The organism is Intrasporangium calvum (genome assembly GCF_028446585.1).
Lineage (GTDB): Bacteria > Actinomycetota > Actinomycetes > Actinomycetales > Dermatophilaceae > Intrasporangium > Intrasporangium calvum_A.
In genome coordinates, this window is the sequence record NZ_JAPFQL010000048.1 from 1 (window position 1) to 56,479 (window position 56,479).

General features: G+C 69.6%; 52 protein-coding genes and 1 pseudogene. 16 read left to right on the forward strand and 37 right to left on the reverse strand.

The window, feature by feature from the left end:
* Window positions 1–36 precede the first annotated feature (36 nt).
* The gene (locus tag OO014_RS11790) at window positions 37–1,341 is read right to left on the reverse strand and encodes an IS256 family transposase (protein WP_272462516.1); all 1,305 of its coding nucleotides are present in this window, start codon (window positions 1,339–1,341) and stop codon (window positions 37–39) included.
* Window positions 1,342–1,343: 2 nt separating this feature from the next.
* On the opposite strand from OO014_RS11790, the gene OO014_RS19370 reads away from it, so the two are divergent.
* Window positions 1,344–1,595: an ATP-binding protein gene (locus OO014_RS19370; RefSeq protein WP_420485506.1), complete on the forward strand. Its 252-nt coding sequence runs from the start codon at window positions 1,344–1,346 to the stop codon at window positions 1,593–1,595.
* Window positions 1,596–1,926: 331 nt separating this feature from the next.
* Here the strand turns inward: OO014_RS19370 and OO014_RS11800 are convergent, their stop codons facing one another.
* From OO014_RS11800 to OO014_RS11840, 8 genes and pseudogenes are all read right to left on the reverse strand, one after another.
* Window positions 1,927–2,382, reverse strand: a complete 456-nt coding sequence (locus OO014_RS11800) for a GIY-YIG nuclease family protein (RefSeq protein WP_272462517.1) — start codon at window positions 2,380–2,382, stop codon at window positions 1,927–1,929.
* Window positions 2,383–2,981: 599 nt separating this feature from the next.
* Window positions 2,982–12,389, reverse strand: coding sequence for a SpvB/TcaC N-terminal domain-containing protein (locus OO014_RS11805; protein ID WP_272462518.1), 9,408 nt, complete (start codon window positions 12,387–12,389; stop codon window positions 2,982–2,984).
* A 432-nt stretch (window positions 12,390–12,821) separates the two neighbouring features.
* Window positions 12,822–13,682: a GntR family transcriptional regulator gene (locus OO014_RS11810; RefSeq protein WP_272462519.1), complete on the reverse strand. Its 861-nt coding sequence runs from the start codon at window positions 13,680–13,682 to the stop codon at window positions 12,822–12,824.
* A gap of 27 nt (window positions 13,683–13,709) precedes the next feature.
* The gene (gene pdxA, locus OO014_RS11815; protein ID WP_272462520.1) at window positions 13,710–14,747 is read right to left on the reverse strand and encodes a 4-hydroxythreonine-4-phosphate dehydrogenase PdxA; all 1,038 of its coding nucleotides are present in this window, start codon (window positions 14,745–14,747) and stop codon (window positions 13,710–13,712) included.
* Window positions 14,744–16,024 (reverse strand): four-carbon acid sugar kinase family protein, encoded by a 1,281-nt coding sequence (locus OO014_RS11820; protein ID WP_272462521.1) that lies wholly within the window; start codon window positions 16,022–16,024, stop codon window positions 14,744–14,746. The genes pdxA and OO014_RS11820 overlap by 4 nt, the downstream gene beginning before the upstream one ends.
* A pseudogene (locus tag OO014_RS19375) lies at window positions 16,021–17,120 on the reverse strand (2-keto-3-deoxygluconate permease). Before OO014_RS19375 ends, OO014_RS11820 begins: the two are co-directional and overlap by 4 nt.
* A gap of 735 nt (window positions 17,121–17,855) precedes the next feature.
* Window positions 17,856–18,437, reverse strand: coding sequence for a hypothetical protein (locus OO014_RS11835; RefSeq protein ID WP_272462523.1), 582 nt, complete (start codon window positions 18,435–18,437; stop codon window positions 17,856–17,858).
* A 229-nt stretch (window positions 18,438–18,666) separates the two neighbouring features.
* Entirely contained in the window at window positions 18,667–18,855 is a 189-nt protein-coding gene (locus OO014_RS11840; protein WP_272462524.1) for a hypothetical protein, read from the reverse strand.
* Between the two features lie 408 nt (window positions 18,856–19,263).
* Here OO014_RS11840 and OO014_RS11845 point away from each other — a divergent pair, with 408 nt between their 5' ends.
* The gene (locus OO014_RS11845) at window positions 19,264–19,485 is read left to right on the forward strand and encodes a ribbon-helix-helix protein, CopG family (RefSeq protein WP_272462525.1); all 222 of its coding nucleotides are present in this window, start codon (window positions 19,264–19,266) and stop codon (window positions 19,483–19,485) included.
* A complete protein-coding gene (locus OO014_RS11850; RefSeq protein WP_272462526.1) occupies window positions 19,476–19,886 on the forward strand; it encodes a PIN domain nuclease in 411 nt (136 codons plus the stop codon). The genes OO014_RS11845 and OO014_RS11850 overlap by 10 nt, the downstream gene beginning before the upstream one ends.
* A gap of 111 nt (window positions 19,887–19,997) precedes the next feature.
* Here OO014_RS11850 and cysM read toward each other — a convergent pair whose 3' ends face one another.
* The 8 genes from cysM to OO014_RS11890 all read right to left on the reverse strand — a co-directional run bounded on the left by cysM (window position 19,998) and on the right by OO014_RS11890 (window position 29,661).
* Entirely contained in the window at window positions 19,998–20,885 is an 888-nt protein-coding gene (cysM, locus tag OO014_RS11855) for a cysteine synthase CysM (protein WP_420485507.1), read from the reverse strand.
* A 240-nt stretch (window positions 20,886–21,125) separates the two neighbouring features.
* Window positions 21,126–21,848 (reverse strand): sulfite exporter TauE/SafE family protein, encoded by a 723-nt coding sequence (locus OO014_RS11860; protein ID WP_272462528.1) that lies wholly within the window; start codon window positions 21,846–21,848, stop codon window positions 21,126–21,128.
* 267 nt (window positions 21,849–22,115) lie between these two features.
* Entirely contained in the window at window positions 22,116–24,224 is a 2,109-nt protein-coding gene (locus tag OO014_RS11865; RefSeq protein ID WP_272462529.1) for an FAD-dependent oxidoreductase, read from the reverse strand.
* The gene (locus OO014_RS11870) at window positions 24,221–26,701 is read right to left on the reverse strand and encodes a GcvT family protein (RefSeq protein ID WP_272462530.1); all 2,481 of its coding nucleotides are present in this window, start codon (window positions 26,699–26,701) and stop codon (window positions 24,221–24,223) included. Before OO014_RS11870 ends, OO014_RS11865 begins: the two co-directional genes overlap by 4 nt.
* Before the next feature lie 41 nt (window positions 26,702–26,742).
* Window positions 26,743–27,390, reverse strand: coding sequence for a TetR/AcrR family transcriptional regulator (locus OO014_RS11875; RefSeq protein WP_272462531.1), 648 nt, complete (start codon window positions 27,388–27,390; stop codon window positions 26,743–26,745).
* Window positions 27,391–27,512: 122 nt separating this feature from the next.
* Window positions 27,513–28,163 (reverse strand): maleylpyruvate isomerase family mycothiol-dependent enzyme, encoded by a 651-nt coding sequence (locus OO014_RS11880; RefSeq protein ID WP_272462532.1) that lies wholly within the window; start codon window positions 28,161–28,163, stop codon window positions 27,513–27,515.
* A 56-nt stretch (window positions 28,164–28,219) separates the two neighbouring features.
* A complete protein-coding gene (locus tag OO014_RS11885; protein WP_272462533.1) occupies window positions 28,220–28,603 on the reverse strand; it encodes a MarR family winged helix-turn-helix transcriptional regulator in 384 nt (127 codons plus the stop codon).
* A 215-nt stretch (window positions 28,604–28,818) separates the two neighbouring features.
* Window positions 28,819–29,661 carry a hypothetical protein gene (locus tag OO014_RS11890; protein WP_272462534.1) on the reverse strand — a complete coding sequence of 281 codons (843 nt, stop codon included), beginning with the start codon at window positions 29,659–29,661 and terminating at the stop codon, window positions 28,819–28,821.
* On the opposite strand from OO014_RS11890, the gene OO014_RS11895 reads away from it, so the two are divergent.
* On the forward strand, window positions 29,651–29,839 hold the full coding sequence (locus tag OO014_RS11895) for a hypothetical protein (protein WP_272462535.1): 189 nt from the start codon (window positions 29,651–29,653) through the stop codon (window positions 29,837–29,839). The two genes, OO014_RS11890 and OO014_RS11895, sit on opposite strands and share 11 nt — an antisense overlap.
* 80 nt (window positions 29,840–29,919) lie before the next feature.
* Here the strand turns inward: OO014_RS11895 and OO014_RS11900 are convergent, their stop codons facing one another.
* The 9 genes from OO014_RS11900 to OO014_RS11940 form a co-directional block, all read right to left on the reverse strand.
* Window positions 29,920–30,159, reverse strand: coding sequence for a thioredoxin family protein (locus OO014_RS11900; RefSeq protein ID WP_272462536.1), 240 nt, complete (start codon window positions 30,157–30,159; stop codon window positions 29,920–29,922).
* Window positions 30,160–30,193: 34 nt separating this feature from the next.
* Window positions 30,194–31,138: a permease gene (locus OO014_RS11905; RefSeq protein WP_272462537.1), complete on the reverse strand. Its 945-nt coding sequence runs from the start codon at window positions 31,136–31,138 to the stop codon at window positions 30,194–30,196.
* A gap of 310 nt (window positions 31,139–31,448) precedes the next feature.
* Entirely contained in the window at window positions 31,449–31,766 is a 318-nt protein-coding gene (locus tag OO014_RS11910) for a hypothetical protein (protein ID WP_272462538.1), read from the reverse strand.
* 45 nt (window positions 31,767–31,811) lie between these two features.
* A complete protein-coding gene (locus tag OO014_RS11915) occupies window positions 31,812–33,350 on the reverse strand; it encodes an ABC transporter permease (protein ID WP_272462539.1) in 1,539 nt (512 codons plus the stop codon).
* Entirely contained in the window at window positions 33,347–34,039 is a 693-nt protein-coding gene (locus OO014_RS11920; RefSeq protein ID WP_272462540.1) for an ATP-binding cassette domain-containing protein, read from the reverse strand. The genes OO014_RS11915 and OO014_RS11920 overlap by 4 nt, the downstream gene beginning before the upstream one ends.
* Before the next feature lie 105 nt (window positions 34,040–34,144).
* The gene (locus OO014_RS11925) at window positions 34,145–34,426 is read right to left on the reverse strand and encodes a hypothetical protein (protein WP_272462541.1); all 282 of its coding nucleotides are present in this window, start codon (window positions 34,424–34,426) and stop codon (window positions 34,145–34,147) included.
* Between the two features lie 45 nt (window positions 34,427–34,471).
* Entirely contained in the window at window positions 34,472–35,095 is a 624-nt protein-coding gene (locus tag OO014_RS11930) for a peroxiredoxin family protein (RefSeq protein ID WP_272462542.1), read from the reverse strand.
* The gene (locus OO014_RS11935; protein ID WP_272462543.1) at window positions 35,092–36,018 is read right to left on the reverse strand and encodes a cytochrome c biogenesis CcdA family protein; all 927 of its coding nucleotides are present in this window, start codon (window positions 36,016–36,018) and stop codon (window positions 35,092–35,094) included. The genes OO014_RS11930 and OO014_RS11935 overlap by 4 nt, the downstream gene beginning before the upstream one ends.
* Entirely contained in the window at window positions 36,018–36,344 is a 327-nt protein-coding gene (locus tag OO014_RS11940) for a glutaredoxin (protein ID WP_272462544.1), read from the reverse strand. The genes OO014_RS11935 and OO014_RS11940 overlap by 1 nt, the downstream gene beginning before the upstream one ends.
* Window positions 36,345–36,520: 176 nt before the next feature.
* Here OO014_RS11940 and OO014_RS11945 point away from each other — a divergent pair, with 176 nt between their 5' ends.
* The gene (locus OO014_RS11945; protein WP_272462545.1) at window positions 36,521–36,973 is read left to right on the forward strand and encodes a hypothetical protein; all 453 of its coding nucleotides are present in this window, start codon (window positions 36,521–36,523) and stop codon (window positions 36,971–36,973) included.
* A gap of 70 nt (window positions 36,974–37,043) precedes the next feature.
* Here OO014_RS11945 and OO014_RS11950 read toward each other — a convergent pair whose 3' ends face one another.
* From OO014_RS11950 to OO014_RS11965, 4 genes are all read right to left on the reverse strand, one after another.
* Window positions 37,044–37,268, reverse strand: coding sequence for a zf-HC2 domain-containing protein (locus OO014_RS11950; RefSeq protein WP_272462546.1), 225 nt, complete (start codon window positions 37,266–37,268; stop codon window positions 37,044–37,046).
* Window positions 37,268–38,080 carry a prolipoprotein diacylglyceryl transferase gene (locus tag OO014_RS11955; RefSeq protein ID WP_272462547.1) on the reverse strand — a complete coding sequence of 271 codons (813 nt, stop codon included), beginning with the start codon at window positions 38,078–38,080 and terminating at the stop codon, window positions 37,268–37,270. The genes OO014_RS11950 and OO014_RS11955 overlap by 1 nt, the downstream gene beginning before the upstream one ends.
* Window positions 38,081–38,141: 61 nt before the next feature.
* On the reverse strand, window positions 38,142–38,414 hold the full coding sequence (locus OO014_RS11960; RefSeq protein ID WP_272462548.1) for a hypothetical protein: 273 nt from the start codon (window positions 38,412–38,414) through the stop codon (window positions 38,142–38,144).
* A gap of 143 nt (window positions 38,415–38,557) precedes the next feature.
* Entirely contained in the window at window positions 38,558–38,809 is a 252-nt protein-coding gene (locus OO014_RS11965; RefSeq protein WP_272462549.1) for an SHOCT domain-containing protein, read from the reverse strand.
* A gap of 169 nt (window positions 38,810–38,978) precedes the next feature.
* On the opposite strand from OO014_RS11965, the gene OO014_RS11970 reads away from it, so the two are divergent.
* Window positions 38,979–39,713: a response regulator transcription factor gene (locus OO014_RS11970; protein ID WP_272462550.1), complete on the forward strand. Its 735-nt coding sequence runs from the start codon at window positions 38,979–38,981 to the stop codon at window positions 39,711–39,713.
* A 38-nt stretch (window positions 39,714–39,751) separates the two neighbouring features.
* The gene (locus OO014_RS11975; RefSeq protein ID WP_272462551.1) at window positions 39,752–40,864 is read left to right on the forward strand and encodes a sensor histidine kinase; all 1,113 of its coding nucleotides are present in this window, start codon (window positions 39,752–39,754) and stop codon (window positions 40,862–40,864) included.
* A gap of 39 nt (window positions 40,865–40,903) precedes the next feature.
* Here OO014_RS11975 and OO014_RS11980 read toward each other — a convergent pair whose 3' ends face one another.
* On the reverse strand, window positions 40,904–42,463 hold the full coding sequence (locus OO014_RS11980; protein ID WP_272462552.1) for a multicopper oxidase family protein: 1,560 nt from the start codon (window positions 42,461–42,463) through the stop codon (window positions 40,904–40,906).
* Window positions 42,464–42,754: 291 nt separating this feature from the next.
* Here OO014_RS11980 and OO014_RS11985 point away from each other — a divergent pair, with 291 nt between their 5' ends.
* The 3 genes from OO014_RS11985 (at window position 42,755) to OO014_RS11995 (ending at window position 47,496) form a co-directional block, all read left to right on the forward strand.
* Window positions 42,755–45,568 carry a heavy metal translocating P-type ATPase gene (locus tag OO014_RS11985; protein WP_272462553.1) on the forward strand — a complete coding sequence of 938 codons (2,814 nt, stop codon included), beginning with the start codon at window positions 42,755–42,757 and terminating at the stop codon, window positions 45,566–45,568.
* A gap of 67 nt (window positions 45,569–45,635) precedes the next feature.
* A complete protein-coding gene (locus tag OO014_RS11990) occupies window positions 45,636–45,929 on the forward strand; it encodes a metal-sensitive transcriptional regulator (RefSeq protein WP_272462554.1) in 294 nt (97 codons plus the stop codon).
* 91 nt (window positions 45,930–46,020) lie between these two features.
* Window positions 46,021–47,496, forward strand: coding sequence for a methyltransferase (locus OO014_RS11995; protein WP_272462555.1), 1,476 nt, complete (start codon window positions 46,021–46,023; stop codon window positions 47,494–47,496).
* Between the two features lie 33 nt (window positions 47,497–47,529).
* Here the strand turns inward: OO014_RS11995 and OO014_RS12000 are convergent, their stop codons facing one another.
* From OO014_RS12000 to OO014_RS12010, 3 genes are all read right to left on the reverse strand, one after another.
* Window positions 47,530–48,402: an aminodeoxychorismate lyase gene (locus OO014_RS12000; protein WP_272462556.1), complete on the reverse strand. Its 873-nt coding sequence runs from the start codon at window positions 48,400–48,402 to the stop codon at window positions 47,530–47,532.
* A 112-nt stretch (window positions 48,403–48,514) separates the two neighbouring features.
* Window positions 48,515–48,874 (reverse strand): DsrE/DsrF/TusD sulfur relay family protein, encoded by a 360-nt coding sequence (locus OO014_RS12005; RefSeq protein ID WP_272462557.1) that lies wholly within the window; start codon window positions 48,872–48,874, stop codon window positions 48,515–48,517.
* 23 nt (window positions 48,875–48,897) lie between these two features.
* Window positions 48,898–49,578 (reverse strand): PIG-L deacetylase family protein, encoded by a 681-nt coding sequence (locus OO014_RS12010; protein WP_272462558.1) that lies wholly within the window; start codon window positions 49,576–49,578, stop codon window positions 48,898–48,900.
* 245 nt (window positions 49,579–49,823) lie between these two features.
* On the opposite strand from OO014_RS12010, the gene adhP reads away from it, so the two are divergent.
* Both adhP and OO014_RS12020 read left to right on the forward strand, forming a co-directional pair.
* Entirely contained in the window at window positions 49,824–50,834 is a 1,011-nt protein-coding gene (adhP, locus tag OO014_RS12015) for an alcohol dehydrogenase AdhP (protein WP_272462578.1), read from the forward strand.
* A gap of 112 nt (window positions 50,835–50,946) precedes the next feature.
* Complete coding sequence (locus OO014_RS12020; protein WP_272462559.1) at window positions 50,947–51,567, forward strand: peptidase inhibitor family I36 protein; 621 nt, start codon at window positions 50,947–50,949, stop codon at window positions 51,565–51,567.
* Between the two features lie 3 nt (window positions 51,568–51,570).
* On the opposite strand, the gene OO014_RS12025 is transcribed toward OO014_RS12020, so the two are convergent.
* From OO014_RS12025 to OO014_RS12035, 3 genes are all read right to left on the reverse strand, one after another.
* A complete protein-coding gene (locus OO014_RS12025; RefSeq protein WP_272462560.1) occupies window positions 51,571–52,560 on the reverse strand; it encodes a hypothetical protein in 990 nt (329 codons plus the stop codon).
* Window positions 52,557–53,192 carry an RNA polymerase sigma factor gene (locus tag OO014_RS12030; RefSeq protein ID WP_272462561.1) on the reverse strand — a complete coding sequence of 212 codons (636 nt, stop codon included), beginning with the start codon at window positions 53,190–53,192 and terminating at the stop codon, window positions 52,557–52,559. The genes OO014_RS12025 and OO014_RS12030 overlap by 4 nt, the downstream gene beginning before the upstream one ends.
* A gap of 201 nt (window positions 53,193–53,393) precedes the next feature.
* Entirely contained in the window at window positions 53,394–53,588 is a 195-nt protein-coding gene (locus OO014_RS12035) for a CsbD family protein (RefSeq protein ID WP_272462562.1), read from the reverse strand.
* 113 nt (window positions 53,589–53,701) lie between these two features.
* Here OO014_RS12035 and OO014_RS12040 point away from each other — a divergent pair, with 113 nt between their 5' ends.
* From OO014_RS12040 to OO014_RS12055, 4 genes are all read left to right on the forward strand, one after another.
* Window positions 53,702–54,667: a cation diffusion facilitator family transporter gene (locus OO014_RS12040; protein ID WP_272462563.1), complete on the forward strand. Its 966-nt coding sequence runs from the start codon at window positions 53,702–53,704 to the stop codon at window positions 54,665–54,667.
* On the forward strand, window positions 54,664–55,176 hold the full coding sequence (locus tag OO014_RS12045) for a methylated-DNA--[protein]-cysteine S-methyltransferase (protein ID WP_272462564.1): 513 nt from the start codon (window positions 54,664–54,666) through the stop codon (window positions 55,174–55,176). Before OO014_RS12040 ends, OO014_RS12045 begins: the two co-directional genes overlap by 4 nt.
* A 91-nt stretch (window positions 55,177–55,267) precedes the next feature.
* Entirely contained in the window at window positions 55,268–55,768 is a 501-nt protein-coding gene (locus tag OO014_RS12050) for an RNA polymerase sigma factor (protein ID WP_272462565.1), read from the forward strand.
* On the forward strand, window positions 55,761–56,378 hold the full coding sequence (locus OO014_RS12055) for a methylated-DNA--[protein]-cysteine S-methyltransferase (protein WP_272462566.1): 618 nt from the start codon (window positions 55,761–55,763) through the stop codon (window positions 56,376–56,378). The genes OO014_RS12050 and OO014_RS12055 overlap by 8 nt, the downstream gene beginning before the upstream one ends.
* Window positions 56,379–56,479: the final 101 nt, after the last annotated feature.

Genomic DNA, 56,479 nt, shown 5'->3' on the forward strand with positions numbered 1-56,479 from the left:
GTCCGTCCGACGAACGGTGTTTCTGGCACGTGATCTTCAGAGGTTCTCGGCGGCCGGCATGCGGTCGGCGAAGGTGACGGCGAAAGCGTTCAGCGCAGGCTTCCACCGCATGGTCCATCGTGCCTGCCCAGTGCCTTTGGGGTCCGGACCTCGGGTGACCAGGTACAGGCACTTGAGGGCAGCCTGCTCGGTCGGGAAGTGATCCCTGGCCCCGACTGCCCGGCGGTAGCGTGCGTTGAGCGACTCGATCGCATTCGTGGAGAACAGCACTCTCCGGATTTCCACGTCGTGGGCCAGGAAGGGGGTGAACTCCTCCCACGCCGCCCGCCACAGTTTCGGGATCGCGGGGTAGGGCTTTCCCCACTTCTCCTCGAGCTCCTCGAACGCCGCCCATGCGGCCTCCACGGACGGCGCGGTGTAGATCGCCCGTAGGTCCCTGGCGAGCTGATCCCAGTACCTGCGGGAGGCGTAGCGAAGCGTCGCTCGGATCAGGTGGATCACGCACGCCTGGACGATGGCCAGTGGGAACACCGCGTTGACGCTGTCGGGAAGACCTTTGAGCCCATCGCAGACGATGAAGAACACGTCGGCTACGCCCCGGTTCTTCAGGTCCGCCAGCACATTCATCCAGAACTTCGCCGACTCACCGCCGCCCTTGCCGGCCCACAGCCCGAGCACGTCCCGGCGCCCGCCCAGGTCGACGCCGATGGCCGCGTAGAACGGCTGGTTGCCGACCTGCCCGTCACGGACCTTGACGTAGATCGCGTCGACGAAGACCGCCGCATAGACCGCCTGCAACGGCCGTGAGGACCACGCGGTCATCTCCTCGACAACGGCGTCGGTGATCCGGCTGACGGTGTCCTTGCTGACCGATGCGCCGTAGATCTCGTTGAAGTGGGCGGAGATCTCTCCGGTGGTCAAACCCTTGGCGTACAACGAGATCGCGATCGCGTCGACATCGGTCAGGCGGCGCTGCCGCTTGGCCACGATCACCGGTTCGAACGTGCCGGCCCGGTCCCGCGGGACCTCGATCGTCACAGCGCCGGCGGCGTCGGTCAGGACCGTCTTGGGTCGTGTGCCGTTGCGGACGTTGCCGCCCGCAGCGACCGTGGGCTGGTGCTTCTCGTGGCCCAGGTGCTCGGTCATCTCCTCGTCCAGCGCGGCCTGCAGCACCGTGGCCGTGATCATTTTCAGCAGACCGTCAGGGCCCGTCAGCTCTTCCCCGCGGGCGCGGGCGGCCTTGACCAGCTCGCGCACCGCTGCCCGTTCAGCTTCACCCGGCTTGGCGACCTTCTTCGCATCCTTCGGCATGGAGCCCATGCTCTTGAGTGTCTCGGTCATCGGTGACCGGCCTTCCTCGCCGATTGCGTCGGCGTGTCGGGCCAGAAACACCATTCAACGGACACTCCCGACCTCCGAACCTGCCGTTCAGCGGTTGGGGCGGCGTCTTCGGCGACCAGGCCGTCGCCACCGCAATGATCGACCGCGTCGTGCACCACGCCGACGTCCTGACCCTCAAGGGCGCCAGCTACAGGCTCCGCAACCGCGGCATCGACACCCTGCCCAGCATCAGAACCCAGGGCACGGCAGACTAGAAACACAACGAACCGGTGGCCTCGTTTTCGAGCGTCGGATCGGCCTCATTTTCGAGCGTTGCCGACACGGGCACGGTGATTTCCCCGCCCATTCGGATGCGGTGGCCGTCGAGTAGGCGACACGGTGCCGAAGTGACGTGTGTGTGGGTGGAGCCATAGGTGCGACGAGTGATAAGTCTGGGCCGAGGCGCTGGATGCGAGAGAGACGATCTGCCGGCATCGTGAGGGTGAACAGCCGCAGCGGAATGGGACAGTCCTTGTCGGGTCAAGCCCCAGCGGGCGATGGACACAGACATACGTCGCCGGGAGCGACCGCTCTGTGCGAGTGGCCTTAGTTCTTGTTGTGGCCAAGCGTGCGCGCGTTGAGGACTTCCTTCCAATATGACTCCCGCTCCAGGACGTGGGCGTCGTCGGTGCGCATCGACCAGAATTCGAGCAGCGCGAACTTCATGTTGACGCGGAAGTAGTCCTCGCCCTTGTCGGGGACGAGCTCCTGGAGGCCGACGTTGTTTCCGTGGAGAGTCGTGGCGTACGTGCTCCAGCGCTGCCAGATGCCGGTGTCGCCGTACGCCGATCCCACATACCGGGCCCCGGTTGTCTGGTCGTGGATGACGTAGACGCCCTTCATGTGCTCAAGGGCGATCCGCCAGTCGGGGCGCTGTTGTCTGACGATGACCTGCAGGTCGGCGAGCGTGTGGTTGATGCGGTCGTGGCCCGGAAACGGGTCACCCACGAACGCCTCCTCGAGGATCGACGACACGGTCATCTCGGCGAGGCAGGACTCCATCGTTCGCCGTCGTTGACGCCCGGCCAGGTGCAGCCTGATGTAGAGACCCCGCACAAAGGGGCCCATCAAGTCTTCGCGCAGAACGACGTCGTGAGCAGCTGGATCCAACTTCTATAGAGGATTGCGGAAAGCATTCCGGCCCAAGCATTTCGCTTCGACTCCCCTCCCCTAGTCGAACCCCCAAAGCGGAGATTGCGCATCCGTACCGATTGCGGAGCTGCTTGGGGGCGCGAAGGGTCACATTGGGGCGAACGATGACTCTCCAGCGGAAAGCAAGCCGTTCCGCCGATTCGGCCACTCTGTGGGGGTGGAGTCGATACCTTGTCCATGCACCCCGTCGTGTCCCCCCTGTCGCGACGGGTTCGCCACGCGGGGCCCGCCCTCCCACCCCCCATCGGGCGGGCCCCGCGTCCCCTCCCGTGGCGCTCTGCCTTCCTGCACAGCCCACGCCGTATGCCGCTGGGCTCAGAACGCGCCCCACCTCGCCCCGCGCGTGGCCTCGTCTCGGACACGTGGGTCGACCACGACACGTCTCAGCCATGTGAGCGCAGCCTCGAGGTGGGGCCGATTCCCTTGGATCGACCCCACCTCGGACCGCACTACTCGTCGGTGGCGTTGTTCGTCGCCCCGGCAGGATTCGCGGGCTGCGTCTGTCCGCCGTCACCCGACTGTGGACTGCTCGACGAGGGCTGCGTCGTCTGACCGGACTGACTGCCCTGTCCGGGCGGTCCCGACTGACCACCCGACGAGGCGGGACTGGTCGACGACCCAGATCCTTGTTGGTCGCCAGGTGGCGCCCCGCCGGTCGTCGGACTGGCCCCGGTGCCCCCGCCGCCCGTAGAGCCCGACCCCTTGTCCTGCATGTCGAACTTCTTCCGGGGACCGACCCCGAAGCCGAGCTTGATCGCCTTGAGCTTGCCGTCCTCGAACTCGAACTCGAGCACGGGCCGGGAGTCGAGGCGGTTGAAGTACGTCTTCATCCGCTTGTCGTACTTGTTGAAGCTCTTGAGCCAGAAGAGGCCCTGGCGCCCCCGCGCGGTGTCCATGTTCTTGGCGAAGAATTTCGAGAGCTTCGTCAGCTGGTCGCTCTTGATCGGGTCTCCGCCGGGTGTCAGCGAGGAGATCGTGTTGATGACCTCGTTGACCGACATGGCAGTCCGACCGTCGGTGTCCACGTAGGAGGTGGGGTTGGACTGCCCGTAGGTGTAGGCGCCGATGAGCGTCGGGTTCTCGACGAGGGCCAGCGGCTCCTCGGTGAGCAGCGGCTCGACGGTGAGGAAGCGGGCCTGCTGCGGCGAGTACCAGCGCTCGCCGAAGTTGATCAGGCCGTGGTCCTCGTCGGTGTAGCCCCCGGCGAACTGGTACGGCGTGCGGAAGATCGTGCTGTCCTCCCGGATCCACACCTGCCCGGTCGGGAAGTACTCCTGGTGCTGGAAGACCTTCCCGTCTCGACGCGTCACGATGTTCGTGCTGCCCTGCAGGTCCTTGTGCAGGAAGTAGAGCCGCGTCTCGTAGGTGTCCGTGTCGACGAACTTCACTGCGAGCCGGTCGTTCCCGGCCCAGATGTTCTTCGACATGGTGCCGTTGCGGACCGTCACCCACGGGTTCAGGTAGTAGGTGACGCCCTGTTCCTTGATCTCCGTCGCGAGCTGGCCGGCGTAGTCGTAGACGTAGTCGGTCTGCTTCCTGCCGATGCCCTGGGCGTTGTGGTCGACGACCGAGACCATCTTCCCGGCCCAGTCCCAGGCCACGTCGCGGATCATGTCGGGGTTGGTGACCTTCGTCTGCTCGCCGTCCGAGTCGTACTCGTACTCCTCGGTCAGCTTGGTCACCGCGTCGTAGACGCTCGTCGCCTGGTAGGGCTTCGACGGGTCGTAGGTGTACGCGGTCCGGTCGAAGGTCGTGGCCTCCTGGAGGTCAACCGTGCACCGCTTGGTGCAGCCGGTGTCGACGGTCCAGTCGCGCTGGGCCATCGTCTTGACCTTGCTCGTCGCGTCATCGAGGGTGGCGGCCCAGGTGTAGTTGCGCGTCGTCTTCGGCGCGTAGCTCCAGGTCCCCTCGGCTGCGGCCAGCCGGTAGCGCCCGTCGTACCAGTACTTCTGGCGCGTCGGTCCGCCGAAGAGTGATGGCACGTCGGCAGGCAGGTGGTTCTCGACCTGCCTGACGTTGCCCACCAGGTCGTACGTGTAGCGCAGGTCCATCAGCTCCTGTGATCCGTCCGGTGAGACGGCGGTCCGCTGGTCGAGACGGCGGGTGTGGACGTCGCGGTACGTCGTGTCGGTGACGCCGTTGCCGGTGCGGCGCTGCGAGACCTCGCCGTAGACGTCGTAGCGCTGCAGGTCGAGGTAGCGGTAGAAGCACGTCACCGCGGCATCCGCCATGACCGAGGCCCCTACCCCGTGGCCGGTTGCCGTCGGGACCTCGAGCGTCCCGTTGATGCCGCGTTCGACGGTGTAGTCGAACGTGCCCGCAACAGCGCCCGGCACGCGGGCGGTGACCCGCAACTGCTCGCCGTCGATGGTGATCGTGAAGGGCAAGGTCGGGGCGAAGGCACTGGCCGGGTCGGCGTGCTCGTACTCGGTCACGGTGATCGTCGTCTGAAGGGCGTCGATCGCTGCGGTGAGGACCCCGAGCTCGCGGCAGTCCTTGCTGCCGGTCACCCGGGAGAGCCGGCCGCCGGCGTCGTAGCCGTTCGTGACGACCTCACCGTCGGGCAGGCTCACGGTCGCGAGGCGCCCGAGCCAGTCGTTGGCGTAGTCGGTCGTGAACGGCCCGGTGTTCGGGTGTGGACCGGTCGTCGTCGTCACGTCCTTGGCGAGTCGGCCGTTCGCGTCGTAGGCGAAGTCCTGCACGCGCGCCTTGTCCTCGACGTGGACGAGCCGGCCCGCGGCGTTGCCCACCGTCGGGTTGCCGAGGTAGCCGCCGAAGTCGAGCGTCACCGGCGGTTCGTCGGGATAGGTGATCGATGTGAGCAGCCCGAAGTCGTAGCCGAACCGGGTGCGCACGTTGTTCTCCTCGCGCAGCACGGGGCTCTGCTCGGAGGTCTTGTTGCCCGCGAGGTCGTACGTCCAGTCGACGAGCCCGCCGTCGGGCGTGGTCGTGGACGTGCGCCGACCGAGCAGGTCGTAGGTGTGCGTCGTCGTCAGGTTGCCCGGTGAGACCGCCGTCAGCAGCTGCCCCATCCGGTCGTAGGTGAACGTCGTGCGCAGCGGCACGCCGCCCGGGTCGCTCTCGTCGCCCGGGGTGCCCGGGTCGTCGGCGACGGGGGCGCTCTTGTCCTCGGTCACGAGGACGTTGTCGTACGCGTCCAGCCACGTCTTCGTGTGCCGTCCCCGCGGGTCGGTGACGTCGATCGTCGCCGTCTTGCCGGAGCCGGTCAGGACCTCGAAGCCGTACGTCGTCCGCGTCGTCGCGCCGTTGGACAGCCGTTCCTCGGTGACCCGGTCGAGGGCGTCGTACGTCGTGATCGTCGCCAGGTCGAGGCCGGGGTTCGAGGCGTCGACCGTGTAGTCCGCGAGGGTCTTCCCGGACTGAAGGAACGGCTTCCACTCGTGGATCGTGCGGCCGAGCCCGTCGACGTCGGAGCCGCCCTCGGCCGCGAAGCCCGGGCCGGTCGCGCCCGTCACCGGGTCGTAGACGACGGCGTCGCGCTTGCGGCCGGTGACGCGCCCGGACCCGTCGGCATACGTCGCGGTGTCGATCGTCGTGCCCGGGTTGAGCTGGTCGGTGTGGGTGACCGTCGCGTACGGGTAGTCGGGGTCGTCCGGGTGGTACGCGAACGTCGCGACCCCGCCGTCCGGCGAGGTGATCGTCCGGATCCGGCTGTACGCGTCGTAGGTGTACTTCGTCTCGTTGCCGTTCGCGTCCTTCCGGCTCGCGACCCGACCGGTCGGGCCGTCGAACGTGGCGTTCGTCGTGATGCCGACCGCGGCACCCGTCGGCTGGACATCGTCCTTGATGAACTTCCGGGTCGTGTCCGCGTCGTCGGTGCCCTGCGGGTCGCCCGAGCCGACGAGCTCGAAGTCGGTCACCTGGGCCACGTTCGCGTGGTTGACGTCGTCGTAGAGGTAGCGCACGGCATACCGCTTGCCGTCGGCGTCCGGGGGCAGGACGATCCGGTTGTAGCTGCCGTACGCGTCGAACCCGAGTCGGGTCTCGGCGTATGCCGCTGGGTTGCCTCCCCCAGCTGGCGTGAGCAGCTCCTTGAACAGGGTCACGGCGTTGTTGTCGCAGTAGTCCTGCCTGCCGTCCCGCGAGCGCAGGATCGTGCCGTTGGGCGCCTTGACCTGGATTGCCACGGGCTGCGCGTTCCATGTCGGGCAGGCCGTGGAGGACCAGTACGGCGCGACTCGCGTCGGGGTCGTCTTCAGCGTTGCGCCGCAGCCGAACTCGGCCACCAGGGCCGCGCTCGCGCTCGAGGTGCAGTCGGCGTAGTCGATCGTCGCGACGGTGTCGTCGGCGCTCGTGCCGGGCAGACCGGTGTCGACGACGGTCCTGGGGTTGCCGAGCCGGTCGTACGCGTATGTCATCGTCGTGGTCTGCTCGAGGACGCCAGCGGCATACCAGTCCTGCTCGACCTTGCTGACCTGCGCGGTGGCGCGGGTCGCCAGGAGCGCGTCGACGGTGCGGCCGGCGAGGTTCAGCGGGGCGTAGCCGCTGCCCGATCCGTCGAGGTCGAGATCCTTGAGGTCCCACGTCGTGCGTGTCCGCTGCATCGGCGTGCCGGTCGCGGCGCCGTCGAGGACCGTCGTCTCGTACTCGAGGCCGGCCTCGAAGACGGAGAGGTTGTGGAACCGGTGCACTGTCGTGCGCGCCGCGGCGGTCTGGGTGGGGTTGGCCAGGTCCGTGTGCTCCCAGCGCTGGAAGTGGTCCGACTCGGTCACGACGTCGTAGCCGAGGCTCGCACGCTGGACGAAGTCGTAGCGCAGCGTGCCGTAGCTGATCGTCTTGCGGTGCTCGGCGATACCGTCCGCCCCACGGCTCGAGGCGACCTTGACCTCCGTGAGGACCCATTCGCTCCCAGGGTGCAGGGTCGTGTTGCCGTCGCGCCGGTAGTCGAGTGACATCGTGCCGCCGAGCGGGGTTGTCACGGACTTGAGGAGGTTCGTGCGGCCCTGCGTGTTGAGCGAGACCTCGATCTTCCCGCTGTCCTTGACCCGCCGGACGGTGTCGGCGTAGCCGTCGCCATTGACGTCGACGAGGTCCACGTCGGTCGAGGTCAGGCTGTTCTCGTAGTGGCCGCCCGGGTTGAGGATGAGGTAGCAGGCGACCGCGCAGAGCGGGATGCCGACCGTGACGTCGACGCCGCCCCCGAGGCTCTCGGAGGTGTCCTGTCGGATCTGCTGCTGCCCCTCGGCCTCGATGGGTCCGACGATCGGGTAGTCGAGGCTCGCGTGAGTGCCGTAGACCGCGCTGCCCGTGAGCCCGGTGCCGCTGCTGAACGCGACCTTGATGCCGTCGCTCGTGTTGTAGAGCGCGTCGAGCAGCCCGTCGCCGTTGACGTCCTCCCACGCCACGTTCGGCAGGTCGACGTTGGCGTTCTTCGACACTCCGGCGGAGAAGCCCATGTTGTCGATGTTGACGCCCAGGCTCGCGCCGACGGAGCCGCTGTAGGAGTTCGTCGAGGAGAACGCTCCCGTCACCCACTCGACGGCCGGCGCGAACGAGTGGCCAAGGTTGAGGCGCACCGTGATGACGTCGTTCGTGACGGTGATCCGGTCCGGCAGACCGTCCCCGTTGATGTCGGCGATCGTCTCCTGGGTCGGCAGGCCGCCCTGCCGGGGTACGTCGTCGAGCGCGTCGGCGTTCTGCTGCGGGTTGTTGGCGGTCGGGTTGGTGAAGCTCGCACCACCGCCGAGGGACCCGCCGATGTTGCCGCCGAAGGACGAGTCGGAAGCCGACTGACCCTTGCCCGCGGAGTTGCCCTTCGTGGAGTTCGTCGTGCCCTTGGAGTTGCCGGAGATGCCGATCGGTGCACCACCGAAGCCTCCCGAGACGGCAAGCGTCGTCGAGGAGTTCACCGTCGTGACGCCACCGCCCGTGCAGGTCACTCGAGCGCTCTGCGGGCCGCACTCCTGGGTGCCGCGCGGGTTGGTGTAGTCGATGGAGCCAGGTCGGACGGTGTCGGGGAAGCCGTCACCGTTCATGTCCAGGTAGTCCACAAGGCTGCGTGCCCAGCCCGCGGCGAAGCTGCCGCTCAGCGGGCCGATGCCCGCCATGAGCATGAAGATGGGGCCGGTCTCGCCGAGCAGGTTGGGCGCGCTCACCGCACCGCTCGACCCGCTCGTCATCGGCAGGTCCTCGCCCACCCGGGCCGATCCGGCGCGGCCGCCCTGCGCCGCGAAGATCTTCGCCTTGGGCCCCTCCCAACGCTCGGTCAGGCTCGTCTGGACCACGGGACGGTACGCGAAGGCGTCCGGGACCTCCTCGGTCGCCTTGTCGAGGTCGAGCGGCGGCGGGCTGGAGGAAGAGCCGGTCGGGTAGTCGCCGAAACCGGTGTCGTTGACCGACGAGTCGTCCGGGCAGGCGCCACCGTAGAGCGCCTGACAGGCCTCGTCCTTGTCCTCGTAGGGATCGCCCGAGGCGGCCGAGGAGAGGAAGGCCGCCTCGTCGATCTTCGTCGTCGACTTGGCCCCGAGAGCTGTGTAGCCGGCCGCGGCCCAGCCGCGGTATGCGACGGGGAAGAAGCCTTGGGCGCCGGCCCAGTTCAGCGTCTCCGGCGGGTCGGCCGACTTGTCGAGGGCCCCCTCCTTCCACTCCAGCACGAGGTTGACACCGCTGAGGTTCGCCGAGATGCCCGGGTTGCGGACGGTCACGTCGAACCAGTAGCCCGTGCCGTTGGTCAGGCTGAGGTCGGCGAGGTCCTCGTCCAGAGTCCCGGTTCCGGCGCCGACCGGGACGACCTGCTTGTAGACCACTCCCGCCGCTGTCTTCGCCGTGACGACCAGGTCGCCGCCCGGGTTGTCCGCTCCGAGGGACCCCTTGAGCACCGGTGTCACTGTCCGGCCCAAGGTCGAGGACCAGGCGCTCGCCGGCCCGCTGAGGTCGGTGTGTGGGTAGGTGTCGAGGTCCATGTGCGGCGAGATCCGCGTCTTCGTCTCGTCACACTCTCCGCCCGTCTTGAAGCACAGCTCCGCCGGCTCGAGCCAGTCGATGGCGGTCAGGGCGACGGGCGAGTCGACGGCGAGGCGGGTCTGGACGGCGTCGAAGCCCGTCATCACGCCGTTGCCGTCCACCACGGGAGCGTTGATGGAGGGGGACGCGGTGATCCGGAAGCGACCGGTCTCGGCCTTGCCGATCGTGATCGCGCGCAGCTGTGCGTCGGCCTCGGTCGCGTAGCAGCCGAAGGACGTCGTCGCGTCCGCGACGCACCACTCCCCCGACTGCTGCGTGACCGTCTTGACGCGCGGCGCGTCGACGGCCCCACCGGCGGTGACCGGCGTGACCGTCACCGCGGCCTGGGAGGACGTGCCGTCGGCCCGGCGGACGATCACCTGCGGCAGGAAGTCATCACTCGTGACCGCCGTCTTGTGCAGGGCGGTGCGGAAGCTCGCCGTCCCGCCGTTGCCCACAGCGGTGAACAGGCCGGGTCGGCCGGCAAGGGTGAAGTCGTCCTCGAGCGAGTAGCGCCGCTGGTCGAGGCCGTTGGCATCGAGAGCCGGCCCACCGGCATACGCGATGTCGGCCTCCCAGGTCACCGTGTCGCCGTTGCCGAGCGGCCGCGACCCGGTGCGGAAGTAGATCGCCTGCCCCTTGGTGACCGCGATGCTGAGGTTCGCCGGTTGCCATGTCGGGGAGGTTTCGGACACGGAGCCGGTGGCCTTCTCGGTGTCGGCGTACTGAATGGCCAGACGCACCGAGCCGGCGGCGGTGTCCTCGTCCGGGGGCGCCTGCAGGGTCGCCTTGGCGGTCACCTGGACAGTGCCGGTGAAGGGCGCCGTCCACCGCTGCACGGTGTCGACCGGCGGGATGGCCTCGCGCAGCCGGTCCACCATCTGCTGGAAGCTCGGGTCCGTCACCGAGATCGTCGACGACGTGAGCGGCACCCGGGTGTTCGCGTCCGATGCGGAGAAGGTGGGCAGGCACTGGTCGACCGGGTCGACCCCGGGCGTGGGCGGGCCGCAGACGAGGTGGTTGAAGAGCACCTCACTGCCGCGCACGAGGTCGGGCAGGCCGTCGCCGTTGGCGTCGGTGAAGTAGCTGTCGACCCAGCTCCACTGCCCGCCGACGTTGAAGACGCCGTAGACGCCGAAGTACGCCTCGATGCCGCCCTGGATCCCGATGGACCGTTGGACGGGAAGGCGGCTGAAGCCCTTCAGCTCATGCATCGGCCCGAAGGTCACCCCGGTCGTGGGGGCAGTCGTCGGCTTGGTCGTGTTGAGCTGGTACCGGATCATCGACTCGCCGTCGGAGGGCTCCGTCACGAGGTCGGTCGTCTTGCGGTAGACCTTGTCGGGCAGGCTGTCGCCGTTGAGGTCCATGAACTCGATGAGCGACTCGTTCGTGGCACCGTTCATCGCGAACGACCCACCGGCCGAGCCCGTCTTGCTCGGGCTGGCCGGGTTGAAGCCGACGTAGATCCGGCCGTCGCCAGCGTTCGTTGCCGACGTGCCGAGGGCACTCAGCTTGGAGGGGACCAGGGCGGGCCCGGCCGGCTGGTCGCCGGTCTGCCATGTTGTCGGGGTATCGAAGCCGCTGCCGGCCGCCGCGATGTCGTCGTGGTAGGCGAAGGTGTGCTTCTGGCCATCCGTTGGACACGTCGCCAGGCCGTTGCAGCCGATCTGGGTCACGCTCTTGAGGCGGCGCTTGCCGAAGTGCGGGTCGGAGTCGTAGTCAAGGGCGTAGCGCGTCACGACCTTCGAGCTCGGCCGGTGGACGACGTCGATGCGGTCAAGCAGGTCCTGGTCGAGGTCGAGCACGCCGCCGCGGCCGTCGAGGCGCGCGTCGGTGCGACCGCCGGGTTTGCGCACGAAGCGCACCTCGTAGGTCGCGTCCTCGGGTTGACCGCTCGCGGTGGCGCCGGCGGTGTAGAGGATCTTGCTGAGGAAGACGTGCTTCGGGCAGGCCTGTCCGCTCGGACAGTTCATGCCGGGCGCGACGGGCACCCAGCCCGTGGCCGCACTCGTGCTACGCCGGTAAAGGACGGTCTCGTACTCGTAGCGCACCAGGTTGACACCGATGTCCCGCTGCGCGGTGAGCATCCAGCGCACCCCGTTGCCCTGGGCGTCGGCGAGGATACCGGACGGCATACGCGACTTGTCGTCGAGGCCAGCCTGCACACCCGGACGCCCGAAGGGCCCGCCGCTGTCCGGCGCGCCGCCGTAGAAGCGCACACCGCCCTTCTTGTCCCGGACCTCCCACCAGTAGTCGCTCGGCTTCGTGCCGTGGCGGATGATCTGCTCGAACTCCGTCTCGACGCGGCGGGTGAAGTCCTGCCGCTCAGCCACGCGCGGCTCGAGGACGGCCCTGACCGCGTTGGGCACGAGCGGGTCCCCGTCGAGCGTGTACGACTCGCTCTCGACGTTGCCGCAGGGAGGCGACTTGGCGGTCCCGTCGCAGAAGCGTGGGGAGCCGAAGGACGTGTCGACGGCGACCTCTCCGACCGAGATGTCCCAGCCGAGTCCGGCCCAGGACGAGCCACCACCCGAGTCGTAGGTCAGAGCCAGCTCAGGTGTGTCGCCCCGCCCCTGTGGAAGCGCGATGGGATAGGACAACTGGGCCGACCCGCCGGCATTGGCCTCAGGTGGCTGGATCTGCGAGAGCCCCTCCGTGACGTCTGCATAGAGCAGATCGGCCGTCGCACCTTCACCGAGCTCTTGGGGCGATGTGGGCGCCGTGCCGGGCAACGTCGCCTCCACCAAGCCTCCAAAAGGTGTGGCACCCAACGCAGCCGGAGCCCCCGTCGTCAAGGCGAGCAGCAGGGCCAAAGCAACAGCGGGGAACCGGCGCAGGCGGCTGCGCCGCGTCGAGCCGTTCGAAGGTGTGGAGGCATGGCGGTACGACGGCATGGCGAAGCTCCTCGACTCAGGTGGACCCCTGACCGGAGGAAGACGACCCCACGACCCCGAGCGTGACCCTGATCACACTAGGGCGGGCACGTGCCTCGCGTATTGGAAACGCGTCGAATTGGCTTATGCCAGTGGACTACACGCTTGACCAGTTGAGACAGAGTGGGAGCAAATGGACATACCCGCGCCTCTGGCATTGCCGGCGCACCGCGGCCGCCGGGGCGACATCTCGTCCCCACGCAACCCGCCGTGCCTCCCCTGTCGCGACGGGTTCGCCACGCTCCGAAGACGAGGCAGCCGTATGCCGCGGGGCCACTCCGCGCCGCGATGTCATCCCACGTGGCGAGGCCAACGACCCCTCGTAGCCTCGAACGACCCGTACTGAGACCCCGGCGTCGCTGAGCTCGTCGGGCCCCCTGCAAGACCCGCTACTCAGACATTGCGGCGCAGGGCCTGCAACGCGTCTTGAACGGCGGCCAACCCGGTCTCAATCGAGGAGACGGCGCCCTCGAGTGCGTCGATGCCCCCCATGACACCGTCGGGCCGGACGCCGGCGCGCTCTCCCAGCCATGGCACGGTTGGCAGCGCGGAAGGTGGGTTGTCCACGTCGAAGGCGACCAGGTCTCCGCGGTGCCAAGTTTGGAACGACTCGAGGATCGACCCCTCACGATCTACGCTTTCGCCTTCGAGCAGCAGCAGCGGGGTGCCCTCCTGGGTCTCGAGGAGCGCACCCAGCTGTGCCGTCGCTCCCACTGCTCGCACCTGTCGTCGACCCCCAGCAACGGCTCTGCCCAGGATGCTGGCGAATCGCTCGTGCAGAGATGCATCTACGAGGCTGTCACGGGTGATGAGCTTCGCGAAGTCTCGCGGCAGCCACGTTCGAATTACGGCGAACGGTTCTCCATTCGAACTTCGTCGTCGCACGAGACGCAATGCCTCTGTCCCACCGAAGAACGGCACGGAGTCGGGAGCCATCGCCAGGTCGTACTCGAGCACCTCCGTCGAGACTTGTGTGTTCTCCTCACCGAGGTGGAGGGAGAGCCCCGTGCGCGCCAGGTCCCTGTGCAGCTCCGGATGCGAGGCAACGACGGAGCCCCGGCCCTGCGCCTTGCGAACGAGCCCGGAGGCCTCGAGTGCCGCCAGAGCCTGACGGACTGTCGATCGCGAGACGGAGTACTCGGTGCACAGGTCTGCCTCGCTGGGAAGCAGGTCACCCGCCTGGAGTTCCCGGCCCTCGATGCGGTGACGCAGATCCCCGGCGATCTTCTCGTGCAGCGGCATCCTTCGAGCCATGGCGCTCCTCGTCAGCAGGTCCGGTGGTCAGCGTGCCAGAGTGCCCGCGCTAGCCGCGCCCCACACCTCGCCCCACCCTAGAGCCAAGGCTGCGGCTCGCTCCGTCGCCAGCACGAGACTCGCCTCACGGGCCACGCCCTGCCCCGCGATGTCGAATGCGGTCCCGTGGTCGACGGAGACCCGCACGACAGGAAGGCCGACCGTGATGTTGACGCCATCGTCCCCGTAGACAGCCTTGAAGGGAGCGTGACCCTGGTCGTGGTAGCAGACGATGACCATGTTCCACCTGCCCTTGACGGCCTGCGGGATGAGGGCGTCCGCCGGCAGCGGGCCGTGGGCGTTGATGCCGCGCTCCTTGGCCGCCTCGACTGCGGGCGCCAGCACATCGGCATCCTCGTCGCCGAAGAGCCGGTTCTCGCCGGCGTGCGGGTTGAGGCCGGTGACGGCGATGGCCTCGTCGGGGCGACCGAGCGCGCGGGTGAACGCGTGGACGAGGTTGAGGACGTTGGTGGTCCGCTCAGGGGTGACATCGCTGATGGCCTGACGGAGCGAGACGTGGGTCGTGAGGTGGAAGAAGTAGAGATCCCCGGCAGACAGGACGAGTGAGAAGTTGTCAACGCCGAACTGTTCGGCCAGCAGCTCAGTGTGACCCGGGTAGGGGTGCCCACCCAGGTGCATCGCCTCCTTGTTGAGCGGGGCCGTCACGATGCCATCGATGGCGCCGTCCTGGGCTAGTTGGCAGGCCCGGACGACGAAACGGTAGGCGCCGTCGCCCGCGTCGGGATGGACGGACCCAAAGGGAACGTGCCCGAGCGACGGGCCGTCTTGTACGACCTCGATCAGATCCGGGTTGTTGGTCGCGGCGCGGGGATCGTCGATGATGCGGACGACGGACGGGTCCTTGCCAATGACCTCGACCCCCCGCCGCACGGCATCGGCGTCGCCAATGACGACGGGGACGCACGCCTCCCGAAGGGCTGGATGGTCGAGCAGCGTCCGCGCGGTTATCTCGGGCCCGATGCCGGCGACGTCGCCGAGCGTCACGCCGAGGACGGGGATGGTCATTGGTCTGCTCCTACAAGGGTCGGGTTCAGCTTGGAAACGATGCGCGTGAGGGTCGTGTTGTCCCCGAATCCTCCGGCCTTGGTCGCGATGCGGAGCCCCGCGTGACGTCCACCGACCACGGTGCCGACCGGCACGCCCTCGACGAGGGCGCCGGTTACGCGCAATGCCTCAGCACCAAGCCGGCTGAGGACCGCAGCGGCACCGTCACCGCCTACGAGCACGAGGGCCAGGTCGTTCGGACGTGCGTCGGCAAGTCGGCTCACGACGTCGGCGAGCGCCTTCGCGACGCGTGGCCCGTCGGAGCCGGAGCCGCCGCGGTCTCGGTTGAGGGGTGGTGCCTGGAGGAGGTGAATCGGTCGGCCGTCGTGCGCGAGCACGTCCTCGGCCCACCGGCGAGTCCCCTCTTCGCTGGCGACGTCCTCCCACGCTGCAACGCTCGAGCCGATGGCGGACGCCGGGAGGTCGGTGAGCGTCGCGCGCACTTGGTCGAGGGCCGCCTGGTGCTGAGAGCTGACGACGACGGCCGTATGCCGTGCTGCTGGCTCCGGCGTGTCCTCGTCCGTTGCGGTGCGGCTGGGAAGACTCGCCCCCCAGCGGGCTGCAAGGGCCATGGCGAGCCCGGCCGAGCCGGCGGGGACGACGCGCTCGCCGAGGTGACCGATCGCCTGGGCGAGGCAGTCGAGGTCAGCCTCCGACTCGGCGTCAACCACGACGCACGTCGCGTGGAGCGCAGCTCGATTGATCGCCACGGCGAGGTCTGCCGGGTCAGGCATCAGCGGGACTCGGACGCCGTCCGGGACGAGCTCGCTCAAGGTGGAGGTGTTGATGGGGGTGATCGGGTCGCGCCCGGCAGGTCCTCGGTGCGCCGGCTCCCCGTCGACGAGGATCTCGCCGTTCCGCACGGTACGACCCATGGCGGGGTAGGCGGGGCACAGCACGGCGAACGACTCCGGCTCATAGGTGCGCTTCCCCCGAACGGCGCCGGCGAGCTGGCCGGCGACGCTCCCGCGCATCGTCGAGTCGATCTTGAGGTAGACGTGTCGACCAGCGCCGCGTTCGACGACTGCGAGCTCCGTGCGTGCTGCGGCGGCCTCCGCGCTCTCGGCGCGGGTCCCGAGGCTGCGCGCCACCACGACCTGCTCCTCGTCGAGGACGCCCATCCCCGCCTGGGTCAGCGCGAGGTAGGCACGCCAGCCGCTTCGCGCGAACTGCACTGCGGTGTCGTTGGCGCCGGTGATGTCGTCAGCGAGGACGAGGACCTGCCGGGTGCGACTCACAGCTTGGGCTCCGTGAGGGGCTCGGGCTCGGACACTCCCAAGTCGCGCTCGTCCAGCGCCTCAATCTCCTCCTCGCTCAGCAGGCCGCCCTCTCGCTTCAGGACGAAGGAGGCAAGGAGCGGGGCGATGATGGCGGTGATCAGCACGGCTGCGGCCACCTGCGCCGTCGCGGCCTCGACGTAGGGCTGCATCTTGGGGTCGGCTGCTCCGATGATCGCGGGCGTCGCGATGGCATTACCCGCGGTCGTCCCTGCGGCGAAGCCGATTCCGGAGCGGTAGCCGCGGCGCAGGATGAACTTGTAGCCGAGGTAGACGAACAGGCCGGTGATCGGCGCGATGACGAGGCCGACGAGGAGGCCCTGCGCACCGCCCTTGACGATGTTGCCAAGGTTGATGCCCGTGCCCAACGCGAGCGCGAAGAACGGGATGACGATCGCCGGGTGGGGCGCAGCACCTCGCGCCAGTGCGGGTTGAGGTTGCCGACCAGCATGCCGAGGAGGAAGGGGATGATCGCGGCGAGCATGAGCGAGAACGGAATGTCAGCCAGGCCCGAGGCGCCGAGGAACAGCATCGAGAAGAACGGGCCGTCATTGAGGGCCGACGCGAAGTAGGCGCCGCGGTCGCGCTTGTCGCCGTAGCGGCCGGTGAAGGCGAGCCACAGGCCACCGTTGGAGTTGTCGACCGCCACGAGCAGGGCGAGGATCGAGATCCCGGCGATGCCGTCCAGGCCGACGAGGCGGCCGATGAGGATGACGATCGTCGCGGGGATGATGGACTTCGCCACCAGCACGACGGCGCCCGTGGCCAGGACCGGGCCGCTTGTCTTGACGGATACCTGCGTGCCGGTCGCGAAGATGAGCAGCGCGATGAGCGGCAGGGCGCCGGTCTTGAACAGCGCCGTGGTGAAGGAGCCGAGCTCGAGGAAACCAGGGGCGAAGGTGCCGATGATGGATCCGATGATCAGCGGGATCAGCATGAGCCCGCCGGGGATCTTGTTCATCCACTGGTAGAGCGGCAGGCGCTCGCGTTCCAATGGTTGCTCGGTGACCTTCGTGGTCTCCTTGGTGGCTGAAGACATCAGTGTCGTCCTTCTCATCGTCGAGACATGCCGTACAGGTTGTACGTACGACTTGTATGGTGACTTACCTGACACCCCCAGTCAAGACCTCCCATGAGGTCGCGCTTCAGTGAGGGGTCCGTAAGAACCAAGCATTGATCCACCACCTGGCAGGTGCCCCACCGCGGGTTCCATGCGCTCGGTGGCGTGCAGGTCACCGGGCGGGAACAGATCGCTCGCGCGGGTCGGTCGCCCTTGGTGCTACTGGAGTGGTCGGCCACTCGGGCCGGCCCCAGCGCGAGGCGGCCCCACTGACACCCGACCCCGTCCTACTGTCTGACCGGTCGGAGCGCCCATGTCCGGAAACTGGCGAAACCAGCGATTCGGCTCTCCGCCGCAGAGGGCACCCGGGCACTCAACCGAGCCCAGCAGCATACGACCAACTCCGTATGCCGCTGGGCTCGCTGCTCAGCGTCCGTGGCCGGAGCGCTCCTACCGGACTCCCATCAGCGCCACGATGTCGCCACCCGTCCTCGGCATCGATCCTGCGAAAGCGGCCGAGCCGACTGTCCATATCCGCGGTCGTTGCGGCCACGAAGCGCTCGCCCAGGGCGTCGAACTCACTGTGTCGAGCGGAATGAACATGTTGGGTCAGATTCGGCCATCGGGCGTCAGCGCGCGCGGCAGGACCGGGCGCGCGTAGCCGCCCTCAACACGGCATGGGTGGCTGCCGGCAATCCTGTCGCGGACGGTGCCGGTCCTTGGGGCGGTTCGCTACAGAACCCGACCGCGACGACGCTGGGAGGCGGTCCTTGTGGCGATGACGATGCCCGAGCCGACACCCATTATCAGGATCGCCCATGCAACCGGGTCGGGCGGCAGCCACATCCAGAGCGGGAAGGGGGCACCAACCGCGAAGCGACTCTCATTTGCGGTGCCAGTGGGCACCGCGATCCGGTAGTCCCCGGCCAACGTCGCATCGAACTTGCCGATGGCCGCCCCGCCGGTGCCGCCGTGCTCATAATGGGGACCCGAGGGAACGGCCTCGACAGCTACGCCTTGACCCGCCGGGTCAGTCACCCGGACCGACCGGGGAAGGAAGTGCTCCCCTTCGGCGTACACGTAGTAGGTAGCCGGAGCATCAACGTGCAGCGTGAGTTCACCGGGCACACTCGCTCGCTGGAAGCCGTCAGAGTGATCTGCCAGCGCGCCATAAAGGACGAGTGCCAACGCAACAGCGGCGAGGATTCCGCCGACTGCCAGGAGTGCCGCCAGTAGATACCGTCGCCGTGACGGTATCCGGCGACGAAGCTCAGGTGCTGGGTCACTGTTGATGGGGACATCAGTCTGGGACATAACCAATCACCTCAATGTTGATGATTGTGGGGCCCGGAAAAGGCGTCTAGGGCAGAAGGTCCTGCGCCGCCGCGGACTCGCGAGCCTGGCCGCCTTTCATGTGCCGGTGACCTCCGAGCCGGATGCCACGCGTGGAACCGCATGGGAAGAGTTCGCGCGGTCACCGAGTTGGTCGACGAGGATGACTCGGTTGGGCAGGACCTCCGAAGAGCAGTTGCGGACGCTGCAACTAGCGTTCTGCCACGGGACCGAGTGCTGCGCCCGGGTTGCCAGGCCACCACTTGGGTGCGATACGCGCATACGCCCGGTCGGTGACCGCCACCACGTCCGTCGGCTGGTTGCGCTCGTCATACTCGCCACGCTGGATGCCGCAGAACGGGCAGAGGTAGTCCGCGGGGGCATGGGAGATCGAGAGCACGCGGCCGAGTGTCGCAGACCACCACCCGGGTTGCGCGTCGGGACGAAGGACGGTGTCCGCTCGACCGGGGGAGCTCGGAGATCGTCGGCCCTCGTGGCGGCCTCGGCACGTCCTTCAGCCACGGGCGATCCAAGGCAACGCGAGCGACCTTCATGGGCGTCGATCCTCGTGCGCGGCTGTCGTGGAAGCACACGCAAGGCCCTTGCGCCGGAGAGCGCCCGTCCCCGCAGCGCCGAGACCGGCCCTCACACCGTGGACCACCGCCATGACAGTCGGGGGTGGCTGTTTCCGGCTATCCGTCCATTCGCCCACATAGGGCTAGCGTCGCTGCGCCATGTAGAGAGACCGCGCGGCGGCGAACGGAATGGATAGCGGTTGATATCATCAGGTATCTAGGAGGTGGTGCGCGTGGCTGACGTACTGATTCGCGATGTTCCAGATGCGGTGCTAGCTGGCGTGGATGCCCACGCGGCCCGACTCGGCCTCTCCCGGGCGGAGTACATTCGTCGACGTCTGGCCGCCGACGCCGCCACCGCGAACGCCCCTGTCTCCGTCGAAGATCTCCGCTCCTTCGCGGACAGGTTCGCCGACCTCACCGACGACCTGACGATGGACAACGCGTGGCGGTGACGGACTGGCTGATCGACAAGTCCGCCCTGGTCCGATTGGGTGCCAGTCCCGACGCCCAGGAGTGGGCCGGCCGGATCGAACGAGGCCTCGTCCGGATCACCACCATGACCCGACTGGAGGTCGGCTACTCGGCCCGGACCGCCGCCGACGCGCGGTCGGTGTTCGCCACCCCGCCGATCTCGATGATGCCAGTCGAATACCTGACGCCCGCGATCGAGGACCGGGCACTCGAGGTCCAGCTGCTGCTGGCTGACCGAGGCCGTCACCGCGCCCCGTCCATCCCGGACCTGCTCATCGCGGCCACCGCTGAGCTCGCGGGTCTGACGGTGCTCCACCTGGACAAGGACTTCGAGCTCATCGCCGACCTGACTGGCCAGCACACCGAGCGCCTCCGCCCTTGAGGCCCTGCCACGACCCGCGCCTATCCGGCGCTTGTTTGGCGATCGTGCGGTGGCGCGGTGGAGGGGGCCGTCCCACCCGCGACGGATGTCTCCGGGCGTCAGCGGAAACTCTCAGGCGGGGAACACGCCGCTGGAGAGGTACCGGTCGCCGCGGTCACAGACCACGAAGACGATCGTCGCCCCCTCGACCTCCTCGGCCACCTGCAGCGCGGTCCAGCAAGCGCCGGCCGCAGAGACCCCTCCAAAGATGCCTTCTTGGCGGGCCAGCTGGCGGGCCGTCTCCTCCGCGTCGGCCTGGGTGACCTCCACGGTCCGGTCCACCGCCGAGGGGTCGAAGATCCTCGGCACGTACTCCGGGGGCCAGGCACGGATTCCGGGGATCTTCGAGCCCTCCGCGGGCTGTGCCCCGACGATCTGGACGCTGGGGTTGCGCGACTTCAGGAACCGCGAGACCCCGGTGATCGTGCCAGTGGTGCCCATCGCGGACACGAAGTGTGTGATCCGTCCGTCGGTCTGGCGCCACAGCTCCGGGCCTGTCCCGTCCTCGTGGGCACGGGGGTTGTCCGGGTTGCCGAACTGGTCCAGGACCCGGCCCCGGCCCTCCTGCTCCATCCGCGCGACGACGTCGCGGGCCTCTTCCATGCCGCCACGCGCCGGGGTGAGGACCAGGTCGGCTCCGTACGCCTTCATCGTCTGGATCCGCTCGGTGGAGGCGTCCTCGGGCATCACGATGATCAGCGGGTAGCCGCTGATCGCCGCCGCCATCGCCAGGCCGATCCCGGTGTTGCCGGACGTCGCTTCCAGCAGGGTGTCGCCGGGGGAGATCTCCCCGCGCTCCTCGGCGCCGCGGATCATGCTGATCGCCGGCCGGTCCTTCACCGAACCGGCCGGGTTGTTCCCCTCGAGCTTGGCGAGCAGCACGTTGCCGCGGCGTTCGTTCTCCAGCCCCGGAAGGCGCTGCAGACGCACCAGCGGCGTGCCGCCGATGACGTCCTCCATCGTGGGGTACACCGGCGGGTTGCTCACCCGCCGCAGTCTATGACGGCGGTCACCGAAGAACCGCAGCCGACTGCTCGACCGGGAGCCACGCCATCCGGCTCGTCGAGTACGAATAAGCGGGCGAGGGTCGTCTGCTCGTGATCGGTCCCGGCCAGCACGGCCGGAAGCCGGCGACTCCTGGACCGTCGTCGGCGCCGCCCTCGACATCACGCGCCAAGCTGCACAGCAGAGACTCGGCGGCTACAGAGTCACGCGAACCAAGAGGAAGACACCAGCAGCGATGCACGCCACCGCAACGATTCTCCGGAGTCCGTCGGCGTGGATCCTCGTCGCCACGGCCGCGCCCACCACGACGCCCAGTGCAGCAAGTCCTCCGAGGGCCGTCCCGAGACCCACGTCGACCAGGCCGGTCTGGAGGTAGCCGACCGACCCCGACGCCACCACCGGCAGCTGCACCGCCTGGCTCACTGCGACAGCTTTCAATGGCGCGACACCCACCGCCAGCAGGATCGGTACGAGCAGGACCGGCCCTCCCGTTCCGGTCAGGGCAGACCCGAACCCGACGAGAGCGCCAATGACGACAAGGGCTGTGGTGCCCAGCTCGGCCCGGCCGTCTCGTACTGCACGCGGTCGCAGCTGGTGCACGCCCACGAAGAGCGTCAGCGCAGCCAGCCCCAGCAGGACGACGGGCCCCGGCAGGATGGCGTTGACGAGCGCACCGGCGAACGCCGCTGGCACGACTCCCATCGCCAGCCGCGCGAGCATGTCCCATGGCACAACACCGCGCCAGGCATAGGCGATCGTGCCGACGACACCAGTGAAGACGAACGCCCACGTGCTGGTGGCGGTCGCCTCGCTGGCCGTCATGTCGCCCAGGGCGACGAGCCCCGGCGGAAGCAGCACGCCACCAACCCCGACCATGCCGACGAGGACGCCGACGACGACCGCGAGCACGCTAAGCACAGGCCCCACTTCACTTGTTTGTCTCACTCATGTCCAGCAGGCTCGCGCCGGGCCATCTCTTCCAGGATCTTGCCAAAACCCTACGGACCATGCCGTATGCCGCTGAGCTCGCTTCACCGCGAGAGCGCGTCCCGCGGTGGCTGAGCATGCATCCCGCTCGCGGCTGCGATCTTCAGATGCGGCAGCTCCTGGTGATCATCAGGCCTGCCTCGGCGTGGTGGATGCCGTGCCAGTGGCCCGTCCGCTTCGATGGGCCGTGACGGTTGCTCAGGCGAGGGTGGATCGGGGCGCGGGGCCCGGTGGCGACCAGAGCTCGGTCACCTCGCGGCGAGGAAGGGATGCGCCCCGTCCGCCGGGCTCGGCGCCAAACTCCTCGGCGTAGCGTCGTCCCGACCACACTGCCGCGGCGATCGTGCCCGGGGCGCACGCGTCACCGATGGCCTCGACCGAGCGGAGGCTGCCATTCGCTGCGGCCGCCAGCAACTGCTGGTGAAGCGCGTCCTCAGGGAGCCTGGCAGTCACCATCACCACCGTGTCGCAGGGCAGTTCCTGCGGGGCGCCGGTGAAGACGTTCTCGATCCGGACCGAGTCGGCTGCCACGGACATCAGCACCTCGTTGGCCCGGATCCGGACACCGGAGAGGAGGAGGTCTCGCTGCACCTTCTCGACCTCCAGGGTCTGCTCAGTCCAGGCCGACGCCAACGGTGCGGGGGTCACCAGGTCGACGTCGTAGCCCTCGTGGCGCAAGAGCCCGGCCAGCACTCCACCGAGGTAGTAGTGATCGTCGTCGAAGAGCACGACCCTCCGCCCGGACGGCCGCTCCCCACGCATCAGGTGGTCCGGCGTCAGCACCTCCGCCCCCGTGCCGATCGGGATCGGGCTCGTGTGCCACCGCGCGACCCCGTCCGCGCGCCAGGAGGAACCGGTCGCGACCACCACGTGCTCGAAGCCGAACTCCAGTACGTCGTCGGCCGAGAAGCGGCTCTCCCGGTAGATCTCCACGTTGGGCAGCCCGGCAATCGCCTGCAGTCGGTAGTCGACCACCCGGCGCCATGCGGACAGGCCTGGGAGCGCAGCCTCCTTCACGACCCTTCCGCCCAGCTCACGAGTCGCCTCGGCCAGCACCACGTCGTAGCCACGCAGGCCGAGCGCCCGTACGGCCTCCAGCCCGGCCGGGCCGGATCCCACGACGAGGATGCGCTCCGGCGCGTGCCGGGGACGGATGCGCTCGGGGTGCCAGCCGCGCCGGAACTCCTCCCCCATGCTCGGGTTCTGGGTGCAGCGGATCGGCGACATGGTCAGGTCGCCGGAGACACACATGTTGCAGCCGATGCACTCCCGGATCTGCGCCAGCCGTCCGTCGCGGATCTTGTTGGGCAGGAAGGGATCAGCGATCGAGGGTCGCGCTGCTCCGATCAGGTCCAGGACCCCGGAGCGGACCTGATGGACCATCATGTCGGGCGAGGTGAACCGGCCCACCCCGACGACGGGCTTGCTGGTCAGCTGCTTCAAGCCGCGGACGAGCTGCTCCTGCCCACCCTCGGGGGAGAAGCGGGACGTGTTGGAGTCCTCCGCCCAGTCGCCCTGAACGAAGTCCCAGAGGTCCGGCAGCTCGCCGATCTCGGACAGGACCTCTTCGAGGTGCTCGCGGCGCAAGCCGTCGGGCACGTGCGGCTCTTCGACACTGATGCGGCAGGCCACCGCGGCCCTGCCCTCAGCGGCCTCGAGCGTGTCCTCGAGCAGCTCTCGCATCAGCCTCATCCGGTTGCGCGTGCTGCCGCCGTACTCGTCCGTTCGTTGGTTGTACCTCGGCGAGAGGAAGTGCTGGGCGGTCCCCATCCCGTGCCCGGCGTAGATGTAGACCAGGTCATAGCCGGCACGCAGTGAGAGCTCCACGGCCTGACGGTGCCAACGGCGCACGTCGGCGATGTCCTCCTTGGTCATCGCGCGAGCTTGGACGGGCGGATAGCCGTAGGTCGCCACGGGCAGGTGGTGCGGCGCGAGCGGCGTCTCTCTCGTCGTCAGGTTCGGGGCGTTCAGGCCTCCGTGGACCAGCTCGATCCCCGCCAGGGCGCCGCCTGCGTGGATCTCTGACGCGATGAGGGAGAGCGCGGGCAGGTCCTTCTCGTCCCAGGCCCGCAGCTCGATGTAGGGGGTCAGGTCCGAGGTGGGGTGGATCTCGACCTCTTCGGTGCAGACGACGCCCCAACCGCCCTCGGCCTTCGCGCGGCGCATTGCCGCCTGCGCGCTGGGGTCGCGGTATCCCATGCCGTTGCAGTGGGGCACCTGGAAGAACCTGTTCTTCGTGACCAGGGGGCCGATCTGCACCGGCTCGAAGAGGATGTCGTACGGCGAGGGACCGGGCTCGGCGCTCATGACTTCACCCTGCTGCTCGACGGGTCGTAGAGGGGTCGGATGGATGCCGTGGCCGGGATGCGCTCGCAGGCGACCTCCACTTCGTACTCACGGGCGAGCAGAGCGGGGCCATCGAGTCTGCCGTGCTCGGTGGAGACGTAGCCGAGACCGAGCGGCGCGCCGATCGTGTGCCCGTAGGCCCCGGAGGTGATCCGGCCGACGATGCGCCCGTCGCTCCAGATGGGCTCGTTGTGGTAGATCAGTGGGCTGTCGTCGGGCAACCGGAACTGCATCAGCCGTTGCGGGGGGCCGCTCTCGCGTTGCGTGAGCAGCGCTTCTCTGCCGATGAACCCGCCGGGCTTGTCCCAGGCCACGGCGAACCCGAGCCCGGCCTCCAGAGGCGTCTCGTCGGTGGAGACGTCGTGACCCCAGCTTCGGTAACCCTTCTCCATGCGCAGCGAGTCGAGCGCGTGGTAGCCGCAGAGCCTGAGTCCGAACGGGCCACCGGCATCCTCGATCGTGTCGAAGACGCCTGCAGCGAACTCCGTCGGCACGTAGAGCTCCCAGCCCAGCTCGCCGACGTACGTGATCCGGTTCGCCCGGGCACGGGCGTACCCGAGGTCGAGCACGCGGGAGGTGCCGAAGGGGAAGTGCTCGTTGTCCAGGTCGACGTCCACCAGCCCGGCGAGCAGCTCCCTCGATCTCGGACCCATGACGCTGAGGACCGCGAGGCCGGAGGTGACGTCGGTGACGATGCAGCGGGCTTCCGACGGGACGTGCGCGGTGAGCCAGGCCAGGTCCCTGGTCTGGGTCGCTGCAGCAGTGACGACCAGGAAGCGGTCCTCGGCCTCGCGCGTGACTGTCACGTCGGCCTCGATGGTGCCCCGGTCGTTGAGCCACTGGGTGTAGACGATGGACCCGACCGGGACGGCCACCTCGTTGGCGCACACCCGGTTGAGCACGCGTTCAGCATCGGGGCCCTGGACCAGGAACTTGCCGAAGGATGACAGGTCGAACAGTCCAACGCCCTCACGCACGGCCCGGTGTTCCTCGCCCGACAACGGCAGCCAGTTCTGTCGCCCGAAGCTGTACTGGTACTCAGGCACCGTCTCGGCCGGGGCGTACCAGTTGGGCCGCTCCCACCCCGCCACCACGCCGAAGCACGCCCCTCTGCTCGCGAGGCGGTCGTGCAGAACGGAACGACGTACTCCTCGCGCCGTCTCGGGCTGGCGGTAGGGCCAGTGCATCGCATAGAGCAGCCCCAGGGTCTCGACCGTTCGGTCCCGCAGGTACGAGGCGTTGCGCTGGAACGGCATCATGCGGCGGACGTCGACGTCCCACACGTCCATCGGCGGGTGCCCGTCGATGATCCAGTCCGCCACGACCTTTCCGGCGCCGCCCGAGGACTGGATCCCGATGGAGTTGAAGCCACAGGCCAGGAAGAGACCGGCGACCTCGGGGGACTCGCCCAGCAGATAGCGATCGTCCGGGGTGAAGGACTCTGGACCGTTGAAGAACAGCTGGATCCCGGCCTGCGCCAGGGCGGGCACCCGGTGCGTGGCGCTCTCCATCATCGGCTCGAGATGGTCGAAGTCGATGGGCAGCCGTCCGAACGAGAAGTCCTCGGGGATCACGGAGCGTCCACTCTGGTGGCGGGGGGGCCACGGCTTGGCCACGGGCTCGAACCATCCGACCAGCAGCTTGCCTGCCTCCGGTTTGACGTAGGCGTGGCCGTCCTGGTCACGCAGCACCGGCATCCGGGGCGACAGCCCCTCGATGGGTTCGGTGACCACGTAGTAGTGCTCGGCCGCGTGCAGTGGCACCGTTGCCCCCACGGCGCCGCCGAGCTCGCGGCTCCACATCCCGGCGGCGTTCACCACCACGTCGCACCTGATCCGATGGGGCTCCCCGCCCATCGAGCACTCCACCCCCACGGCCCGGCCGCCCTCGACGAGGATGCGGCTCACAGGGGTGTGCTCCCGGATGACGACGCCCGCCGCTCGGGCTCCCCGAGCCAGCGCGCGTGTCGTGTCGACCGGATTGGTCACCCCGTCGCCGGGCAGGAACACACCCCCGACGAGATCGTCCACTCGTGCCAAGGGCACCAACTCGGCGATGCCGCGCGCGTCGAGCAGCTCCACCTGCAAGCCGAAGACCCGCGCCATCGACGCCTGCCGCTTCAGCTCCTCGAAGCGCTCCGGGCCGGCGGCGACACTCACCGAGCCGGTCTGGCGGAAACCGGTCGCCTGCCCTGTCTCGGCCTCCAAGGACGCGAACAGCTCGCTGGTGTACTGCGCCAGACGGGTCAGGTTGTGCGTGGCCCGCAGCTGGCCGACCAAGCCGGCCGCGTGCCAGGTCGTACCGCTGGTCAGCTCCGCGCGCTCCAGCAGGACGACATCAGTCACCCCGCGGCGGGCGAGGTGGTAGGCGATGCTGCAGCCCACGATCCCGCCCCCGACGATGACGACTCGCGCGCTCCCGGGCAGGTCCTGTCCCATGACGTCTCCTTGTCCCTCAGTAGCCGGTCAGGCACGGTGCCTCACCGGGTGACGTCGAGCAGCCGCCCGGCGACATCGATGACGATCTCGGCGGGAGCTTCCCCCCCTCCTGTCAGGTAGGAGTCCTCCAGCACGATCGGCACCGCGATGCCGTCGACGAGAGCAGTCAGCTGAAACGCCGCAAGCGCAGGGTCGACATCGGAGCGGAACCGACCACTCTCGACCCCGCTCCGCACCACCTGCTCGACCAGGCCCCGCCAGCGCCGATACACCGCCCTGGCGTCCTCGCGCACGTCGTCGTCACGGATCGCGGTGCGCCAGTACTCGACCCACGTGCGCCACACCGGGTCGATGCGGTCCCCCTGGGCCACCCCAATGCGCAGCAACCGGCGAAGCTGCTCCCAGGGATCATCGCTGTCCCGGAGCGCAGCCGTCATCGCCTCCAGCTCCTCTTCGGCAACGTGGCCGAAGGCGGCGTGGAGCAGATCCTCACGATTGCCGAAGTAGTACTGCAGGGTGCTGACCGGCACCCCACTGGCCTCACTCACGTCGATGAACCTGGTCGCCTCGGCCCCCCGCTCAGCTATGACGTTCGCGGCAGCCCGGAGGATCTCCCCCTTGCTCCTGCCCGCGCGCCGGCGACGGCGAGCCAAGCTGCCGGCGGCCGCTGCGGAAGACGAAACCTCCATGTGTATGACCATACCGTATCGCCATACGGAAGGGTGTGCGAAAGCAGGGTCCGCGCGCGGACGGCACGGAGCCACGCCCGCTGGCGCACGAGATTCCGGACCAGGCGACTCGGAGGCCCGAGTCAGGCGAAGCTGCGGACGCCCTTGCCGGTCAGGCGCGGTGTTGCCGCCTCGGTGCGGCCGGTCAGGAGGAGCAGGATCGCGCAGATCGGGCCGGCAATCTCAGGGCCGGTTCCAACGGTCCAGTCCGCGTCGGTGGCGCTGAGCCTGAACGAGCCCAGGCGGCGCCTGGCCCCGAACGAGAAGGGCCAGCGGAGCTCCCAGACCCGAGTCGCGGCAGCGGCACCCGCGTCGGGTGGCGTGGGGAAGTCGATCCCCAGCGGGATCGCGATGTCCTGGACGTGCACCAGGATGTCCCACATGACGTTGGCGGGGTCGGCGGGCCAGGGGACCGAGCGCGACTCTGCGGTGGTCCGGAAATCCTGAATGAGCTGGGTTGGCGTGCGCGCCGCTCGACGTTGACTCGCCACGGTGTTGAATCGGGCATAGTTGCCGCGAGCCTTCACGAAGTCGACCAGCATGCTCCCCCGCGAGGGCGGTATCGGGATCAGGGTCACGTGCGCGGCAACGTCGCGCACCGTCCAGCCAGCACACAACGACGGCCGTTCCCAGTCCGCCTCGGACTGCCCCGCCAGCATGTCAGCGAGAGCCAGACGCTGCTCGGTCACCACCTGCCAACGCTGCTCGACATCGATGCTCTCTGGGGCGCCCATGATGCTCCTCCGGACTTCCACGACGCCTCCAGATTAGACAGATAATCTGTCTAATCTCAAGAGGTGTGATTCTCCAGGAAGGGGTCAGTGATCTCGCGCAACATCTTCAGCGTCTCGCGAAGTTGCGCCATTCGCTCCGGCCCGATGTGGGCCGTCCATTGTGCTTCGACCTCCTCGAGCGCAGGGACCACCTCGGCTCGTGCCGCGTGGCCTCGGGCGGCGACCTTGACGAGCTGGGCGCGGCCGTCGGTCGGGTCGGGGACTCGTTCGACGTAGCCCGCTTGTTCGAGTTGCTTGACCAGGAAGCCGGCAGTCTGCTTGGTGACCTGGGCGGCGGCGGCGAGCCGGGTGATGCGCGACCCGCCCCGCTCGATCTGGGCGGCGATGCGCGCTTGCGCGACCGTCATGTCGGTGTAGCCGGCCCGAGCGAGTCCCTCCATGGTCGCGGCTTCCATCGCCCGGGAAGGGATGAAGAGCAGGACGCCGAGGGGCAGCTCCTCAGCGTCCGCATCCGACGTTGACGCTTCCGACGTTGACGCTTCCGACGTTGACGCTTCCATTGCCCTGCCCTTCGGCGGCCGTCCAAGCTTCAGGAGGAGTTGTCACACCACGCTACTCGCCAGGCGGTGGCCCGCTGAGCCACCGTGGCTGCCGCTCAGGCGACGACGATCGCTGTCGTGATGGCCAGAGCCATCGCCTGATGGAACGCGACGGTCAGGCCGGGGGCCTTCGGCTGGAGGTTGACGGCGTGGAAGAGCAGGAAGCCCGCGAGGATCTGCACGACGACGAAGTAGAACGCCACGGGGTAGGCGCCGAACGACCTACCGAGCATCGCCACCAGGCCGAGCGCGGCGACCAGATGGATCACGAACACCCAGTGTCGGGCGCGGCGGGGCAGGACGAACTCCCCGAACGCCGTCCCGAACCCTCGTTGACCGGTCGCCATCCCACCGAGCAGCACCACCACGACCACCACGTGCAGCGGGCCCGTCTCGGCCACGAAGGTCCAGAACCCGTCGCCGTGCCCCACCAGCATCGCGAGGTAGGCGAGGAACACGCCGTACGCGAGCAACCCGTGGATGCCGTGCACGACCGACGGCAGCCGGCCGGCGAGCACGTGCAGCGTGCCGATGCCGAACAACGCGGTTGCGACGACGAGGGCGAGCCCGGACAGCGTGGAGGACTGCGGCGCGAGGAGCACCAGGGCCACGCCGATCAGCCCGACGAGCGTGGCCACGATGCGGTGGGCGGCCTCCGGGTCACCACGCAGCAGCAGCACGAAGATGTTTCGGGTGTAGGGCCAGTGGGTGCCCAGCGACAGGCCGAACCCGAATCCCTCGACGAGGCTGCCGAGCAGGATCAGCACCGCGCTCAGGACGATCTGCGCGAGGAGCAGACCGTCGACCAGGGCACCCACGCCCTCAGCGCCGGTCGATAGGCCCCTCACCACACCCGCGACGATGGCGCCGGCAACGAGGACGGCAACCATGGCCCGCACGGCGCGCACGGTCCGCGTGATCTCGCCGTCGATGACGGAGGACGGCGCAGCCGACGCTCCGTCGTCCGTCGCGGTTGCCGATGCGACGCCACGCCGGTCTGTCGATGATGAGGGCACGGTCGCGATCTCCTTCGAGGCGATGCTGGACGCGGTGGCGCTGCACCGCGACGGTCGGTGACGATCATCGCGCCTGTTCGATCATTGCGGGAGGCCCGTCGGGTGTGACACCACTCGCTCCGCCTGCACGGAGTGCCGCCTTCAGGCGCGTGCGGCCAGCAGCTCGGCGATCTCGGCCGGCTTCGGCACCCTCCCGGAGACGACGACCTCCTCGTCGACGACCAGGCCTGGCGTCTTCATCACGCCGTAGCCGGCGATCTCGCCGTAGTCGGTGACCTGCTCGAGCGTCGCCTCGATGCCGCTGTCCGCCAAGGCGGCCCGCGTGTTCTTCTCCAGGTTGTGGCAGTTGGCGCAACCGGGGCCGAGGATCTTGATGATCATCACGAAGTCCTTTCGCTGTGGACGATGGGTGGCCTCAGGGGAAGATCGCGTTGAACAGGTAGCCGATCACGACGATGCCGACGATGACGGACCCGAAGAAGAGCGCGAGCAGGGGTGGCTTGAGGACGCGGCGCAGCATGATCGCTTGCGGGATGGACAGGGCGATGGCGCTCATGGTCAGCGCCATCACGGTGCCAAGTGACATGCCCTTGGCCCACAGCGCCTCGGCGATCGGCACGACGCCGGCGCCGTTGACGTAGAGGGGCACCCCGGCAAGGGTCGCGACGAGCACGGCGAAGGGATTGTCAGGACCGGCGTAGGTGGCAAAGAAGTCCTCGGGGAGCCAGCCGTGGATGACGGCACCCATCGCGACACCGGCCAGGACCCACTTCCAGACCGTGGTGAAGATGTCCCGCGCCTCGGCGACTGCCGCGTCGACCCGTTCCCGCCAGCTCGGCTGGTGGCCGCCCGCGCGCAGCCGCCCGATCCGGGTGGCGAAGACCATCTCCTCGACCCACCGCTCCAGGTGGAACCGCGAGAAGACCCAGCCGATCACCAGCGCGATGAACGAGCCGGCGATGACGTAGGCGGCCGCGACGTTCCAGCCGAACTGGTCGCCGATCATGATGGCGGCGATCTCGGACACGAGGGGGGACGCGACCAGGAAGGTCAGCGTGATCGACAGCGGGATGCCGCCCGCGACGAACCCGATGAAGAGCGGGATCGAGCTGCACGAGCAGAACGGGGTGACCACACCCAGGAAGACCGCGAGGACGAGGCCGGCGAAGAGGCCCCTGCCCTGGAGGAAGTCGCGCGCCCGGTCGAGGTCGAGGCTCGCCCGAAGCAGCCCGATGAGGAACATGAGCCCGGTCAGCAGGAGGAAGATCTTGACGGTGTCATAAAGGAAGAAGTGGACCCCGCCGCCGAGCCGGCCCAGGAGGTCCCACCCGATGACGTCCCGGACGAGCCAGGTCCACAACCGCTCGTTGCCCAGTAGGCGAAGCCCCAGGCCGCCGCCGCCAAGGCCAACTTCGCCCAGAGGCCAGCATCGGTGCGGGAGCGGCTGATCACGCTCACCCTCGGATTGTCCTGCTGACCCACTGCCTCGGACGAGCCGCGGACGCGTTCCCTCCGTCACAGGGGTCACGACGCCACAACGACGTCGCCGCCGTCCGGGCCGCCCATGCCGACAACCCCGATGACGTATGCCGCTGAGCCGGCCCCCGCTCGACCGCGAGGTCCCGGCGGGGCTGAGCCCAGCGGTATACGTCCTGAGTGTGGTGCTGCCGTCAGGCAGCGGGCTCCGCCTCGGCGCGGGCGACGAGGGAGGCCGGCGGCAGGAAGCGATCGCCGTAGCGCTCGGCCAGCTCGCGCGCTCGGGCGACGAACCCGGCCACGCCACCCGGGTAGCCCTCGACGTACTGGGCGACGCCACCGGTCCACGCGGGGAAGCCGATCCCGAGGATGGAGCCGACGTTGGCGTCCTCGACGGAGCGCAGCACGCCCTCGTCGAAGCACTTGACGGTCTCGAGAGCCTCGGCGAAGAGCATCCGCTCCTTCATGTCCTCGAACGGGATCTCCGCCGCGGCGCCGCGGGATTCCGCCACCTCGCAACAGAGGACGTCCAGACGATGAGGAACTGCTCCCAAACATCACGCGACGTTGCGGCCGGGCCTGAGCCCAGCGGCATACGACTCTCCTGTTGTCCTGGCGCTCGGCCGGCCGCCGAAGCCTCTCCTCAACAGGACCGCGACGAGGACGGCCAGCGCCCCCACCCAGAGGAGGCCCACGGCGAGCTGAGCGCCCTCGTCGAACCCGGTGGTGAGGCCGCCGTCGATGAGGACGCGCATGCCCGAGTAGCCGGGCAGCCACCGCGCCCAGACAGGCGGCTCTCCGCCCAGCATCGGACTCTGCCCGAGTCCGAGGTCGATGAACGGCACGAGGAACGCCATGAAGACTCCCGAGACCCGCCCGAAGATCGGACCGAGCAGCATGCCGATGAGGCCGTAGGTCACCGCGATGAGGACGCTTCCCCAGGCGTAGATCCCCCACTGTGCTGCCGTGAAGACGGTGGCGGTCACCCCGAGGGAAGCCGCCGTCACCACCGCGGCCGCGAGGAGCACCAGGAGCATCCGAGTGAGCACCGCGACGATGGCGCGCTGTCCAGCGAGGACGAGTCTCCTGTCGCCGGCCCGCGCGTCGAGGACGATGAAGACGCCCACGAGGGCGGCCAGCGAGGCGATCGCCTCGGGAGCCATCGTGCCGGGATGGATCACCGCAGGGTCGAGCAGCGTCGTCGTCTCCACCCCGTCCTCCCGTACGACGACACGCGAGATGCCATGCGGGGTGATCGCCGCCGACAGGAGGATGAAGACGGCCGGCACGGCCGCGAGAAGCAGCCAGAGCAGGGGTGTCCGGCCCCAGTCGCGCACGCCCATCCGCAACCCGGTCCGGAGCTGTCCCGCTCGCCGCGACGCGGGACCCCTCGCGCGGCCCGGCGTGGCGCCCACGACGACGTGGGCCGCGGCGAGGGCGGCGACGAGCCACAGCGCCGACCACGTCAGCGTGCCCGGTCCCGCGTGCCCGGGCGGCTGGTCGATCGTCCACAACGAGATGAAGTGGGTGGGCAGGACGCGCAACAGCGGTGACGTCGAGCCGCTCAGCGCCGGGCCGAAGAAGACATCGAGGATCCACACGAAGAGGAGCAGCACGCTGCCGTTGACCGGCGTGGGCACGAGCGCCCCGATCAGCGCCCCGATGGCCAGGTAGACGACCGCGAACATCGCCGTGCCCACGACGACCCTGACCGGCTGGGACAGGCTCTGCCTCGCGGCGAGGGGAACGAGCGCTGCTGCCGTCGCACCGGCGGCGAGGACGCCGCCGGTGAGGAGCCGGGCCGCCGCGAGGCGGCCGGGAGCGAGACCGGCGAGCACGAGCCGCCGGTCGGTCGCCCGGGAGGACGCCACCTGGAAGTACATGGCGATTCCCGTGAGGAAGCCGGCCGCCCACCCGGCCGTCGCCGTCTCCATGCTGGCTCCGCCCGTCGCGCCTCCCAGCACCTCGGCCGCGTCCGCCAGGGTCGGGGCGGCGACGAGGACGAACGTCACCGGCACGAGGAGCAGCAGGAGCAGATTGGTGCCGGTCCTGGCGTAGTCGGCGAGGAAACGGCGTTCGAGCAGGAGGGCTGTCACACCGACCACGCCCTGCCTTCGCGGAGCGTGACGATGCGGTCGAACCGCTGCTGGTCAGCGATGAAGTGGCTGACGATGAGCACGCTGCGACCGCGAGCCCGGCGCTGCGCGACCAGGCCCCAGAACTTCTGGTACGTGTCCCAGTCGAAGCCGGCGTAGGGCTCGTCGAGCAGCAGGATGTCCGGGTCGGGCAGGAGCGCCAGACCGAGGTTGAGCTTGGCGAGTGTGCCTCCGGAGAGCTGGTCCGCCCGCGTGGCCGCGAACCGCTCGAAACCGAGCTCTTCGTAGAGGGCGAGCCGCGCCTCGTGCAGTCGCGCTGCCGTCATCCGGTAGGCGCCGCCGAAGAGCTCGAAGTGCTCGTCGCAGGTCAGTCTCGGATAGACGACCGGCTGCTGCGGACAGTAGCCGAGCGTCCCCGTCAGCTGCACCGTGCCGGCGTCCGCAGCGAGGTCGCCGACGAGGATCCGCATCAGGGTCGTCTTGCCCGAGCCGTTCTCGCCGACCAGGCCGACGACCTCCCCGCGTTCGAGGCTCAGGTCCGCCCCCATCAGGACCGGCACGCGTCGCGGCCGCGGCCAGCGCCACCGCTGGTAGGCCTTGTGGACACCCGTCGCAGCCAGCAGACGCGCTGGATCAGGCGGCAGCGGCGGGGCCGGGCGGTCTGCGGAGGTCTGGGCAGTTGCCGACATCGCGCTCACCTCGAGCTGTCGCCGTTTCGCTGTCGTGAGTCACAGTGCTCCCCCACCATGAAGATGACGCGCACCCCCGGGTCAAGATTTCCCGTAGTCAGCTGATCAGTGGTGGCCGCCCCCACCGTGCATGCGCATCATCGCGGCCATCATCCCGATGCACAGGAGAGCCGGCAGCAGGGCCGCCACCCCAGCCGACGACGTGGCCATCAGGACGATGGCGACGACCACCATCGGCAGACACATGAGCCACATCATCCGGGAGTGGCCGGAGCCGTGCGATCCCGTGGGTGGGGGCACGGGAGCGTGGTCAGTGGGGTGGTCAGTGCCGTGCTGGGCGTGGTCGGCGTGGTCGGAGGAGTCGTTGGTTCTGGGTGGGACGCTCATCGTGGTCTCCTGTGGTCGGTGGCTCGCGCGCTGTGGTCCGGGCGGTCAGAGTCGGCTGCGGACCTCCTGGAGCAGCTCCGCGGGCGCGACGTACATCGACGGGTAGTTGCCGAACCAGCGCTGGACGCCGTCCTTGTCGATGAGCACGAAGCCGTGGCCCGGAAGGCCCTCGTGCATCCCCGTCCCCAAGGTGCCGTACGCCTTGGAGACTGTCCCGTCGTCGAGGAGGTACGGGGTCTTCACCCTGAAGTACTGGAGGTCAGGGGCGATCTGCTCGACCTTGTTCATCACGATGGGCAGCACCGTGATCCCCGACGCCTGGAACGCGGCATCCTTCTCGATCTCCGCCATCTGCGCGGTGCACGACCCGCACCCCGCGCCCTCGTTGAAGTAGAGCAACACCGGCTTGCCGCGGTAGTCGGAGAGCGACACCGTCGTGCCCGCCGTGGTGCTCAGGGTGAACGGCGGCGCCGTCGTCTCGGTCGACTCGCTGGTCGGCGCTGCCTGCACCAGTGCGAGCGTGATGAGGCCCAGAACCACCACGCCGAGGGCAGCCGAGAGGAGCCGGCGGGTTCTCTTGCGGCGCGCCAGCCGCTCCCGTTCGGCCTTGGCACGCACCTCGTGGGCGTGGTGGGCGGCGCTGCTGCTCGTCGTGGTCTTCCCGGTCACTTCGGCGCCCCTTCAGGTGTGTGGTGGTGCTGATGGTCGGTGTGGCACGCCGGCGGCTCGGCCGTGCCACGGTCGCGCAGCGTCGCCCAGACGAACACGGCGACCAGGCCGAACAGCCCGAGCCCCAGGACCGGCTCGGGCACCGGGTCGAGCCATTCGAGGATCCGGCCCGCCGCCCGGCTGAGCCCGGCGCCGGCCGCGTACTGCGCATCGGTGCCGCGCGTCATGTCCGGCGAGCCGGCGAGACCGATGACGGCGATACCCATGACCGTGAACGCGACGGCCACGGCCAGGTTGACGGTGTTGGTCCGTAGGGAGCGGGCGCCCAGCCGCAGGCTGACCGGCTTCGCCCGGAGCCAACGCCGCTCGGCCAGGTGCGCCTTGTCCCAGACCAGGGCCATGACGAAGAGAGGCAGCACCATGCCGAAGACGAAGGACAGCCCCAGCCCCACGCCACCCACAGCCGAGCCGGAGAGCGCCGACAGGGTCATGACGCCGGCCAGGACGGGCGCGCAGCAGCTCGACGCGATACCGGAGAAGACGCCGAGGCTGAAGAACGTCGCGCTGTCTCCTCTGGTGGTGTCGGGCGCCCGGAGAACCGACGGCATCGACCACATCCGACCCGACAGGGCGAGCAGGCCCAGTCCGATCATGAGCAGCCCGCCGCCCCAGTAGAGCGCCACGTGGTACTTGGCGATGGCCCCGGACAGCAGGCTCGCGCCCAGAGTGATCGGGACCAGGACGAGAGCCAGACCCGCGGCGAAGATGAACGTCAACGGCAGCAACCGCCACCGCTCGTTCTTGGCCGCCGCCGCGAGGTAGCTGGGGGCGAGGAAGACGATGCAGCAGGGCGCGAAGAGCGCGACTCCGCCCGCGAAGAACGCGGCGAGCACACTGCCGGTAGCCAGGAGCTCGGTTCCCATCAGGGCCTCGTCCCCGCTTCGCGGCGAGCCGCCAGGACCTTGTCGAGCTTGCGCCTCGGGAGGCGGCCGGAGCTGAGGAAGGCGCCGTCGACGAGCACCAGGGGGAACATCACCGGCCGGTGTCTCGCCACCAGCTCCCGACCGGTCGGCGTGTCCATCGGGACGACGGCCAGCGAGACCTCGTCCTGCCGACGACCCAGCTCGGCGAGCGCGTCCTCGCAGAGGAGGCAGTGCTCGGCCGTGACCACTGTGACATCGGCCGGATCCAGCCGGGCCGGTGAGGCAGGCGGCCCAGAGGGGGCGCGCCGCGACCGCGTGAGGCTCATGATGGCAGCGTCCGCCGCGCACTCCACTGTGGCGGTCAAGCGCAGGTCAAGGTTCGGTGTTCCTCGGCCCAGATCTTCTCCGCACCTTGATCCGCCATGACGGATCCATGCCCGGACTCATGGCCCAGTCTGGGGCCGATACGGCTTATCAGCAGGCTGACGACAGAGGAGACACCATGGCCGGCCACCTCTCTGACCACCCTCCCGTTGCTGTGACGGAGACGAGTGACCCTCCGGAGAGCTCCGAGGGCACCGCCCCTGATCGGGGCAAGGGCGTGTGGGCGACGGTTCGTGCCGGCATCGGGGCGGCGCTCGGCGTCCTGCCCCACCTGATGCACCACATCGGTTTCCTCGCTGGTGCCGCGGTCCTGACCGGTGCCCTCGGGAACGGAGTCCTTTATGTGGTCGGTCTGCTGATGAGCATCCCGATGCTCCGGCGGCTGCGCGCCAGGTTCCGGACCAGGTGGGCTCCGGCGATCGGCGTGGCCGTCTTCACGGCGCTCTTCTCCCTGTCCGCGTTCGTCATCGGCCCGGCCATCGGCGGTGGAGCCGAGGAGCCACCGGCCACGACACCGACACCGGCGCCGGTCGTGACCACCACTCCGGTTGACCACGAAGAGCACCACTGAGCGACGGGCGGGCCCCAGGCCCGTCGTTGGGTGGTGCTCTGGGTGTGGGGCTTCGGTGTGGTGCTCTGCGTCAGGTGCCCTCTGGCGGGGCCGGTCGAGCCCGGTAACCCGTTCCATGGCCCAGTCCGGCAAGGCGGTCGAGCAGACCCGGGAGGTCTGCGAACGTGGCGAGCTCGTCGCCACACGCCGGGCAGCGACGGAGGTGCTCACGGCACGCCGTGACGTCTGCGACAGACAGGCCGCCCAGCACGAACGCTCCGAGCAGCAGGTGCTCCTCAGCGGTGCAGGTCGGCATCAGGCCACCCCTGAGTCCTGGCGGATGTGCGGTCCCGGGACGCCCTCGGGCGTGACCGAGCGCTGGTCGCCGACGGGTCGCTTGGTCTGCCGCCCGCCGACCCGCACCGCGAGGGCCACCCCGACAGCGACACCCACGAGAGCCCACAGCTGCGGCTGCGTCAGGCCCAGCACCGTCACGTCGTTGGTGCGCAGGAACTCGACGAGGAACCGCGCCACTCCGCTCAGGACGAGATACCAGGCGAAGACCACGGGCCCGTTACGCCGCCGGCCCAGCCACCAGAGGATCCCGGCGATGAGCAGGGCACCGGCGGCCTCGTAGAGCGGCGTCGGGTGGACCGGAACGTCGGTGGAGACCACGCCGTTGGGGAACGTCATCCCCCAGGGCAGGGTCGTCGGCCGACCGAAGGTGCCGTCGCCCGCCACGAGACAGCCGAGGCGGCCGATCGCGTAGGCCACCGACAGCGGCACGGCCAGCGCACCCGCCACGAAGCCGAGGGGCAGGTCCCACTTCCGGATCATCACCAGGGCCGCCACGGTGGCAGCGAGGAAGCCGCCATACCAGGTGAATCCCATGCCACCGAAGTCGTGCATCGTCAGCGTGGGCAGCTGCTCCAGCAGGTAGTAGACCTTGGCGCCGGCGAAGCCCCAGACGGTCACCCAGAGCACCATCGAGTACGCCTGGTCCCGGTTCAGCCCGCCCCGTTCGAAGGCGCGGGCGAGCAGGAGGGCCGCGACCCAGGCGGCGAGCACCTTGCTGACGCCGTAGGTCTGGACATCGAAGCCGAGGACGGAGAAGAGGATCGGACGCATGTGGGCAGCTCCAGGGAGGTCGAGATGGCTCACCAGATGGTGCGGGCAGGGGCCGTCGCGGTCAGTCAGACGGATCGTGTGGTGCGTGAGGCAGCCCCAAGGCGTCCCGCTGCGGGACGGGCGAGCTGTCGGCGGGGCCGACGGCGTCCCGCTCGCGCGGCCGGCCGACACCGTGGCCAGCACCGTGGCCAGCACCGTGGCCGGCACGGCTGCCGCAGCCGCCACGCCCTCTCCTGCCGCGGTCCCGGTGTGCGAGGTGGCGGCTCAGGTGCATGGCCAGCATCACCATGACGAGCAGCGCTCCGATCCAGCCCTGCGGGAAGACGTCTCCCATCGCACTCTCCTCAGTCGCGGTGCCGTCCACTGTGGTGGCGGTCCACCTGGTCCGAGACTGCCTCCCGCCGGTGAAGGCCAACCACGGCGTTCAGTCAAGGTCGGGTCAAGAACGCCCGGCCTCGGCTGGCCGGCGACCGAGGGTCAGGGCGTGCGCGTCAGGGCGGCCCTGATGCGTTGGTACTGCTCGATGGTGATCTCGCCCTGCGCGAGCCGCTCGTCGAGCAGACGCAGGGACTCGCCGTTCCCGGACGCGGGCAGGGTGGGTCGGTCGGACCCGCCGTTGACGAGGGATCGGACAGCCACGGCGACGAGAGCCCAGACGGCCAGCACGGAGAGGACCATGGCCAACCACATCCAGCCGTCCATGCCGTGGCCGGTCCAGTCGTTCCACATGGCTGCCCCTCTCGTGACTGCGTTCGTCGTGACTGCGTTCGTCGTGATGGGACCACTCTGACCCGCTGCGGTTTGCGCCAGCACGAGATGGGGTCAAGGTTTGACGAAGAATGTCCCCGGAGCTCCCCGTGCGGGGAACCACGCTCGACCGAGACGTCAGACTGGGCCCATGCAGACATCGGGAGCAGGGTCAGCTGCCCAGGCCGCACGGGTCCTCGTCGTCGATGACGAGCGCGACATCGCCGAGCTGGTGGCCGCGCATGTGACCAAGGCCGGGTATGTCGTGGCGGAGGCCTACAGCGGCCCGGACGCCGTCGCGGCCGCCAGACAGATGGACCCAGACGTCATCGTGCTCGACCTGGGACTGCCTGGCTTCGACGGCGTCGAGGTGTGTCGCCAGGTGCGCACCTTCTCGGAGTGCTACATCCTCATGCTCACCGCCCGCGGAGACGAGATCTCCCGCGTCGTCGGCCTGTCGGTCGGCGCCGACGACTACATCACCAAGCCGTTCAGCGCCCTCGAGCTGCTGGCCCGCATCCAGGCGGTGCTGCGACGCCCCTGGCGCTCGAGCCAGTCGCCGCGGGAGCAGGCGCCGGAGGAGCCACCACGAGCCTTCGGCGATCTGACGATCGACTCCAGCAGCCGGGAGGTCGAAGTCAGCGGGAGGAGGGTGGCGCTGACGCGGACCGAGTTCGACATCCTCGACGTCCTGTCCAGTCGACCTCGGCACGTCTTCTCCCGTCGCCAGATCATCGACGAGGTCTGGGACACCGGCTGGGTGGGTGACGACCACATCGTCGACGTGCACATCGGGCACCTGCGGAGCAAGCTCGACGACAGCGCCGCGACGGCCACGTACGTCGAGACCGTGCGCGGCGTCGGCTACCGCATGGGCAAGGGGTGACTCCGGTGAGAGCGCCCAGAGGGCTAGCCTCCCGGTTGATGCTCGCGCAGGTTCTGGTGCTCGCCGCGAGCATCCTGACCGCTGGGCTCGTAGCCCTTCTCGTCGGCCCCTCCCTCTTCCACCAGCACCTCCTGGCGTCGGGGCACACCGACAGCTCGCCCGAGCTGGTCCATATCGAGCGGGCCTACCGCGACGCCTCAGTGGTCTCGCTCGGAGTAGCCCTGATCATCGCGCTTGCCTGCGCCGCGGCGGTGACCTGGTACGTCACTCGCCGGCTGCAGGCTCCCCTGACAGCGCTGACCCAGGCGGCCACGGAGATCTCCCGAGGCCACTTCGAGGCGCGGGTCTCCGAGTGGGGCTCGGGCCCCGAGCTCGACACGCTCGGGGCCGCTTTCAACCTCATGGCCAGCCAGCTGGAGCAGACCGAGGACACGCGACGACGGCTGCTGTCCGACCTCGCTCACGAGATGAGGACGCCGATCACGACGCTGAAGCTGTCGACCGAGGGGTTGCGGACCGGCGTCAGGGCCTGGGACGAGCACACCGACCGGGTCATGACCGACGCGACCGAGCGACTGGCGCAGCTGAGCGCGGACATGGACGACGTATCACGCGCGGAGGAGGGACGCCTCGCGCTCGAGCTCGACGCCGTGCCGGTCGGCGACCTCGTCTGGTCCGCCGGCGAGGGGCAGCGGGAGGCGTATGCCCGCCGCGGGGTGAACCTCGTTGCCGACGCCCAGAGCGCGCCCGGTGCGACGGTCCAGGTCGACCGTCGCCGGATGGGCCAGGTCCTCGACAACCTGCTCGGCAATGCCTTGCGGCACACGCCCTCGGGCGGCTCGGTTCGCCTCTACGCCCGCCAGACCTCGAACGAGGTCGAGATCGTGGTCGCGGACAACGGCGAGGGCATCACGCCCGAGCAGCTGCCTCATGTGTTCGAGCGGTTCTACCGCGGGGACTCCGCCCGGGACCGCGACCGGAGCGGATCCGGCATCGGGCTCACCATCAGCCGAGCGATCGTCGACGCCCACGGTGGCGGCCTGACCGCGTCGAGCAGCGGCCCCGGGCGGGGAGCCACCTTCACGGTGGCTCTCCCACTGCGGACCACCAGCTTGCTCAAGCGCTCGGCCACCGCGCGGACCGAGACCTGACCGCGCCCCAGACCTCTCGACGGGCCCTCCGGCTGGAGGTCACTGACCCGACTTCTCGTAGCTGAGCTTGATCATCATCCCCGCCTCGGCGTGGTAGATGTTGTGGCAGTGGATCATCCAGTCGCCGGGGTTGTCCGCGTCGAGCTCGATGGGGCGGGACTCCATGGGCCGCAACAGCACCGTGTCCTTGCGCAGCCCGGAGTCCGCGAGCGCGAAGGTGTGGCCGTGCAGGTGGACGGGGTGGGTCATCATCGTGCGGTTGACGACGTTGATGCGTAGGCGCTGGCCCTCCTTGACGGACAACGGCGCGTTCTTGCCGAAGGGAGCGCCGTTCATTCCCCACTGGTAGGGCTGCATCTGTCCGTCCAGGGTGAGGTCGACGGTGGCGTCGGGAGCGCGCCGGTCGAGGCGGGCCGACTCGGCGGGGCGCAGATCGGACCCGAGCAGGACCCGTGCGGCGGGGACCGGCTCGAGCCGGTCCACGGTGGGCGCGGTCCCGGATGCTGTGCGCACCAGCGCCATGGCGTCGCCCTGCTTCCCGAAGGGAGCCGCATGCAAGGGGAACACACCCTCCGCGAGGGTGACGGTCACGTCGTAGCGCTCCCCCATCCCGATGTAGAGCGCCCGCGTCTCGACCGGGACCACGGGAAAGCCGTCGCTGTGCGTCACGGTCAGGTCATGGCCGCCGAGTGCAACGCTGAAGATCGTGTCCGAGGCCGCGTTGATGATCCGGATGCGGACTCGCTGGCCGGGCTTCGCGGTGAAGGTCTCGGGCGCAGTCGGGAGCCGTCCGTTGACGAGGTAGTAGGGGTAGGCGACGTCGCCCGCGTCGCCGAACGGGTCGGCCCCCATCGGCATCGACCCGTGGTCCATGTCGCCCATCCCGGTCGAGCCGCTACCGGTCGCGCCGCTGCCCATGGACCCGTGGTCCATCGACCCGTGGCCCATGCCCATGGCGCCGCCGTCACCCAGGAGCTTCTCGAGGATGTCGTCGGGGGTGGTCCCGGTGCCGTCGATCCAGTCGTCGAGGACGACGACCCACTCCGCGTCATAGCCGCCGGGCTCCTGCGGGTCGTCGATGATGAGCGGCGCGTAGAGGCCGCGGTCGAGCTGGGCTCCGGTATGCGGGTGGAAGAAGTAGGTGCCGGGGTCGGGAGCCGTGAACTCGTAGACGTACGTCGTGCCGGCCTTGATGGGGTCCTGGGTGACCCCCGGGACCCCGTCGGCGGCCGGCCGCAGCCGGATCCCGTGCCAGTGCACCGAGGTGTCGGTGGGCAGCCGGTTGTCCACCGACACGCGCAGGAGATCACCGGCGGACGCCCTGATCACCTGGCCGGGCAGCCGGTCTCCGTAGGCCCACGTCCGGACCGTCAGCCCTCCGAGGTCGAGATCGACCGGCTGCGGAGTCAGTGCCGCGGTGACCACCCGTTGCCCGCCCGTCGGAGCCAGGGAGGTCGGTGGGCCGAAGGTCGGAGCCGGTGCGGGTCCGCCCGGGGACACCGATTCGGCGCAGGCCGTCAGGGCTCCCATTCCGGCGATGCCCAGGCCACCGAGGATGGCGGAGCGGCGACTGACAAGGGGGTGGGAGATCCGGCGCATGGGGTGGAGGAGTCCTTCCAGACAGGGGTGACCAAGGCGACCAAGCCTCACAGGGCCGAGTCAGCGTCCTGTTCAGGAACCCTCAAGATTCGGTCAAGATCAGTCGTTCTCGACCCAGCCCGCTTCATCGGCGGGCTGGCATCGGGAACGAGCCCAGCGGCATACGACGTCGTTGACGTGGTCTCTTCATCAGATCTTGACCCGCGCCCCTGAGACACCTCCATCTGCAGCGCCTTCACTGGTCTTGAAACCCTTACCCCCTACGGGTATGACGCAATGGAGGTGGATCGGATGAGCCTCAGTGACGGCGCCATCCTCTTGTCGGCGACCGCACTCACCGGCCTGCTCGCCTGGTACTTCTTCGCCCCGAAGAAGTCACGTCGAGCGAGCGTGGAGGACGGCATCCAGGTCGTGCAGGTGAGCGTCCGAGGCGGATACAGCCCCGACCTCATCGAGGTCCGTGCCGGCATCCCGGTGCGACTGCTCTTCGACCGGCAGGAAGCTGGCGACTGTTCCTCCCGGGTAGTCATACCCGACTTCAAGGTCAACCAGACCCTGCCGGCCTACACCACGACCGCCGTGAAGTTCACGCCCCGGGACACGGGGGAATACCAGTTCGCCTGCGGGATGAACATGTTGAGGGGGACCCTTCGCGTGGCCGGCAGTTCGTCGGCGCCGCCCACGGGGGACACCGGCACCGGCACATCCCTGGCCGTCCTGGAGCCACCGACGATGCCACCGACGACGCCACCGACGATGCCACCGACGATGCCACCGCACGACGAAACACGACAGGATCACCCCAGCGGCGCCGTCCCCGCTGCGCGACGGGAGCCGGATGAGGACGCCGAGGCGCTCGAGCGTCGAGCCGAGATCGCGGACCTGACCCGCCGGGTCGTCACGGGCGCGATCCTGACGGCACCCGTGCTGTTGGCGGTGATGGCGATCGAGCTCCTCGGTGCCACCTGGGTCCCGGAGCTCCTGATGAACCCGTGGGTCCAGCTGGCGATGATCGCCCCGGTGATGTTCTACACCGGGTGGCCGATCCACCGCACCGGCTGGCTCGCCCTGTCGCACCGGACCGCGGACATGAACTCCCTCATCACGCTGGGCACGTTCGCGGCGTTCGGGTACAGCCTGGTCGTGACGTTCGCGCCGGGGGTCCTCCCGGAGAACGTCCGCGAGGTGTACTACGAGGCTGTCGGAGTCATCATCACCCTCATCCTCTTGGGGCGGCTGCTGGAGACCAGGGCCAAGGCCGGCACGGGCGAGGCGATCCGCACCCTGATCGGGCTGCAGCCGCGCACCGCCCGCGTCGTGCGTGGCAGCGTCGAGCTGGAGGTGTCGATCGACGAGGTCGTCGTGGGTGATGTCGTCGTGGTCCGTCCCGGCGAGAAGCTGCCCGTGGACGGTCAGGTCATCGACGGCAGGTCTTCCGTGGATGAGTCGATGGTCACTGGGGAGCCGATCCCGGTCGGCAAGACCGCGGGCGACACCGTCATCGGCGCGACCATCAACCAGACCGGCTCGTTCCGCTACACCGCGACCAGGGTTGGCGGCGAGACGATGCTGGCCCAGATCATCAAGCTGGTGCGTGAGGCGCAGGGCTCAAAGGCCCCGATCCAGCGCTTGGCCGACACGGTCTCCGGCTACTTCGTCCCGGCCGTGATCGCAATCGCGATCTGGGCCTTCGTGATCTGGGCGCTGGTCGGGCCGCCGCCGGCGTTCGTCTTTGCCCTGGTCGCCGCGGTGTCGGTCCTGATCATCGCCTGCCCCTGTGCCTTGGGGCTGGCGACCCCGATGTCGATCACCGTCGGCACCGGCAAGGGCGCTGCCCATGGCATCCTGATCCGCTCCGCGGAGGCCCTCGAGACCGCCCACAAGCTGGACACCATCGTGCTGGACAAGACCGGCACCGTCACGAACGGCACGCCTGCCCTGACCGACGTCCTGCCCACCGAGGGTGTCACGCCCGAGGAGCTCCTGGCGGCCACCGCGGCCGTCGAGGCGTCCTCCGAGCACCCGCTGGCCACCGCGGTCGTGACCGGCGCCCGGGACCAGGGCCTGGCCCTTCCTGAGGTGACCGCGTTCGACTCGATCACCGGCCAAGGCGTGCGCGCTCTGGTCGCCGGGCGCGAGGTCCTGGTCGGCAACGCCCGCCTGCTGGCCGGCGCGGCAATCGACCCGGCCCCGCTGCTGGCCGACCTCGATCGGCTGGCCCGCGACGGCAAGACGCCGATCCTGGCCGCCATCGACGGCCGGCCCGCCGGCGTCATCGGGGTCGCCGACACCGTCAAGGACGGCTCCGCCGCAGCGGTCGGCGCCCTGCAGGCCCGCGGCATCGAGGTCGTCATGATGACCGGCGACAACCGAGCCACCGCAGCCGCCATCGCCCGGCAGGTCGGCATCCGCCGGGTCGTTGCCGAGGTGCTCCCCGAGCACAAGGCGGCCGAGGTGAAGCGCCTGCAGGCCGAGGGCAAGGTCGTCGGCATGGTCGGCGACGGCATCAACGACGCCCCGGCTCTGGCCCAGGCCGACGTCGGCTCGGCCATCGGGACCGGCACCGACGTCGCCATCGAGTCCTCCGACATCACGCTGATCTCCGGGGCCCTGTCGGGCGTCGTCACCGCAGTCGACCTGTCGCGGGCGACGATGCGCAACATCAAGCAGAACCTGGTGTTCGCGTTCGTCTACAACGGGCTCGGCATACCGGTCGCCGCCGGTGCCCTCTACCCCGCCTTCGGACTGACCCTCAGCCCGATGATCGCCGCGGCCGCGATGGCCCTGTCCTCGCTGTCCGTCGTCGCCAACGCCAACCGGCTCAAGACGTTCACGACCCAGCCGATCCCAGACACCTTCACGATCCCGGCCATCGACCCAGTCGTCGAGATCGGACGTGACGCGACCGAAGCACACCCCACCCCAAAGGAGCACAGCATGTCCACCACATCCACCGTCGTAGACCCCGTCTGTGGGATGACCGTCGACCCCGCGAGCGCAGCGGCCACCGTGGAACATGACGGCACGACCTACCACTTCTGCTCCACCCACTGCGCCGCCGCCTTCAAGAAGAACCCCGCCAAGTACGCAGGGGCCACCACCTGAGAAGCCCCGGTGGTGCCTGCCCGGCCACGGCGGGCACCACCGGAAACCCGCCCGCACGGAAGTGATCATGATGAGCCACGCCTCCGCAGGCTCGGGGACCGCAGACCTCCAGCCTCAGATCCTCAGCCGTCTCCACCGCATCGAGGGGCAGGTCCGCGGAATTGCCCGCATGGTCGAGCAGGACCGCTACTGCATCGACGTCCTGACCCAGGTGGCTGCTGCGACCCGCGCGCTGCAGGGCGTCGGACTGATCGTCCTGCAGGCGCACCTGCGGGACTGCCTCGACGAGGCGGACGAGTCGGATCGGGACGGCAAGGTCGCCGAGGCTTCGGAGGCCACCGCTCGTCTGGTGTTCAGTTGAGTGAGGACGCGGGCGCTCGTCGTCGACACCCCGGGGAACGTGTTTCGTGATCACGAGTCGAGTAGTTGAATCCGTCGCTATTCTCCCTCCCATGACCTCGACAGCGGAGCTGACCGCTACGTGGGCGGAGGCCACCGACCTGGTCGTGCGCAGTGACGTCATGGCCGTGGTCGTGACGATCCTCCTGATCGCCACGTGGGCGGCAGCGGGGGCCATTCGGGTGCGGGCCGCGGTTCCCGGAGCACCCCCCAGGACGTGCTTGGCTGCTGCACCGCGTCTGATGCTGGACCTGCCAGGCCGCCCTGGCCGGCAGACGGGCGGAGCGAACGCCACGGCGGGCCTGGGAGCAGCCGCCAGCTCCGTGTCCTTGCTCGTCCTCGGCTCGGGGGCCGCCGGGGCGCTGACCCTGCTTCTCACGAGAGGCCACGTCCCGCCCGGCTTCTCGGCCGTGGGTGCCGCCTCGGCGGTGGCCCTGCTCGCTGCCACAGTGTCCGGGGTGGTGGTGCGCCAGGCGCACCAGTCCAAGGAGGCAACCGGCCGCTGGCTGACCAGCCGCGGACCACACCTCGGGTTGGCCGCCCTGGTCGGGGAGCTCGCACTGGCAGGCTCCGTCGCGGCCGCGGCGCTCGCGCTCGGGCACACGGAGGGCGTTGAGATCAGCGGCCTCGAGGTCTTCGCGGCGGCAACCGTGGCGCGGCTGCTGACGCTGTTGCGCCATCCCGCCGGCGGCGCTGGTGTTGCCGATGCCGTCCTGGCCGGGCTGCTGCTCGGGATCGGCAGCTCTGCGGCGCTCGCCGTGGGCACGGTTGTCCTGTGGCGGGTGGGGATGCTGGCGGGCTGGGCTGCCTCGTCCCTCATGGCCAGACTCACCACACCCCTTGAGAATGTTGTCGCTCAGACGCTGGAGCCAAGTGGCTCCGCGCTGGGCGAGCTCCTCCATCGATCCGCCTTCCAGATCGTTGCCGCGCTCCCCGATCCTCTGGCGCGCAGGACGCGACGGTTGGTGTTCCAGGCGATGTTCAGCGGCTCCGACGACCCCTGGCAGTACGACACCATGCCCTACGAGGTGCGCAAGCGGTCGTTCCTCGTCGCGAGCGTCCCCCCGGGCGCGAGGACGATTCTGGAGGTCGGCTGCGCCGAGGGGCACAACCTCCGGGCGTGGGGCGAGGCGCACCCCGGGGCGCGGGTGGTGGGTCTGGACATCAGCGCCCGCGCGGTCGCTACGGCCCGGCTGCGGGCCAGTCACCTCCCCAACGTCTCCGTCTTCGAGAGCGACCTCTCGGGGGCCGTGGCCACCCTCACGCGGGCGGGAGCGAGTGGGATCGACGTCGTCGTGCTCGCGGAGGTCCTCTACTATCTCGGCCGCCCACACGACGTCCGCCGCCAGCTCGAACCGCTCGCCGGCGTGCTGGCCCCCGACTGCCTCGTGGTGCTGCTGCACCCGGCCGCCGACGCCAAGGCCCTGCACGCGGCCGCGTTTGCTGCGCTCGGCGCGCACGCCGAGACGAGCACGGTCATGCTGGACGACGCGCGTCCGGTCGTCCTCGAGACCGGACGCCGCACCTGAGTCGCCACGCTGACGCGACCCGGGGCGCCGGAGTCAGAAGCCGGCCCAGCCGGCCACCTGCTTGGCCAGGGCATCGTCCACGGCCAATGGCCGGGCGTCGAGCTTCGTGATGAGCACCGGTCCGCGCCCCGCCGAGACGAGCCACACCCCGTCTGCCGTGTAGAGGTCCTCGACCGGCACCAGCTCGTGGCGGGTGGGCCAGCCGTCGGCTCGGGCGGCCGCGAGCACCGCCTCCACCGTGACGGACTCGAGGATGCCCGTGTCCCCCGTCGGGGTCGTCAGCAGGGCACCGTCCCGGGCGACCAGCAGCCCTGAGGTCGGGCCGTCCAGGGCGAACCCGTCGGTGGTCGTGAAGATGACGTCGTCGGCGCCCCGACGCGCCGCCTCCCGCCGGGCGGCGACATTGACGACGTAGGACACCGTCTTGACCCCGCCGAGCAGCCAGGGTGCATCGCGGAAGGCATCCGAGGGGTGCCCCCGGGTGAGCGTCACCGCAGTGATCGTCCGGGGCGGCCCCACCTCACCGACGCAGAGATCGCGCAGGTGCTCGATGCTCAGGAAGGCGGTCGGACCGGACGACCGCCATTCGCGCCCGCGGGTCAGCACCAGCTTGAGGATCGCCTCCCCCGGCGTCGACCACGCGGCGAGCGCGGCCGCGACGAGGTCATGCCAGGCCTCCACTCCGGGGTCGTCGATCTCCAGCGCCCGGGCGGACCGGGCCAGTCGGCCGAGATGGTCGTCGAGGTCGACGACGGATGCCGTCCCGGCCTCGTCCGTCAGCACTCGGGCCGAGTCGAAGCAGCCGTCGCCGCGGGTGAGGCCGAGGTCGTCGGCGGTGACGACCGGCTGATCAGGATCCACGACCCCCTGGCCGAGCACGGCGACGACATGGGGCACCTCAGTCATGGCCCCACCCTTCCACGTCCGAGCGGGCGGTCGTGGCTCGCCCCATCACGGGCCGGGTATCGGCGCACCGTCCCGCCGAGAGGGCGATGCGCGTGGAGGTCCTGGCGCCCGCTCAGAAGGTGAGGACCTGGTCGGCCTCGACGGTCCAGGCTGCGAGCTCGTCCATCGTCGAGCGGCGCGCCTCGTCGATGAGGTGGTCCTCGGTGAGGCCCCGGGCGTCGAGGCAGGTGCCGCAACACGCGATGTCCCCGCCGTGTCGCGCGAAGCCCCGCAGCATCCGGTCGAGCGAGTAGTACCCGTCCGGTGTCTTCTGCCCGGCCACGGCGCAGGTGACGGCGTCGCCCATCAGGAAGACCCGCGGGGCACAGTCCTCGCGTCGGCTGAGGGCCCCGGCCAGACGGACCGCGTTGAAGGTCTCGTCGGCTCCGTAGGCGGGTCCGTTGATGATGATCAGGATGTTCTTGGTGGACATGCGGCCTCCATGGTTGGCAGGGTTCAGGCCTCGCCGGGCCCCCGCAGCCGGCGCAGGTGCTCTCGGTCCCCGAGCAGTTCGATGCGGCGCCACATGACGCTGCCGGGCACGGCCTGGCTCGGGTGGCAGGCGACGGCCTCGAGCTGGCGGGACCGCTCGACGGGGACGACGAGGTCGATCTCGTCATCGGCGTAGCCGTCGAACGGCGCACCGTGCTCGTCCCGCAACCGCTGGGCGACCGCCTCCGGCACCGTCCAGCCCAGCACGGGCAGGTCCAGCTCCTCCGCCGCCAGCAGGGCCGCGGCAGTGGCCTGTGCGTGGTCCGGGTGACCGGTGACGCCGTTGACGTCGAAGCCGATGAGCCCGTCCGCTGCGACCCGCCGGGCGGTGTCGATGACCTGCGCGGCGAGCGCGCTGACGGCCACGCCGGAGAGCCGGCCGTCCGGATGGGTGAGCAGCTCGACGTCGTCGACACCGAGGACGTCCGCCGCGGCGGCCAGCTCGACCCCCCGCAGCTCGAGCAGGTCGCCAGCGACGCCGTGGAGGGTGGAGGCCTCCCCCCGCGTCAGGCACAGCACCGAGACCCGTGCGCCCGCGTCGGCGAATGCGGCGAGGACCGCACCGAGCGCGAACGACTCATCGTCAGGGTGCGCCACCACGGCGAGCACCGAGCGCCATCGCGGCAGGCCACTCACCTTCGTCACACGGCGAGACTACGACATTCCATGGATGGATGGAATGTGACGTCCCTCGCAGCGCTGGGACACCGCTTGGCACCCGACCGAGCCCAGCGGCATACGACTGCCGTATGCCGCTGAGCCGGCTCCCGAGGAGACGTGTCCTCGGGTGGGGGGTGGACAGTCGGGGTGCAACGTCGTTGCAACGTTGGCCGCCCTAGCGTGACCGCACCCACCACGACAACGACGTCCAAGGAAGCACCATGGGAACGATGCAAGCAGCAGTGGTCCGCGCGTTCGGCGAGGACCTGTCCATCGACACCGTCACGATCCCCACGCCCGGCCCAGGGCAGGCCCTCGTCAAGCTCGTCACGAGCGGCGTCTGCCACACGGACCTCCATGCGGCAGAAGGCGACTGGCCAGTCAAGCCCGCCCCGCCCTTCATCCCCGGCCACGAGGGCGTCGGCGAGGTCGTAGCCCTCGGTGACGGCGTCACCAACCTCAGCATCGGGCAGCTTGTCGGCAACGCCTGGCTCTTCACCGCGTGCGGCGAGTGCGAGTACTGCAACACCGGCTGGGAGACGCTCTGCGAGAGCCAGCAGAACGGCGGCTACAGCGTCGACGGCTCGTTCGGGCAGTACATGCTCGTCGACGCCCGCTACGCGGCGATCATCCCCGAGGGCTCCGACCCCGTCGAGGTCGCGCCGATCCTCTGCGCCGGCGTGACGGTCTACAAGGGCCTCAAGATGACCGAGACGAAGCCCGGGCAGTGGGTCGTCATCTCCGGCATCGGCGGCCTCGGCCACGTCGCCGTGCAGTACGCGCGGGCCATGGGGATGCGCGTCGCCGCCGTCGACATCGCCGACGACAAGCTGGCCCTCGCCAAGCAGCACGGCGCCGAGGTGACCGTCAACGCGCTCCACGGCGACCCGGCCGAGGCGATCGTCGCCCAGACCGGCGGCGCCCACGGCGTGCTCGTGACCGCGGTCCACCCGTCGGCGTTCGGCCAGGCCATCGGCATGACCCGGCGCGGCGGCACCATCGTCTTCAACGGGCTGCCGGCGGGCGACTTCCCGGCCCCGATCTTCGACATCGTCCTCAAGGGCCTCACGGTGCGGGGCTCGATCGTCGGCACCCGCCAGGACATGGCGGAGGCGCTCGACTTCTACGCCCGCGGCCTGATCCACCCCACCGTGGCGACGCGCGAGCTCGGCGACATCAACGCCGTGTTCGACGAGATGAAGCACGGCAAGATCGACGGACGGGTCGTCATCCAGTACTGACGGACTGGCACGGCCCTTGGCCGGCCCGGTGGAGAGCCGGGCCGGCCTGTCGGTCCCCGCGGTTAGTGTGGATGGTGCGCCGTTGAACACCGCCATCTACAGGGGGAAGCCGATGTCCATCCGCACACGAGTCACCAGCCTGTTCGCCGTCCTGACGGCCCTGCTTCTCCTCGGCAGCGCAGCCGCCGCAGCCGCGCCGGGCGCGACGGCCAGCCCGTCCGACCCGTCCGGCCCGCAGGCCGAGATCGACGCCTACCTGGCCGAGCACCCCGGCGGGGTGCAGGTCAGCGACAACGCCGTGGCCTACCGCGACGGTGACGTCGTCGTGGTCTTCCCGGATCCTGGCGAGGACCGCGCGCCGAACGGGCTCGGCGCCAACATCCGCACGAGCTCGCTGGCCACCGGGCTGGCCGAGGATCTCCAGGCCGCGGCCTCGTCGATCGCGGGGTGCCCCTACGACGCCTCCGACCGGTGGTACTGCTTCTACACCGACTCCGGCTTCGGCGGACGCCGGCTCCAGTTCCTCAACACGTGTGCCGACAACGCGGCTGACTGGGGTTTCAACAACTCGACGTCGTCGTGGGTCAACACCAACCCGGACAGCCGGATTGTCGCCTGGGACTACCGCGGCGGCACGGCGCTGTGGGTCGAGGACTACGGCATCTCCTCCGACAACTGGGTCGGCACGAGCGACAACGACCGGATGTCGTACTGGACCCGGACCAACTGCTAGCAGTCAGCGAAACACGACGTAGGAGATGACGGCCGGCACCTCCACGGCGAGGCGGCCGGCCCGCTCCGTGAGGACCTGCTCGGAGGCGAGCAGCCGGCCCGTCTGCGGGTCCACGATGAGGACATAGCGGGTCGGCAGGCCGGTCAGGTCGGAGTCGACGGCGAAGCCACGTCCGGACCGTCCGAGGCGGTCCGTCAGCGGACCCAACTGCCGGACGTCGCCGGCTTCGGCGAGCAGCCGCAGGGCTGCGGCGCGCGACCGCGGCCCTGGGGTCTGCTCCCTGGCGAGGTCCGTCAACGCGACGACGAGCTCGGCCGTGCCGAGGTCGTCGATGGGGTGGGCTGCGGCCAGCTGCTCGCGCAGGCCGGCCGGGTCGCCAGCCAGCCGCTCCGGGAAGATCCGCGGGGCCTGGGATCGCGGGTAGGTCTCGTCCGACTCGATCTCTCCGGGCCGCGGTATCTCCGCTGCGTTGACGTCACCAGCCACCGGCCGCCCGTACGCCGCGACACGGCGCCAGGCCCCGTCGGCCGCGACATCGAGAGACACCTCGAGGGGCACCACGGCGGACCGCACGGGCTCGCCGCCGTGGACCCGCGTCGTGAGGTCCCAGGTGGCAAAGCGGCTCCCGAGCCGCCCCCGGGCGGACGAACGCTCCGCGGCCACGGCGAGCCGGTTGAGCTCAGCCGCGGCCGGTGCCCCTGCGACGCCCGTTGCGAGCTCTCCCGTGAGCAGCGGGGGCGTGGCCGCGAAAGCCGGGGCTGCCGTGCGCCAGGGCAGCAGCGGCAGGCCCACGACCAGGGCGACGGCGATCACGCTGGCGATCCCGATGACGGCCAGTCGCCGACCGTGGGCGTGGTGGGGACGGCGAGCGGGTGCGACCGTCTCCCTGGGGAGCGTCAGGATCCTCTCGAGGTCCGCGGCTGCCCTCTCGGCATCCAGCCCCGCGAGCGGCTCCTTGACGGGGTTGAGCTCCTTCAGTGCCTGCTCGATCACGATCGACCACCCCTTTCCCGCCGGACCGGGAGGGACGCCCCCCGATCCGCTGCCGACCTACCCCTGCTCGAGGTCGTGCCCGACGACCTCGAGGTACTGGTCGAACCCCTGCGTGTGGCGCCGGCGTGGTCCACAGCTCGCCGGAGGCGCTGGCGCGCCCGGTGTAGCCGCACCCCAGCAGCGGCCACACTGCACTCCAGCGCTTCGGCGAGCTGTGCGAGAGGCAAGCCCTCCCACGCCATCAGGAGAAGGAGCTCCCGGTCGGAGTCGCTGAGCGTTGCCAGCGCCTCCGCCACCCGTTCGAGCTCGCTTCGGTCGACGGCCCGCGCGGAAGGGTCTGCCTCCCGTGCTGCCAACGCCTCCTCGACGAGATCGAGCGGGTCCGGGACGGTGGCCCGGTTCGTCGCCATGACGACGTTCCGGGCCACCCCGAAGAGCCATCCCCCGATGGGACTCGGTATGTCATCGAGGCGCCGCCAGGCGACCGTGAAGACCTCAGCCGTCACGTCGTCTGTCAGACCCCGATCCCGTAGGCGACGAGCGACGTACGCGTGGATCGGTGCGTAGTTGCTCTGGTAGATCAGCGCGAACCGTTGCTGGTCCGACGCGTCACCACCCGTCGCCATGCCCATCTGTGTCCGTCCGCGAGAAGTCTTTACACCTTTTGCGAAAAAAGATTCTCGCGCACCGCCCGACCCGCCTCAGACGCAACACACCCGCTCACCACGTGCGGGTGCCGTCTGGAGACGGCAGGTGCACGCGGTGAGCGGGTGTGTTGCAGAGGTGGTGGGCCAGGCCCCCTCCACGAAGCCCGGCCCACCAGTCGGTGGAGCTCAGCCGCGGAAGGCGTCCTTGACGTCCTCGCCCGCGTCCTTGAGCTGCTCGCCGCGCTGCTTGAGGTCGGCCTCGGCCTGGTCCCGCTGGCCCTCGGCCTCGAGGCGCTCGTTGTCGGTCAGGTCGCCGACGGCCTCCTTGGCCTTGCCGCCGAGGTCCTCGGCCATGTTCCTCGCCTTGTCAGTCGCACCCATGATCCGTTCCTTCCGTTGCGGTGGCTGGGTTGCAGACCTCCTACCCACTTGGGCGTGACCCCACACCGTGACACGGGCGGACCACTGTCAGCCTGGTTTGGCAGACTGGTCAGGTGCCCCTCGAGACCCGCGACCTGAGCCGCTTCGCGTGGTTGTCCATTGCAGCCGCGATCGCCACCATCACGCTCAAGACGATCGCCTGGCAGATCACCGGCTCGGTCGGTCTGCTCTCCGACGCGGCGGAGTCGGTCGTCAACCTCGTGGCGGCCGTGGCCGTCCTCATCGCCCTGCGGGTGGCGGCGATGCCGGCGGACAAGAACCACCACTTCGGGCACACCAAGGCCGAGTACTTCTCGGCGGCGCTCGAGGGGCTGATGATCTTCGTCGCCGCCCTCGTCATCCTCGTCACGTCAGTGGAGCGGTTCATCAACCCCCGCCCCATCGAGAACGTCGGGGTCGGCCTCGCGGTCTCCGTCGTCGCCTCGGTCGTCAACGGCGTGGTGGCGCTGATCCTCGTGCGGGCCGGTCGGCGCTACCGCTCGCTCACGCTGACCGCGGACGGCAAGCACCTCTTCACCGATGTCTGGACGTCGGCCGGCGTCATTGTCGGCGTCATCATCGTCGCGCTGACCGGGATCGACCGACTCGACCCCGTCGTCGCCTTCCTCGTCGGGCTCAACATCATCTGGACCGGCTGGAAGCTGATCCGTGAGTCGACCGAGGGCCTGATGGACGTGGCCCTGAGCAAGGAGGACAACCGGACGATCGCCGACATCCTTGCCGGGTTCGTCACCAAGGACGTCCACTTCCACGCCCTGCGCACCCGGGTCTCGGGGCACCACCGGTTCGCCGAGGTGCACGTCCTCGTCCCGGGCGAGTGGTCGGTGCAGCGGGGCCACGACCTCGTCGAGGAGGTCGAGGCTGCGCTGCAGGAGCAGTTCACGGACCTGGCCATCACCTGCCACCTCGAGCCGTCCGAGGATCCTCGGGCCTACGGCGACTACACAGCGGAGTTCCCCGTGCCGACCCACGACGACCTGCTCCGCCGGGAGCACCCGACGTCGCCCTCGGGGGCATGACCGCCCGGCACGTCGTCCTGCCGTCCCCGATCGGCGACCTCACCGTCGTCGCGACCGAGGCGGGCATCTCGCACCTGCTCATGGATGCGGCCAAGTACCGACCCGCCGATCCTGAGGTGTTCGGTCCGCCAGCGCCGCTCGACGAAGAGCCGTTCGCGTCGGCCGCCGGGCAGCTCGAGGCCTACTTCGCCGGGGAGCTGCGCGATTTCGACCTGCCGCTCGCGCCGCACGGCGACGCCTTCCACCAGCGGGTGTGGAGCCGGCTGCGCGAGATCCCCTACGGCGAGACGCGCACCTACGGCGACCTCGCCCGAGCCCTGGGCGACCGCAACCTCGCCCAGGCCGTCGGCACGGCCAACGGGCGCAACCCGATCGCCATCGTCGTGCCCTGCCACCGGGTCATCGGCAGCGACGGGTCCCTCGTCGGCTATGCCGGCGGCCTCGACCGCAAACGCTTCCTCCTCGCGCTGGAGGAGCCCGCCGCGGGCGAGGCGGGCCGGCTCTTCTGACACCTCGGCCGTATGCCGCTGGGCCGGCTCCCGCTCGCACGTCACACTGGGTGCCACCTCACATCCGCCCGACCCGGAGCGTCAACCTGGCATGAAGGAACCGTTCGAGCGCGTCGTCAGCGAGCACGGCCCCACAGTGCTGCGGGTGTGCCGCGCGACGTTGGGCCCGATGGACGCGGACGACGCGTGGTCCGAGACCTTCCTCGCCGCCCTGCGCGCCTGGCCCGACCTGCCGGAGGAAGCCAACGTCCGGGCCTGGCTCGTCACCATCGCGCACCGGAAGGCGATCGACGTGCACCGGGCGACGGGCCGTCGCGCTGTCCCCGTCGACGCCGTGCCGGAGCCCCGTGGCCCGGGCCCCCAACGGCCCGAGGACGCCCTGGCCGACGGGCGGCTCTGGCAGGCCCTCGCCGACCTCCCACCCAAGCAGCGCCAGTGCGTCGCCTACCACCACGTCGCCGGGCTCCCCTATGTCGAGGTCGCGGCCGTGGTCGGCGGCACCGAGGCCGCCGCACGCCGAGCCGCCGCCGACGGGATCGCCGCTCTCCGCCGCACCTACCTCGCACGTGAGGACGTGAGCTCTCATGCCTGACTTCACTGAACTGCTGCCCGCCGGGTTCGACCCGTCGTCCTTCGGCCCCGGGGAGGTGCCGAAGGGGCTGCGCGAGCGTCTCGTCGCCCGAGCCACGGCCGAGCACAGCCTCGATGTCGTCTACCGGGTCGTCGACTCCCCCGTCGGGTCACTGCTGCTGGCCGCCACCGAGGCCGGGCTGGTCCGCGTCGCCTACGCCGCCCAGGGCCACGACTCCGTGCTCGCGGACCTGGCGCGGCGGATCGGCCCCCGCGTGCTGCGCACCGCCGCCGGGCTCGACGAGGTGGTCGGCCAGCTCGACGCCTACTTCGCGGGGTCGCGGAGCTCGGTCGACGTGCCGCTCGACCTGCGGCTCGCCCACGGCTTCCGGCGCCAGGTGCTGGATCACCTGCGCGCGATCCCGGCCGGCCGGACCGAGACGTACGCCGAGGTGGCCCGCAGCGCTGGAAGTCCCCGTGCAGTCCGGGCGGTCGGCTCCGCCTGCGCGTCCAATCCGGTGCCCATCGTCGTCCCCTGCCACCGCGTCGTCCGGACCGACGGCTCGATGGGCGGCTACGTCGGCGGTTCCGAGGCCAAGGCCTGGCTCCTCGCCCGCGAAGCCGCCGCCTGACCCCACCCCGCCAGCCCCACCCCCCACCCCCCACCCCCCGGTTCGAGGTATTGATCGACCCCCGGTGGTCGAGGAATACCTCGAACGGGGCTTGGCGGGCG

Bases quoted from the DNA above. Each gene is read 5' to 3' on its own strand.
- OO014_RS11790 (WP_272462516.1), bottom strand. From the start codon at position 1,341: ATGACCGAGACACTCAAGAGCATGGGCTCCATGCCGAAGGATGCGAAG.
- OO014_RS11800 (WP_272462517.1), bottom strand. From the start codon at position 2,382: ATGGAGTCCTGCCTCGCCGAGATGACCGTGTCGTCGATCCTCGAGGAG.
- OO014_RS11805 (WP_272462518.1), bottom strand. From the start codon at position 12,389: ATGCCGTCGTACCGCCATGCCTCCACACCTTCGAACGGCTCGACGCGG.
- OO014_RS11810 (WP_272462519.1), bottom strand. From the start codon at position 13,682: ATGGCTCGAAGGATGCCGCTGCACGAGAAGATCGCCGGGGATCTGCGT.
- pdxA (WP_272462520.1), bottom strand. From the start codon at position 14,747: ATGACCATCCCCGTCCTCGGCGTGACGCTCGGCGACGTCGCCGGCATC.
- OO014_RS11835 (WP_272462523.1), bottom strand. From the start codon at position 18,437: ATGTCCCAGACTGATGTCCCCATCAACAGTGACCCAGCACCTGAGCTT.
- cysM (WP_420485507.1), bottom strand. From the start codon at position 20,885: ATGGAGGACGTCATCGGCGGCACGCCGCTGGTGCGTCTGCAGCGCCTT.
- OO014_RS11865 (WP_272462529.1), bottom strand. From the start codon at position 24,224: ATGAGCGCCGAGCCCGGTCCCTCGCCGTACGACATCCTCTTCGAGCCG.
- OO014_RS11870 (WP_272462530.1), bottom strand. From the start codon at position 26,701: ATGGGACAGGACCTGCCCGGGAGCGCGCGAGTCGTCATCGTCGGGGGC.
- OO014_RS11875 (WP_272462531.1), bottom strand. From the start codon at position 27,390: ATGGAGGTTTCGTCTTCCGCAGCGGCCGCCGGCAGCTTGGCTCGCCGT.
- OO014_RS11880 (WP_272462532.1), bottom strand. From the start codon at position 28,163: ATGGGCGCCCCAGAGAGCATCGATGTCGAGCAGCGTTGGCAGGTGGTG.
- OO014_RS11885 (WP_272462533.1), bottom strand. From the start codon at position 28,603: ATGGAGGGACTCGCTCGGGCCGGCTACACCGACATGACGGTCGCGCAA.
- OO014_RS11895 (WP_272462535.1), top strand. From the start codon at position 29,651: ATGGCCCGCACGGCGCGCACGGTCCGCGTGATCTCGCCGTCGATGACG.
- OO014_RS11900 (WP_272462536.1), bottom strand. From the start codon at position 30,159: ATGATCATCAAGATCCTCGGCCCCGGTTGCGCCAACTGCCACAACCTG.
- OO014_RS11920 (WP_272462540.1), bottom strand. From the start codon at position 34,039: ATGTCGGCAACTGCCCAGACCTCCGCAGACCGCCCGGCCCCGCCGCTG.
- OO014_RS11925 (WP_272462541.1), bottom strand. From the start codon at position 34,426: ATGAGCGTCCCACCCAGAACCAACGACTCCTCCGACCACGCCGACCAC.
- OO014_RS11935 (WP_272462543.1), bottom strand. From the start codon at position 36,018: ATGGGAACCGAGCTCCTGGCTACCGGCAGTGTGCTCGCCGCGTTCTTC.
- OO014_RS11940 (WP_272462544.1), bottom strand. From the start codon at position 36,344: ATGAGCCTCACGCGGTCGCGGCGCGCCCCCTCTGGGCCGCCTGCCTCA.
- OO014_RS11945 (WP_272462545.1), top strand. From the start codon at position 36,521: ATGGCCGGCCACCTCTCTGACCACCCTCCCGTTGCTGTGACGGAGACG.
- OO014_RS11950 (WP_272462546.1), bottom strand. From the start codon at position 37,268: ATGCCGACCTGCACCGCTGAGGAGCACCTGCTGCTCGGAGCGTTCGTG.
- OO014_RS11955 (WP_272462547.1), bottom strand. From the start codon at position 38,080: ATGCGTCCGATCCTCTTCTCCGTCCTCGGCTTCGATGTCCAGACCTAC.
- OO014_RS11960 (WP_272462548.1), bottom strand. From the start codon at position 38,414: ATGGGAGACGTCTTCCCGCAGGGCTGGATCGGAGCGCTGCTCGTCATG.
- OO014_RS11965 (WP_272462549.1), bottom strand. From the start codon at position 38,809: ATGTGGAACGACTGGACCGGCCACGGCATGGACGGCTGGATGTGGTTG.
- OO014_RS11970 (WP_272462550.1), top strand. From the start codon at position 38,979: ATGCAGACATCGGGAGCAGGGTCAGCTGCCCAGGCCGCACGGGTCCTC.
- OO014_RS11975 (WP_272462551.1), top strand. From the start codon at position 39,752: ATGCTCGCGCAGGTTCTGGTGCTCGCCGCGAGCATCCTGACCGCTGGG.
- OO014_RS11980 (WP_272462552.1), bottom strand. From the start codon at position 42,463: ATGCGCCGGATCTCCCACCCCCTTGTCAGTCGCCGCTCCGCCATCCTC.
- OO014_RS11985 (WP_272462553.1), top strand. From the start codon at position 42,755: ATGAGCCTCAGTGACGGCGCCATCCTCTTGTCGGCGACCGCACTCACC.
- OO014_RS11990 (WP_272462554.1), top strand. From the start codon at position 45,636: ATGATGAGCCACGCCTCCGCAGGCTCGGGGACCGCAGACCTCCAGCCT.
- OO014_RS11995 (WP_272462555.1), top strand. From the start codon at position 46,021: ATGACCTCGACAGCGGAGCTGACCGCTACGTGGGCGGAGGCCACCGAC.
- OO014_RS12000 (WP_272462556.1), bottom strand. From the start codon at position 48,402: ATGACTGAGGTGCCCCATGTCGTCGCCGTGCTCGGCCAGGGGGTCGTG.
- OO014_RS12005 (WP_272462557.1), bottom strand. From the start codon at position 48,874: ATGTCCACCAAGAACATCCTGATCATCATCAACGGACCCGCCTACGGA.
- adhP (WP_272462578.1), top strand. From the start codon at position 49,824: ATGCAAGCAGCAGTGGTCCGCGCGTTCGGCGAGGACCTGTCCATCGAC.
- OO014_RS12020 (WP_272462559.1), top strand. From the start codon at position 50,947: ATGTCCATCCGCACACGAGTCACCAGCCTGTTCGCCGTCCTGACGGCC.
- OO014_RS12030 (WP_272462561.1), bottom strand. From the start codon at position 53,192: ATGGGCATGGCGACGGGTGGTGACGCGTCGGACCAGCAACGGTTCGCG.
- OO014_RS12035 (WP_272462562.1), bottom strand. From the start codon at position 53,588: ATGGGTGCGACTGACAAGGCGAGGAACATGGCCGAGGACCTCGGCGGC.
- OO014_RS12045 (WP_272462564.1), top strand. From the start codon at position 54,664: ATGACCGCCCGGCACGTCGTCCTGCCGTCCCCGATCGGCGACCTCACC.
- OO014_RS12050 (WP_272462565.1), top strand. From the start codon at position 55,268: ATGAAGGAACCGTTCGAGCGCGTCGTCAGCGAGCACGGCCCCACAGTG.
- OO014_RS12055 (WP_272462566.1), top strand. From the start codon at position 55,761: ATGCCTGACTTCACTGAACTGCTGCCCGCCGGGTTCGACCCGTCGTCC.